General features: G+C 62.7%; 61 protein-coding genes, 1 tRNA gene and 1 pseudogene (1 of these 63 only partly in view). 31 read left to right on the forward strand and 32 right to left on the reverse strand.

Annotated elements, in window-relative coordinates:
- The first annotated feature begins 16 nt into the window (after positions 1 to 16).
- Entirely contained in the window at positions 17 to 817 is an 801-nt protein-coding gene (locus tag A3728_RS10090) for an SDR family NAD(P)-dependent oxidoreductase (RefSeq protein WP_067923121.1), read from the forward strand.
- Positions 818 to 833: 16 nt separating this feature from the next.
- On the opposite strand, the gene A3728_RS10095 is transcribed toward A3728_RS10090, so the two are convergent.
- Together A3728_RS10095 and A3728_RS10100 are read right to left on the reverse strand one after the other, a co-directional pair.
- Positions 834 to 1,769: a fatty acid desaturase family protein gene (locus A3728_RS10095; RefSeq protein WP_067922923.1), complete on the reverse strand. Its 936-nt coding sequence runs from the start codon at positions 1,767 to 1,769 to the stop codon at positions 834 to 836.
- A 133-nt stretch (positions 1,770 to 1,902) separates the two neighbouring features.
- Positions 1,903 to 2,466, reverse strand: coding sequence for a fasciclin domain-containing protein (locus A3728_RS10100; RefSeq protein WP_067922926.1), 564 nt, complete (start codon positions 2,464 to 2,466; stop codon positions 1,903 to 1,905).
- 289 nt (positions 2,467 to 2,755) lie between these two features.
- On the opposite strand from A3728_RS10100, the gene A3728_RS10105 reads away from it, so the two are divergent.
- From A3728_RS10105 to A3728_RS10165, 13 genes are all read left to right on the forward strand, one after another.
- Positions 2,756 to 2,832, forward strand: a tRNA-Met gene (locus tag A3728_RS10105).
- A gap of 290 nt (positions 2,833 to 3,122) precedes the next feature.
- Positions 3,123 to 4,163 (forward strand): TRAP transporter substrate-binding protein, encoded by a 1,041-nt coding sequence (locus A3728_RS10110; protein ID WP_067922929.1) that lies wholly within the window; start codon positions 3,123 to 3,125, stop codon positions 4,161 to 4,163.
- A gap of 82 nt (positions 4,164 to 4,245) precedes the next feature.
- Positions 4,246 to 4,827: a TRAP transporter small permease gene (locus A3728_RS10115; protein ID WP_067922932.1), complete on the forward strand. Its 582-nt coding sequence runs from the start codon at positions 4,246 to 4,248 to the stop codon at positions 4,825 to 4,827.
- Between the two features lies 1 nt (position 4,828).
- A complete protein-coding gene (locus A3728_RS10120; RefSeq protein ID WP_067922938.1) occupies positions 4,829 to 6,148 on the forward strand; it encodes a TRAP transporter large permease in 1,320 nt (439 codons plus the stop codon).
- 132 nt (positions 6,149 to 6,280) lie between these two features.
- Positions 6,281 to 7,828, forward strand: a complete 1,548-nt coding sequence (locus A3728_RS10125; RefSeq protein WP_067922941.1) for a benzoate-CoA ligase family protein — start codon at positions 6,281 to 6,283, stop codon at positions 7,826 to 7,828.
- Positions 7,818 to 8,645, forward strand: a complete 828-nt coding sequence (locus tag A3728_RS10130) for an alpha/beta fold hydrolase (protein WP_067922948.1) — start codon at positions 7,818 to 7,820, stop codon at positions 8,643 to 8,645. Before A3728_RS10125 ends, A3728_RS10130 begins: the two co-directional genes overlap by 11 nt.
- Positions 8,635 to 9,087 (forward strand): DUF309 domain-containing protein, encoded by a 453-nt coding sequence (locus A3728_RS10135; RefSeq protein ID WP_067922951.1) that lies wholly within the window; start codon positions 8,635 to 8,637, stop codon positions 9,085 to 9,087. The genes A3728_RS10130 and A3728_RS10135 overlap by 11 nt, the downstream gene beginning before the upstream one ends.
- A 98-nt stretch (positions 9,088 to 9,185) precedes the next feature.
- Complete coding sequence (gene boxC, locus A3728_RS10140) at positions 9,186 to 10,844, forward strand: 2,3-epoxybenzoyl-CoA dihydrolase (protein ID WP_067922957.1); 1,659 nt, start codon at positions 9,186 to 9,188, stop codon at positions 10,842 to 10,844.
- A gap of 84 nt (positions 10,845 to 10,928) precedes the next feature.
- The gene (boxB, locus tag A3728_RS10145; RefSeq protein ID WP_067922959.1) at positions 10,929 to 12,380 is read left to right on the forward strand and encodes a benzoyl-CoA 2,3-epoxidase subunit BoxB; all 1,452 of its coding nucleotides are present in this window, start codon (positions 10,929 to 10,931) and stop codon (positions 12,378 to 12,380) included.
- Between the two features lie 81 nt (positions 12,381 to 12,461).
- A complete protein-coding gene (gene boxA, locus A3728_RS10150) occupies positions 12,462 to 13,640 on the forward strand; it encodes a benzoyl-CoA 2,3-epoxidase subunit BoxA (protein WP_067922961.1) in 1,179 nt (392 codons plus the stop codon).
- The gene (locus tag A3728_RS10155) at positions 13,640 to 14,065 is read left to right on the forward strand and encodes an acyl-CoA thioesterase (protein WP_067922964.1); all 426 of its coding nucleotides are present in this window, start codon (positions 13,640 to 13,642) and stop codon (positions 14,063 to 14,065) included. Before boxA ends, A3728_RS10155 begins: the two co-directional genes overlap by 1 nt.
- Positions 14,066 to 14,151: 86 nt before the next feature.
- Entirely contained in the window at positions 14,152 to 15,042 is an 891-nt protein-coding gene (locus A3728_RS10160) for a helix-turn-helix transcriptional regulator (protein ID WP_067922970.1), read from the forward strand.
- Entirely contained in the window at positions 15,039 to 16,100 is a 1,062-nt protein-coding gene (locus A3728_RS10165) for a 3-hydroxyacyl-CoA dehydrogenase family protein (protein WP_067922973.1), read from the forward strand. Before A3728_RS10160 ends, A3728_RS10165 begins: the two co-directional genes overlap by 4 nt.
- Before the next feature lie 62 nt (positions 16,101 to 16,162).
- Here the strand turns inward: A3728_RS10165 and A3728_RS10170 are convergent, their stop codons facing one another.
- From A3728_RS10170 to hmgA, 6 genes are all read right to left on the reverse strand, one after another.
- On the reverse strand, positions 16,163 to 17,830 hold the full coding sequence (locus A3728_RS10170) for an ABC transporter substrate-binding protein (RefSeq protein ID WP_067922977.1): 1,668 nt from the start codon (positions 17,828 to 17,830) through the stop codon (positions 16,163 to 16,165).
- 503 nt (positions 17,831 to 18,333) lie between these two features.
- The gene (locus A3728_RS10175; protein WP_067922985.1) at positions 18,334 to 18,546 is read right to left on the reverse strand and encodes a DUF2783 domain-containing protein; all 213 of its coding nucleotides are present in this window, start codon (positions 18,544 to 18,546) and stop codon (positions 18,334 to 18,336) included.
- A complete protein-coding gene (locus A3728_RS10180) occupies positions 18,543 to 20,144 on the reverse strand; it encodes an FAD-dependent oxidoreductase (protein WP_067922991.1) in 1,602 nt (533 codons plus the stop codon). The genes A3728_RS10175 and A3728_RS10180 overlap by 4 nt, the downstream gene beginning before the upstream one ends.
- A 22-nt stretch (positions 20,145 to 20,166) precedes the next feature.
- A complete protein-coding gene (locus A3728_RS10185) occupies positions 20,167 to 21,117 on the reverse strand; it encodes an MBL fold metallo-hydrolase (RefSeq protein WP_067922994.1) in 951 nt (316 codons plus the stop codon).
- 99 nt (positions 21,118 to 21,216) lie between these two features.
- Positions 21,217 to 22,467, reverse strand: coding sequence for a fumarylacetoacetase (gene fahA / locus A3728_RS10190; protein WP_067922997.1), 1,251 nt, complete (start codon positions 22,465 to 22,467; stop codon positions 21,217 to 21,219).
- Positions 22,468 to 22,504: 37 nt separating this feature from the next.
- A complete protein-coding gene (hmgA, locus tag A3728_RS10195; RefSeq protein WP_067923000.1) occupies positions 22,505 to 23,869 on the reverse strand; it encodes a homogentisate 1,2-dioxygenase in 1,365 nt (454 codons plus the stop codon).
- Positions 23,870 to 23,973: 104 nt separating this feature from the next.
- Between hmgA and A3728_RS10200 the strand changes: the two genes are divergently transcribed.
- Entirely contained in the window at positions 23,974 to 24,876 is a 903-nt protein-coding gene (locus A3728_RS10200; protein ID WP_067923002.1) for a DMT family transporter, read from the forward strand.
- On the opposite strand, the gene A3728_RS10205 is transcribed toward A3728_RS10200, so the two are convergent.
- The 3 genes from A3728_RS10205 to rplS form a co-directional block, all read right to left on the reverse strand.
- Positions 24,860 to 25,669 (reverse strand): division plane positioning ATPase MipZ, encoded by an 810-nt coding sequence (locus A3728_RS10205; RefSeq protein WP_067923005.1) that lies wholly within the window; start codon positions 25,667 to 25,669, stop codon positions 24,860 to 24,862. The genes A3728_RS10200 and A3728_RS10205 overlap by 17 nt on opposite strands.
- Before the next feature lie 219 nt (positions 25,670 to 25,888).
- Complete coding sequence (gene rpmE / locus A3728_RS10210) at positions 25,889 to 26,110, reverse strand: 50S ribosomal protein L31 (RefSeq protein ID WP_067923015.1); 222 nt, start codon at positions 26,108 to 26,110, stop codon at positions 25,889 to 25,891.
- A 5-nt stretch (positions 26,111 to 26,115) separates the two neighbouring features.
- Positions 26,116 to 26,505, reverse strand: a complete 390-nt coding sequence (gene rplS, locus A3728_RS10215) for a 50S ribosomal protein L19 (RefSeq protein ID WP_067923018.1) — start codon at positions 26,503 to 26,505, stop codon at positions 26,116 to 26,118.
- 316 nt (positions 26,506 to 26,821) lie between these two features.
- Here rplS and A3728_RS22310 point away from each other — a divergent pair.
- Positions 26,822 to 27,397, forward strand: a pseudogene (locus A3728_RS22310) (SDR family NAD(P)-dependent oxidoreductase); the annotation flags it as partial.
- Between the two features lie 219 nt (positions 27,398 to 27,616).
- Here A3728_RS22310 and trmD read toward each other — a convergent pair.
- The 10 genes from trmD to A3728_RS10260 form a co-directional block, all read right to left on the reverse strand.
- Entirely contained in the window at positions 27,617 to 28,417 is an 801-nt protein-coding gene (gene trmD / locus A3728_RS10220; RefSeq protein WP_067923022.1) for a tRNA (guanosine(37)-N1)-methyltransferase TrmD, read from the reverse strand.
- On the reverse strand, positions 28,414 to 29,199 hold the full coding sequence (locus A3728_RS10225) for a hypothetical protein (RefSeq protein ID WP_067923025.1): 786 nt from the start codon (positions 29,197 to 29,199) through the stop codon (positions 28,414 to 28,416). The genes trmD and A3728_RS10225 overlap by 4 nt, the downstream gene beginning before the upstream one ends.
- Complete coding sequence (gene rimM / locus A3728_RS10230; RefSeq protein WP_067923028.1) at positions 29,199 to 29,720, reverse strand: ribosome maturation factor RimM; 522 nt, start codon at positions 29,718 to 29,720, stop codon at positions 29,199 to 29,201. The genes A3728_RS10225 and rimM overlap by 1 nt, the downstream gene beginning before the upstream one ends.
- Positions 29,717 to 29,857 carry a hypothetical protein gene (locus A3728_RS23080; protein ID WP_201722128.1) on the reverse strand — a complete coding sequence of 47 codons (141 nt, stop codon included), beginning with the start codon at positions 29,855 to 29,857 and terminating at the stop codon, positions 29,717 to 29,719. The genes rimM and A3728_RS23080 overlap by 4 nt, the downstream gene beginning before the upstream one ends.
- 8 nt (positions 29,858 to 29,865) lie before the next feature.
- Positions 29,866 to 30,495, reverse strand: a complete 630-nt coding sequence (bluB, locus tag A3728_RS10235; RefSeq protein WP_067923031.1) for a 5,6-dimethylbenzimidazole synthase — start codon at positions 30,493 to 30,495, stop codon at positions 29,866 to 29,868.
- A 16-nt stretch (positions 30,496 to 30,511) separates the two neighbouring features.
- Entirely contained in the window at positions 30,512 to 30,898 is a 387-nt protein-coding gene (gene rpsP, locus A3728_RS10240; protein ID WP_067923033.1) for a 30S ribosomal protein S16, read from the reverse strand.
- An 11-nt stretch (positions 30,899 to 30,909) separates the two neighbouring features.
- Positions 30,910 to 31,212, reverse strand: coding sequence for a chorismate mutase (locus A3728_RS10245; RefSeq protein ID WP_067923036.1), 303 nt, complete (start codon positions 31,210 to 31,212; stop codon positions 30,910 to 30,912).
- Positions 31,209 to 31,730, reverse strand: coding sequence for a GNAT family N-acetyltransferase (locus A3728_RS10250; RefSeq protein ID WP_067923039.1), 522 nt, complete (start codon positions 31,728 to 31,730; stop codon positions 31,209 to 31,211). The genes A3728_RS10245 and A3728_RS10250 overlap by 4 nt, the downstream gene beginning before the upstream one ends.
- Entirely contained in the window at positions 31,727 to 33,223 is a 1,497-nt protein-coding gene (gene ffh, locus A3728_RS10255; protein WP_067923042.1) for a signal recognition particle protein, read from the reverse strand. The genes A3728_RS10250 and ffh overlap by 4 nt, the downstream gene beginning before the upstream one ends.
- A 297-nt stretch (positions 33,224 to 33,520) precedes the next feature.
- Positions 33,521 to 34,105: an FMN-dependent NADH-azoreductase gene (locus A3728_RS10260; RefSeq protein ID WP_067923045.1), complete on the reverse strand. Its 585-nt coding sequence runs from the start codon at positions 34,103 to 34,105 to the stop codon at positions 33,521 to 33,523.
- 115 nt (positions 34,106 to 34,220) lie between these two features.
- On the opposite strand from A3728_RS10260, the gene A3728_RS10265 reads away from it, so the two are divergent.
- Both A3728_RS10265 and A3728_RS10270 read left to right on the forward strand, forming a co-directional pair.
- Positions 34,221 to 35,099: a LysR family transcriptional regulator gene (locus A3728_RS10265; RefSeq protein ID WP_067923048.1), complete on the forward strand. Its 879-nt coding sequence runs from the start codon at positions 34,221 to 34,223 to the stop codon at positions 35,097 to 35,099.
- Positions 35,096 to 36,040, forward strand: coding sequence for a DMT family transporter (locus tag A3728_RS10270; protein ID WP_067923051.1), 945 nt, complete (start codon positions 35,096 to 35,098; stop codon positions 36,038 to 36,040). Before A3728_RS10265 ends, A3728_RS10270 begins: the two co-directional genes overlap by 4 nt.
- A gap of 141 nt (positions 36,041 to 36,181) precedes the next feature.
- Here the strand turns inward: A3728_RS10270 and A3728_RS10275 are convergent, their stop codons facing one another.
- Positions 36,182 to 36,526 (reverse strand): ArsR/SmtB family transcription factor, encoded by a 345-nt coding sequence (locus A3728_RS10275; protein ID WP_067923054.1) that lies wholly within the window; start codon positions 36,524 to 36,526, stop codon positions 36,182 to 36,184.
- A gap of 246 nt (positions 36,527 to 36,772) precedes the next feature.
- Here A3728_RS10275 and A3728_RS10280 point away from each other — a divergent pair, with 246 nt between their 5' ends.
- The 5 genes from A3728_RS10280 (at position 36,773) to A3728_RS10300 (ending at position 39,360) form a co-directional block, all read left to right on the forward strand.
- The gene (locus A3728_RS10280; RefSeq protein ID WP_443069059.1) at positions 36,773 to 37,099 is read left to right on the forward strand and encodes an AtpZ/AtpI family protein; all 327 of its coding nucleotides are present in this window, start codon (positions 36,773 to 36,775) and stop codon (positions 37,097 to 37,099) included.
- Position 37,100: 1 nt separating this feature from the next.
- On the forward strand, positions 37,101 to 37,868 hold the full coding sequence (locus tag A3728_RS10285) for a F0F1 ATP synthase subunit A (RefSeq protein ID WP_067923061.1): 768 nt from the start codon (positions 37,101 to 37,103) through the stop codon (positions 37,866 to 37,868).
- Between the two features lie 55 nt (positions 37,869 to 37,923).
- Positions 37,924 to 38,148 (forward strand): F0F1 ATP synthase subunit C, encoded by a 225-nt coding sequence (locus A3728_RS10290; RefSeq protein WP_067923064.1) that lies wholly within the window; start codon positions 37,924 to 37,926, stop codon positions 38,146 to 38,148.
- 87 nt (positions 38,149 to 38,235) lie between these two features.
- Positions 38,236 to 38,796 (forward strand): F0F1 ATP synthase subunit B', encoded by a 561-nt coding sequence (locus A3728_RS10295; RefSeq protein WP_067923067.1) that lies wholly within the window; start codon positions 38,236 to 38,238, stop codon positions 38,794 to 38,796.
- A gap of 3 nt (positions 38,797 to 38,799) precedes the next feature.
- Entirely contained in the window at positions 38,800 to 39,360 is a 561-nt protein-coding gene (locus A3728_RS10300; RefSeq protein ID WP_067923070.1) for a F0F1 ATP synthase subunit B, read from the forward strand.
- A 51-nt stretch (positions 39,361 to 39,411) separates the two neighbouring features.
- Here A3728_RS10300 and A3728_RS10305 read toward each other — a convergent pair whose 3' ends face one another.
- Positions 39,412 to 40,185, reverse strand: a complete 774-nt coding sequence (locus A3728_RS10305) for a FadR/GntR family transcriptional regulator (protein ID WP_067923124.1) — start codon at positions 40,183 to 40,185, stop codon at positions 39,412 to 39,414.
- A 116-nt stretch (positions 40,186 to 40,301) separates the two neighbouring features.
- Here A3728_RS10305 and A3728_RS10310 point away from each other — a divergent pair, with 116 nt between their 5' ends.
- Together A3728_RS10310 and A3728_RS10315 are read left to right on the forward strand one after the other, a co-directional pair.
- Positions 40,302 to 40,592: a hypothetical protein gene (locus tag A3728_RS10310; RefSeq protein ID WP_067923073.1), complete on the forward strand. Its 291-nt coding sequence runs from the start codon at positions 40,302 to 40,304 to the stop codon at positions 40,590 to 40,592.
- A gap of 126 nt (positions 40,593 to 40,718) precedes the next feature.
- The gene (locus A3728_RS10315; protein WP_067923127.1) at positions 40,719 to 44,174 is read left to right on the forward strand and encodes a chromosome segregation SMC family protein; all 3,456 of its coding nucleotides are present in this window, start codon (positions 40,719 to 40,721) and stop codon (positions 44,172 to 44,174) included.
- 54 nt (positions 44,175 to 44,228) lie between these two features.
- Here A3728_RS10315 and A3728_RS10320 read toward each other — a convergent pair whose 3' ends face one another.
- From A3728_RS10320 to cobD, 4 genes are read right to left on the reverse strand one after another with little or no spacing between them, the layout of a single operon-like run.
- A complete protein-coding gene (locus A3728_RS10320; protein ID WP_067923076.1) occupies positions 44,229 to 44,621 on the reverse strand; it encodes a rhodanese-like domain-containing protein in 393 nt (130 codons plus the stop codon).
- Positions 44,622 to 44,631: 10 nt separating this feature from the next.
- Positions 44,632 to 45,810: a lytic murein transglycosylase gene (locus A3728_RS10325; protein ID WP_067923079.1), complete on the reverse strand. Its 1,179-nt coding sequence runs from the start codon at positions 45,808 to 45,810 to the stop codon at positions 44,632 to 44,634.
- Positions 45,811 to 45,819: 9 nt separating this feature from the next.
- Positions 45,820 to 46,734, reverse strand: a complete 915-nt coding sequence (gene cbiB / locus A3728_RS10330; RefSeq protein ID WP_067923081.1) for an adenosylcobinamide-phosphate synthase CbiB — start codon at positions 46,732 to 46,734, stop codon at positions 45,820 to 45,822.
- On the reverse strand, positions 46,731 to 47,705 hold the full coding sequence (cobD, locus tag A3728_RS10335; protein ID WP_201722155.1) for a threonine-phosphate decarboxylase CobD: 975 nt from the start codon (positions 47,703 to 47,705) through the stop codon (positions 46,731 to 46,733). Before cobD ends, cbiB begins: the two co-directional genes overlap by 4 nt.
- Before the next feature lie 190 nt (positions 47,706 to 47,895).
- On the opposite strand from cobD, the gene A3728_RS10340 reads away from it, so the two are divergent.
- Positions 47,896 to 48,243 carry a hypothetical protein gene (locus A3728_RS10340; protein ID WP_067923084.1) on the forward strand — a complete coding sequence of 116 codons (348 nt, stop codon included), beginning with the start codon at positions 47,896 to 47,898 and terminating at the stop codon, positions 48,241 to 48,243.
- Between the two features lie 30 nt (positions 48,244 to 48,273).
- On the opposite strand, the gene A3728_RS10345 is transcribed toward A3728_RS10340, so the two are convergent.
- Complete coding sequence (locus tag A3728_RS10345; RefSeq protein ID WP_067923087.1) at positions 48,274 to 49,443, reverse strand: MalY/PatB family protein; 1,170 nt, start codon at positions 49,441 to 49,443, stop codon at positions 48,274 to 48,276.
- 98 nt (positions 49,444 to 49,541) lie between these two features.
- On the opposite strand from A3728_RS10345, the gene def (A3728_RS10350) reads away from it, so the two are divergent.
- From def (A3728_RS10350) to A3728_RS10370, 5 genes are read left to right on the forward strand one after another with little or no spacing between them, the layout of a single operon-like run.
- Positions 49,542 to 50,060, forward strand: a complete 519-nt coding sequence (gene def / locus A3728_RS10350) for a peptide deformylase (protein WP_067923090.1) — start codon at positions 49,542 to 49,544, stop codon at positions 50,058 to 50,060.
- The gene (gene def / locus A3728_RS10355) at positions 50,057 to 50,557 is read left to right on the forward strand and encodes a peptide deformylase (RefSeq protein ID WP_067923092.1); all 501 of its coding nucleotides are present in this window, start codon (positions 50,057 to 50,059) and stop codon (positions 50,555 to 50,557) included. The genes def (A3728_RS10350) and def (A3728_RS10355) overlap by 4 nt, the downstream gene beginning before the upstream one ends.
- On the forward strand, positions 50,554 to 51,051 hold the full coding sequence (gene def, locus A3728_RS10360; RefSeq protein ID WP_067923095.1) for a peptide deformylase: 498 nt from the start codon (positions 50,554 to 50,556) through the stop codon (positions 51,049 to 51,051). The genes def (A3728_RS10355) and def (A3728_RS10360) overlap by 4 nt, the downstream gene beginning before the upstream one ends.
- Positions 51,048 to 51,980 (forward strand): methionyl-tRNA formyltransferase, encoded by a 933-nt coding sequence (gene fmt / locus A3728_RS10365; RefSeq protein ID WP_067923098.1) that lies wholly within the window; start codon positions 51,048 to 51,050, stop codon positions 51,978 to 51,980. Before def (A3728_RS10360) ends, fmt begins: the two co-directional genes overlap by 4 nt.
- A 3-nt stretch (positions 51,981 to 51,983) precedes the next feature.
- Positions 51,984 to 52,220, forward strand: coding sequence for a hypothetical protein (locus tag A3728_RS10370; RefSeq protein WP_067923101.1), 237 nt, complete (start codon positions 51,984 to 51,986; stop codon positions 52,218 to 52,220).
- Between the two features lie 3 nt (positions 52,221 to 52,223).
- Here A3728_RS10370 and A3728_RS10375 read toward each other — a convergent pair whose 3' ends face one another.
- The 4 genes in view from A3728_RS10375 to A3728_RS10390 are tightly spaced (each overlapping or abutting the next) and all read right to left on the reverse strand, a layout consistent with a single transcriptional unit that may run on beyond the window.
- Positions 52,224 to 52,847, reverse strand: a complete 624-nt coding sequence (locus A3728_RS10375; RefSeq protein WP_067923104.1) for a trimeric intracellular cation channel family protein — start codon at positions 52,845 to 52,847, stop codon at positions 52,224 to 52,226.
- Positions 52,844 to 53,296 carry a ribonuclease HI gene (rnhA, locus tag A3728_RS10380; RefSeq protein WP_067923107.1) on the reverse strand — a complete coding sequence of 151 codons (453 nt, stop codon included), beginning with the start codon at positions 53,294 to 53,296 and terminating at the stop codon, positions 52,844 to 52,846. Before rnhA ends, A3728_RS10375 begins: the two co-directional genes overlap by 4 nt.
- The gene (locus A3728_RS10385; RefSeq protein ID WP_067923111.1) at positions 53,289 to 53,882 is read right to left on the reverse strand and encodes a class I SAM-dependent methyltransferase; all 594 of its coding nucleotides are present in this window, start codon (positions 53,880 to 53,882) and stop codon (positions 53,289 to 53,291) included. The genes rnhA and A3728_RS10385 overlap by 8 nt, the downstream gene beginning before the upstream one ends.
- Positions 53,879 to 53,925, reverse strand: partial view of a DUF3429 domain-containing protein gene (locus tag A3728_RS10390; protein WP_067923114.1) — the 3' portion only. Its footprint extends 403 nt past the window's final position; 47 of the gene's 450 nt are visible here — the last part of the coding sequence; its start codon lies off the right edge, out of view; the stop codon is at positions 53,879 to 53,881. The genes A3728_RS10385 and A3728_RS10390 overlap by 4 nt, the downstream gene beginning before the upstream one ends.

Here is a 53,925-nt window from a genome sequence, read left to right on the forward strand (position 1 = left end):
GACTGAAGGGACCTTCATGTCATTTTCCATCTCAGGCAAAACCGCCATCGTGACCGGGGCCGCCAGCGGCATCGGCCTGTCCATCGCCCGGCATCTGGCCGATCAGGGCGCCAACGTCATGTGCGCCGATTCCGACGAAGCGAAGCTGATGGACGAGCTGGGCGAAAGCCCCGATGAAGGGGAGGTGCAGGTCTTTGCCGGTGACCTGCGCCAGCGGCTCACCATCGCGAACCTCGTTTCGGCCACGATCGATGCGTTTGATCAGGTGGATATTCTGGTGAACGCCGCGCGCCAGTTTCTTCCTACCGACCCGCTCGATGCGGATGACACTTCGGTGGAATCGCTGTGGGAGCAGAACGTCATGACGGCCATGCAGCTTTCGCAGCAGGTGGCGCGACGCATGATCAAACAGGCGGAGTCGCAGTCCGAGGGGCAGGTGGGGTCGATCATCAACCTCAGTTCCACGGCTGCATCGCGGACCCGGGCGGAACTGATGGGATATTCGATGTCGTCAGCGGCGGTACAGCAGATGACGCGGTCCTTCGCGCTGGTATTGGCGCCGCATCGCATCCGGGTGAACGCCATCGCTTTCGGCTCGGTCATGAGCGCCTCTTTGCGCGCTTTCGTGGCCGATAATCGTGAATGGCGGAACGATATCCGTTCCCATACACCCTTGGGGCGGATCGCCGCGCCCAACGAATTATGCGAAGCGGTGCAGTTTCTCGCGGCGGAAAGCGCCGGTTTCATGACCGGCGAAGTGATGACGATCGATGGCGGGCGTACATTGTTGGACGCCGTGGAAGCGCCGGCGCACTGACAGCGTTCCGGTCCCGTTACCAGCCGGCTTCGGCCAGCGCGTGCCGGTAGTTGGGGGATATGCGCATCCGATCGCGCAGACCGGCATCGCAGAGCGCGCGGTGCAGGGCGGGCAGGCGCCAGCAGGGCACATGCATGACCATGTGATGCTCCAGATGGTAGTTGACCCAATAGGGCGCCACCAACAGCCGTTCGATGGGCCCCGCGCGGGTGGTGCGCACGTTCTGCAGCGGGTCTTCTGACTGTTCGGTCGCCCCATGCTCCGCGATATTGCGAATGCGCAGGACAAGCTGGAACCAGGTCAGATAGGGCAGCAGCCAGAAGGCCAGCCCGTACCACCACTCTCCCAACAGGCTCATCAGCAGTGCAACACCGATGAAAACCGGGAAGGATTTCCAGAGATCCCGGGCCTTGAAGGCCTGCGCCGCATCCTGCGTGGCCGCATCCCGTGCTTCATCGTCGCCCGCCAGCCGGAATGACATCAGCACCTGCGCGGCAAGCTGGCGGAACCCGGTCTGCCCTGTGAGATCCCGGATGAATTTGCGGCGTAAACTGGCGTGAGATGTGGGGAATTTCGCCGACAAAACGAGGTCCGGGTCCTTTTCGGTCTGGGTATGGCGGTGATGCGTCAGGTGATAGTGCCTGTAGCTGCCCAGTTCAGCGAGGATCGGTCGCCCGCAGAGCCATTCCCCCACGAATTCATTGACCGCCCGCGTCTTGAACAATGCATTATGCGCCGCCTCATGCATCAGGATCGCAAGCCCCAGTTGCCGGGACCCGATGACGATGACTGCCAACACGAAGGTCAGCAGGTTGGGCCAGACATGGAAAATAGCCACCACCGCGGCGATCAAACCCCAGCAATGGAGGACGAGCAGCGCCCCCATCGTGTTGGATCGCCGCGCCAATGCCCGGATAGCTTCGGGCGCAAGATATGATTTTCCGGGTGTCATGGTCCTATTCTGTTCCTCCCCCGGGTCTTGGTCAAGCGCGAGTCGCTGCGGGAAGGGGCCTGGGCACGAAAATGCCCCCCGGACGGGTCCGGGGGGCATTGGAAACGCTATGTGCGTTGTCTGACAGGCGCGATCAGTCCTGATTTTCGGGAACGATCACACCGTCGATGACGTGGATAACACCGTTCGACTGAACAACGTCGGCAATCTCAACGAAGGCGCCGTTCTGGTTCTCGTCACCCAGCAGGATGCGGCCATCGTCAGCCATGGAGGCGTTCAGCGTGCAGCCACCCAGAGTTTCGATCGGGTGGATACCATCGTGATCGGCGATCATGGATTTGATGGCGTCGGACATCACGGCACCGTCAACGACGTGACAGGTCAGCAGTTCAGTCAGCTGAGCCTTGTTTTCGGGCTTCAGCAGCTCTTCGACCGTGCCTTCGGGTGTCAGGCGGTCAAAGGCGGCGTTGGTCGGGGCGAACACGGTGAAGGGGCCGGGGCCGGACAGTGTTTCGGCAAGACCTGCTGCCTGAACAGCGGCAACCAGCGTGGTGTGGTCTGCAGAGTTCACGGCGTTTTCAACAATGTTCATGTTCGCGAACATTTCGGCGCCGCCAACCATCGGGTTCTCGGCATGTGCAACACCTGCGGTCAGTGCGATTGCGGCTGCAGTCATCATTGATTTTGCAATAGTCATAACTTTTACTCCTCTGGTACTCGACGTTGTGTCGATCCTGACGAAGCAACGATGAGCCGGCGAAAAAAGTTTCATGCAGAGGTAGAGCGAAGGCGGGTCTTGGCGGAAACTGGCCGATCCGATGGGGCGTCGTCCGCTGGCATAAATCCTTGATTGGCAGGCGCTATCGCTTCGCTGTCTTGCAAACTGACTAACGAAAGGCTCCGCCCGAAAATGGCCAGCTTATAGGGCCGCAAAGGGGTTTTCTGCCTTGACGACCCTGCGGCCCTGTCATAGTGGACACGCCCATGGCGTGGTAGCTCAGTCGGTTAGAGCGAACGACTCATAATCGTTAGGTCGGTGGTTCAAGTCCACCTCACGCCACCATCCTCCCTCTCATGTGCATTTAAGTGCAGAGTCCTCCCCCTCCGCGCGCGGATCTGGTGACATTTTGCGCAACCTGCCTTAGCGTCATATCACGCCATGCTGCTTCTTCGGAAAAGAAGTAGAAGCGGGGGCATGCCCTCGGTCGCGATGTGGGCGGGGGGCGCGAAAACGACAAACCGGGGAAAACAAAAAACCAGCGCTGATTGACGCGAAGCGCCGGCTGATGAATGAATACGACTGAATTTGCGCATGCGGGATCAACCGCAGCGCCGAACAGGGAGAGAGACCGAATGACTATCACAAGAACCGGATTCCTTCGTCTGGCGGGGGCCGCGACCCTTGCGCTGGGCCTTGGTGCCGTGCCCGCGCTCGCGCAGGAAGTGACACTGCGCCTTCACCAGTTCCTGCCGCCGCAGGCCAATGTGCCGAAACTTGTACTGGATGTCTGGGCCGACAAGGTCGAAGCGGACAGCGACGGTCGCATCAAGGTGGAGCGCTATCCCTCCATGCAGCTTGGCGGTACGCCACCCGAACTGATGGATCAGGCGATTGACGGCGTGGCCGACATCGTCTGGACAGTGGTGGGCTATACGCCCGGTCGCTATCCCAGCACCGAGGTGTTCGAACTGCCCTTCATGATGACGAACGCCCGCGCCGCGAGTTCGGCCTATTGGCAGATGTTCGAAAAGCACATGAAAGATACCGAGTTCAAGGATGTGCATATCCTCGCGACTTGGGTGCACGGCCCCGGCCTGATCCACGCCAACAAGGAAGTCCGCACGCCCTCCGACATGCAGGGGCTGAAGATTCGCGGCGGGTCGCGGCTGGCGAACGCGCTGCTGGAAAAAACCGGCGCCACGCCTGTGGGCATGCCGGTTCCGGCCATTCCGGAAGGTCTCTCCAAAGGGGTGATCGACGGGGCCACCATCCCATGGGAAGTGACCGCCGCGCTCAAAGTGCCGGAACTGGTCAACAACCATACAGAGTTCACCGGCAATGCGCTTTACGTGCTGACGTTCGTACTGGCCATGAACAAGGACAAGTACGAGTCGCTGCCCGATGACCTGAAAAAAGTTATCGATGACAACTCGGGCCTCGAATTCTCGATCTTTGCGGGCGGTACGCAGGCTGATGCGGATGGCCCCGCGCGTGAGGCAGCCGTCGCTGCCGGCAACAACATCGTGACCCTCAACGAAGAAGAGACCCAAGTCTGGCGCGAGGCCGCGCAGCCCGTCTATGACGACTGGATCGCCGACATGGAATCCAAGGGTATCGACGGTCAGGCGCTGATCGACGAAGCGCGCGCGCTCATGGACGCCTATCAGGAATAGGCATAACCGCGATTGAACCGCTCCGCGGCGCTGCAGAGCGCCGCGGATATTTCTTTCGCCACGCGTAGAAGCGGATCGTCAGGTGCATCGTACCATCGGATTTCTTGCTCGTTTCACGGCCCTCGTCGGGGGGCTCGTTCTCGTGGCGATCATATTGCTGACCACGGCGTCCATCATTGGGCGAACCCTCAACAAGACGCTGCACGGGCCATTCTTCCAAGAGAAGATGCAGGGTTTTGCACAGTGGATGCTCGACCTCGGTATCGGCGAGATCAACGGCAACTACGAACTGCTCGAAGCCGGGGTGGCCTTTGCGATTTTCAGTTTCCTGCCGATCTGCCAGTACTACGGCGTGCATGCGACGGTGGATGTGTTCACCTCGTTCCTCGGGCGGCGCACGACGCGCTGGATCGCCGCCTTCTGGGAGGTGATCCTGACGGCGGTCATCCTGTTGATCGTATGGCGGCTCTACGGTGGGATGGAGCGATATATCCGCAATGGCGAGACGACGCTGTTTTTGCAGTTTCCGGTCTGGTGGGCCTATGCCTGTAGTTTCGCCGCCGGTGTCGTGGCCAGTATCGTGGCGATATATTGCGCCATCATGCGGACCGGCGAAGCCCTGATCGACCGCGATCTTCTGCCCCACGAATTCGGAGCGCATTGAAGTGACCAATCTGGAACTGGGCTTCTGGTCCTTCCCCGTCCTGTTGCTGATGATTTTTCTGCGCGCGCCGATCGGGTTGGCCATGTTGCTCTGCGGGTTCGGGGGCTGGTACCTTGCGATGGGGGGCAACCCGACACCGCTGCTCGCAAAACTGAAATCCGAGACCTACACGACGTTTTCCAGCTATTCCCTTTCCATCATTCCGATGTTCCTGCTGATGGGGCAGTTCGCGACGCTTTCGGGCATGTCGTCATCGCTGTTCAAGGCGGCGGAAAGTTTTCTGGGGCACAGGCGCGGGGGCGTCGCCATGGCGGCGGTGGGTGCCTGCGCAGGCTTCGGCGCGATCTGCGGTTCGTCACTGGCGACTGCGGCAACGATGTCCAAGGTCGCCTTGCCGGAGTTGCGGCGCTACGGATATTCAGGCGGGTTCTCGACCGCCACGCTTGCCGCCGGGGGAACGCTGGGGATCCTCATCCCGCCCTCCGTCATCCTCGTTATCTATGCGATCCTGACCGAGCAGAACATCGCCAAACTGTTCCTTGCCGCCTTTCTGCCCGGTGTGTTGGCGGCCATCGGCTATATCATCACCATTTCGATCTACGTGCGGCTCAACCCGGGAAGCGCCGGAACACGCCCTGCGCAACCGATGTCGGAAAGGTTCCGCGCGTTGGCGGAGACTTGGCCGGTACTGGTGATCTTCTTCGTGGTGGTTGGCGGCATTTACCTTGGCTGGTTCACCCCGACCGAAGGTTCTGCGATCGGTGCCGCGGGCACCGGGCTGGCGGCGCTGCTGTCGGGGAACCTCAACTGGGCCATGCTGCGCGACAGCCTGCTGGGGACGGCCAAAACAACCGCGATGATCTTTTTCATCGTCCTTGGCGCCGCTTTCTACAACGGCTTCCTCGCGCTTTCGGGCGTGCCCCAGTTCATGGCCGAATGGGTGACGACGCAGGGGTTCTCCCCCTGGCTGGTGCTGTCCATCATCCTTGTGTTCTACCTGATCTTCGGGTGCCTGATGGATAGCCTGTCGATGATCCTGCTGACCGTCCCGATCTTCTTTCCGGTAATCTCCGTCATGGATTTCGGGATGACGCCGGAGCATGTGGCGATCTGGTTCGGTATCCTCGTCCTCATCGTGGTTGAGGTCGGATTGATCACGCCGCCTGTGGGCATGAACCTTTTCATCATCAATTCTATGGACCGGGACACTCCGATGACGGAAACTTACCGGGCGGTCATGTATTTCGTGGGCTCCGACATCATCAGGGTCGTCATTCTCGTTCTCTTTCCAGCGATTACCCTGTTCTTGCTGCCTGCCTGACCTTTCGCCGCTGCGCTTCGCGCACGGTTCAACGCCCGGGGAATTGTTGCACAAAATTGCACAACCTTAGCCTGACGGTTGAGGGTTGGACAAATTGTCGCAATATTTCGCATCGGGAGAGGGAGTATTGTCATGTTGAGCAAGACCGCGAATGCCGCGAGCTATTTCGTGGATCGCCACCGGGAGGAGGGGCGGGGGGCCAAAACCGCTTACCGCGAAGTCGAATCCGGCAGGTCCATCACCTATGAAGACCTCACCCGGGGTGCCGAAACACTTGCCGGCGCGCTCAAACGGGCAGGGGTGCGGCCCGAAGAGCGGGTCGCGATGCTGGTGCTCGATCAGGTCGAGTTTCCGCAAATCTTCTGGGGCGCGTTGAAATGCGGTGTCATACCTGTCCCGCTGAACACATTGCTCGCACCGCAGGTCTATGACGCCATCCTGCAGGATTCCCGCGCCTCGGTGCTCTTCGTTTCGGCCCCCCTGTGGGATGCTGTGGGGCCGGTCGTTGGGGATAATCCCTACCTGCGCCATGTCGTGGTGATCGGGGATGCGCCCGAGGGCACAAAATCCTACGACGCATTCATAGAGGGTGCCGAACCGCAGGAAACCTGTGCCGTCAGCAGCGATGAGGTCGCCTTCTGGCTTTATTCTTCCGGCTCCACCGGCCAGCCCAAGGGCGTCGCACATGTGCACAGCGCCCTCAGGGCCACCGCGGATACCTATGGGGCAGAGGTTCTGCAGATTGCCGAGGATGACGTCGTGCTTTCGGCGGCGAAGTTCTTTTTTGCCTACGGGTTGGGGAACGCCATGACGTTTCCGCTTTCCGTGGGCGCGACCACGCTGCTGTTCGGGGGGCGACCGACGCCGCAGGGCATGATCGAGACGATCCGCGACCATCAGCCGACGGTCTTCTGCGGCGTGCCCACCCTCTTTGCGGCCATGGTGGCCCAGATGGGACGCGAAGGCGCGCCCGATGCGCCTTTGCGCATCTGTATCTCCGCCGGTGAAGCGCTGCCCGAAGACGTGGGGCGGCGCTGGCGCGAACATATGGGCGTCGATATTCTCGATGGCGTCGGTTCCACCGAAATGCTGCATATTTTCCTGAGCAACCGGCCCGGGGATGTCGTATACGGCACCTCCGGCGTGGCGGTGCCGGGGTACGCCCTGCGGGTGGTGGACGAGGACGGAAACGAGGTTCGCCCGGGCGGGGTGGGGGAGCTGCTCGTCAACGGAGCCTCGTCCGCGAATTGCTACTGGAACCAGCGGGACAAGAGTCGCAACACCTTCGAAGGTGTCTGGACGCGGACGGGCGACAAATACATCCTGCGCGATGACGGGCGGCTCGAATACTGCGGCCGGACGGACGACATGTTCAAGGTCTCCGGCATCTGGCTTTCCCCGTTCGAGGTCGAAGGCGCGCTCGCCAGTCATCCCCAGGTGCTGGAGGCCGCCGTGGTCGCCGCGCGGGACGAAGAAGGGCTCGAAAAGCCGAAAGCCTTCGTGGTGCTGGATTCCGGCACCCCCGATGACGATTTGCGGACGGCCCTGAAGGAGCACGTGAAATCGAAGATCGGCAAATGGAAATATCCGCGCTGGATCGAGTTCGTGGAAGAACTGCCCAAGACCGCGACCGGCAAGATACAACGTTTCAAGTTGAGGGATGAACCGAATGGCTGCTGAATGGGAGCACGGCGCAACCGCGCATATCGAGGTGGACGGCAAGCGGCTGGAATATGCCTGCTGGGGGCCGCCGCCCGCGCAGGCTCCGACAATCGTGATGCTGCACGAAGGGCTGGGCAGTGTCGGACTTTGGCGTGATTTTCCGGCGGAGCTGGCAGAACACACCGGGTTGGGCGTTATGGCCTATTCCCGTGCAGGCTATGGCGGGTCCGACCCTTTCGAACTGCCCCGCCCGCTCGATTACATGACGCGGGAGGCGACGCAGGTACTGGGGCCGGTGCTCGACAGGTTCGGTATCGAAGATGCGATCCTGCTCGGCCATTCAGACGGGGCCACGATCTGCGCGATCTATGCGGGATCGGTTTCGGATATGCGCGTGCGGGGCCTTGTGCTGATCGCGCCGCATTTTTTCACCGAGCCGGATGGACTGGCCGCTATCCGTGAGGCGGGCCGCCAGTATGAGGAAGGCGATCTGCGGACCCGGCTGGAGCGGCATCACGACAATGTGGATAACGCCTTTCGGGGCTGGCATGACGCATGGACCGACCCGAAGTTCGCCGCGTGGAATGTAGCGGACGTGATCGACCACTGGCGCATTCCGGTGCTGGCGATCCAAGGACTGGACGATCCCTACGGCACCAAACTGCAGATCGAGGAGATCGACTCGCGCATTTACTCGCCGCTCGAAACCCTGCTCTTGCCCGATTGCGGACATGCGCCGCAGAAGGAAAAGCCGGAGCAAACCCGCGAGGCGATTGCAGAGTTCACGGCCCGACTGATCCGGCTGGAACGTGAAGCCGTCCCGGTTGGCAGATAACCTTGGCGGCATCGCCCAGCCGCCTCACGCCTATGTGCCGGGGCGGACGGCGCGCCATGCGGAGGATGCTTTCGATGTGATTACCGCATCTGTCGTTCCCGGTATGAAGCCTGCGGAGCTTGTGCGCACCAAGGCGTGGAGGGCCGGGCTGCACTATCTGCAGGCTGGATACTATTGGGAATGTCACGAAGTGCTCGAACCCGTCTGGATGCAATTGGAAGAAGGCACGCCGGAACGTGATATGGTGCAGGCGCTGATTCAACTGGCCAATGCGCGGCTGAAGCTGCGGATGGGCCGCCCGAGAGCAACCTTGAGGCTCTGCGCTATGGTAGAGGCCCATCTGGCCCGCTGCGGTAGGGGCGGGGCCATCATGGGCCTTTCCCCCGCGGAGGTCGCGGACTGGATACAGCAGGTGCGGCGCGAGGCGCAGGGGGCATCATAGTGCACATGGTCTAGCATTTGTGTGCATGTCGCGGCGCGGTAAGTTAAAAAAGATGAAATATAGTACTGTTTCGTGAATTGAACCCGAGGAGTTAGCGCATGGGCAAGGTTATCGACTTTCAGACCGATCCTTCCAAGTACCGCCACTGGAAGGTGGAATACGACGGGCCCGTTGCGCGGCTTTCGATGGATGTTGACGAAAAGGGCGGCCTTTTCGAGGGGTATGAGCTGAAGCTGAACAGCTATGACCTAGGGGTGGACATCGAACTGGCCGACATCGTCCAGCGGATGCGATTCGAACATCCCGAGGTGAAAGTGGTCGTGATGCAGTCCGCCAAGGACAAGGTGTTCTGCGCCGGGGCGAATATCCGCATGCTGGGCGGCGCGGAACATGCGCATAAGGTCAATTTCTGCAAATTCACGAATGAAACGCGCAATACTTACGAAGCGGCGCTTGCCGACAGTGGCCAGAACTACATCTGCGCCATCCGGGGCGCCTGCGCGGGGGGCGGTTATGAATTGGCACTCGCGTGCAACCACCTGATGCTGACCGACGACAGCACGTCATCCGTGGCGCTGCCGGAGGTGCCGCTTCTCGCGGTTCTGCCGGGGACCGGCGGGCTGACCCGCGTGACCGACAAGCGCAAGGTGCGGCGCGATCTGGCGGATGTCTTCTGCGCCATCGAGGAAGGCGTGAAAGGCAAGCGCGCGGTCGAATGGCGGTTGGTGGACGAGGTGATCCCGAATTCGAAATTCGATGACGTGGTGGCCGAGCGGGCGGCGGAACTGGCAGAAAGCTCCGACAAACCCGACGTCGAGAAGGGGATCGAACTGAAGCCCCTTGATCGTACTTTTGCCGAGGATGGCGTGAACTATTCTTCCGTCGAGGTCGCCCTGCACCGGGAGGGGCGCCGCGCGACCATCACGATCAAGGGCCCCGAAGGCGACGCGCCCGCGGACATGGATGCCTTCGTCGCCGAAGGGGCGGACAACTGGATCCTGCGCTGCGCACGCGAGTTGGACGATGCCATCTTGCACCTGCGCAACAACGAAAAGGAGCTCGGCTTGATCGAGTTCCAGACGCAGGGCGATCCGGAAAGGGTCATCGCACACGAAGCGCTGCTGCTGAAAAACCGGGAGCACTGGCTCGCCAACGAGGTTCTGCAGTATTGGAAGCGTGTACTGAAACGGGTGGACATGACTTCCCGCAGCCTCGTGGCGATTGTTGAGCATGGGTCGTGCTTCGCCGGTCCGCTGGCCGAACTGCTTTGGGCCGCTGATCGCAGCTACATGATGCTGGAGGAGTTCGATGGCGACAATCGGCACCTCGCCACCGTGACGCTGAGCGATGGCAACTTCGGCAGCTACCCGATGGGCAACGATCTGACCCGGCTGGAAACCCGGTTCCTCGGTACGCCCGAACAGGTGGAAACGCTGAAAGACAGCATCGGCGATGCGCTGGAGGCCGATGAGGCCGAAAAGCTCGGCCTTGTCACCTATGCCTATGACGATATCGACTGGGAAGACGAGGTGCGCCTGTTCATGGAAGAGCGCGCGAGCTTCAGCCCCGACGCAATGACCGGCATGGAAGCGAATTTGCGCTTCGCCGGTCCTGAGACGATGGAAACACGCATATTCGGGCGGCTCACCGCTTGGCAGAACTGGATTTTCCAGCGGCCCAATGCCGTGGGCGAAGAAGGTGCATTGCAGCGCTATGGCACCGGCGTGCGGGGCAAATACGACATGGAACGCGTCTGACGCATCGCCGCGGCCCCTGTCCGGGCCGTGGTCTGAAACATCGAAAGGCCGGGCAGCGATCCCGCCTAACTGGAGGAACTTCGAATGCTTGATCTGATCAACGTCAGCTATGATACGCAGATCCCGAACAACGTGGGGCTGTCCGAAGACAAGAAGGTGCTGAAGGCGCTGGAAAAATGGCATCCCGGTTACATCAACTGGTGGAACGACCTGATCCCGCAGAACTTTCAGGAATCCATGGTTTACCTGCGCACCGCCGTCAGCGTGGACCCCAAAGGCTGGGCCAAGTTCGATTACGTGAAGATGCCGGAATATCGCTGGGGTGTCCTGCTCGCTCCGCAGGTCGAAGACCGAAAGATTCCCATGGGCGAACATTACGGCGAACCCGCGTGGCAGGAGGTGCCGGGCGAATACCGCAACATGCTCAAGCGGCTCATCGTCATCCAGGGCGATACGGAGCCCGGCTCCGTCGAACAGCAGCGCTTCCTCGGTCTGACGGCGCCGTCGCTCTATGACATGCGCAACCTGTTTCAGGTCAACGTGGAAGAAGGCCGCCACCTCTGGGCAATGGTCTATCTGCTGCAAAAGTATTTCGGACGCGATGGCCGCGAAGAGGCGGACGACCTGCTGGTCCGCTCCTCCGGGTCGGACGAAGCACCGCGGATGTTGGGTGCCTTCAACGAGGAAACGCCGGATTGGCTGTCGTTCTTCATGTTCACCTATTTCACCGACCGCGACGGCAAGATGCAGCTTGAAAGCCTTGCGCAGTCGGGCTTCGACCCGCTGTCGCGCACCTGCCGCTTCATGCTGACCGAAGAGGCGCATCATATGTTCGTGGGCGAAACGGGCGTGGGCCGCACCATCCAGGCGACGCTGGAGGCGATGGCGAAGCACAACATCACCGACCCCTACGACATCAACAAGATCCGCGACCTCGGGGTGATCGACCTGCCCACCATCCAGAAAAAACTGAACCTGCACTACACGCTGTCGCTCGACCTGTTCGGGCAGGAGGTTTCCACCAACGCGGCCAATGCCTTCAACTCCGGCATCAAGGGCCGCTATATGGAGCAGCGGATCGACGATGATCACAAGCTGACGGATGACACCTATCCCGTGACCTCCATCGTCGACGGCAAGATCGTGACGGAAGACGTACCCGCATTGACAGCCATCAATATGCGGTTGCGGGACGATTACGTGCGCGATGCCGCGGGCGGTGTGGGCCGCTGGAACAAGCAGATCCAGAAGGCGGGCGTGGAGTTCGAACTGAAGCTGCCGCATGAAGGGTTCCACCGACAGATCGGTGTGTTCAGCACGGTCGCAGTCGATCCGGGTGGCAACATCATCAGCGCCGACGAATGGCACAAGCGCCGGGACGAATGGCTGCCCACGAAAGCAGATGGCGATTATATCAGCTCGTTGATGAAACCCTGCTACGAGCCGGGCAAATACGCCAGCTGGATTGCTCCGCCCAAGGTGGGCATCGACAACAAGCCCGGCGATTTCGAATATGTGAAGCTGCACATGGCCTGAGGGCCACGCGGCTGCGTAAGATAAAGGACCGGAGGCGGGCCGGGCACGGCCCGCCCTATCCATGTTTCAGGGGAGGGCGCCATGAACAAGCCGATCAAACAGCATCTCATCGATCCGGAGATCTGCATCCGGTGCTACACGTGTGAAATGACCTGCCCGATCAACGCGATCGAGCATGACGACAACAACGTGGTCGTGAACCCGGACATCTGCAATTTCTGCATGGACTGCATTCCTGTCTGCCCGACAGGCTCTATCGACGAATGGCGCGTCGTCGAAACGCCCTACACGCTCGAACAGCAGTACGAGATGGATGAACTGCCCGAGCAGGAGGATATCGAAGGCCCCGCCGTCCCGGAGGAGGAGGAATCCACCGATCCCGTCGCCGCCCTTCTGGCCGAGGCGCACAAGGGGGCGGGCGGGAAGGCCCGCGCGCCGGTCACCGCGGCTAAGCCGACTGTGAACATGTATAACCTCGGAAGGCCTGCGCGTATGAAGGTGCAGGGGAACTACCGCCTTACGGATGATCCCGAACATGATGTGCGCCACATCATCCTTGATCCGGGCGCACAGCCTTTCCCCGTGCTCGAAGGGCAATCGGTTGGGATCATTCCGCCCGGAACGGACGCGGAGGGCAAGCCGCATCTGCCCCGGCTCTATTCGGTGTCCAGCCCGCGCGACGGGGAGCGGTCGGGCTATCACAACATCTCGCTCACCGTGAAGCGGGAGGTGGAGGGGCTTGCTTCCAACTACCTTTGCGATCTCGAACAGGGGGCGGAGGTTGACGTCACCGGGCCCTTCGGTGCGACCTTCCTTATGCCGGGCGATCATTCGGCGCATCTGCTGCTGATTTGCACGGGCACCGGTTCCGCCCCGATGCGGGCCTTTACCATGCAGCGTCAGCGCAGCGGTGCCACCGGGGGCATGACCATGTTCTTCGGCGCTCGCGCCCCCGAAAGCCTGCCCTATTTCGGCCCGCTCAAAAAGGTGCCTGAAAGCCTGCTGAAACAGCATCTTGTCTTCAGCCGGCTTGAGGACTGCGAAAAGGAATATGTGCAGGATCGCATCGTTGCGGAGCAGGAAGTGGTCGCGGAGCTTCTGGCCAATGACAAGACCCATATCTACATTTGCGGGCTGCGCGGTATGGAGGAAGGCGTCGAACAGGCGATGACTTCCATCGCCGAGGGCATGGGGCAGCAGTGGTCGGACCTGCGCGACACCATGCGCGAAGACGGACGTTATCACGTGGAAACCTATTGATGGCGGCGCAACCTTTCGTCCATCCGGTCAATGTCACCTGGGGGGACTGCGATCCCGCGCGCATCGCCTATACCGCGCGCCTGCCATGGTTCGCGCTGGATGCGATCAATGCATGGTGGGAAGCGCATTTCGACGGCGAAGGCTGGTACCAGCTTGAACTCGATCGCAATATCGGCACGCCCTTCGTGAACCTGTCGATGGACTTCCGCAGCCCCGTTACCCCCCGGCACAAGCTGCTGTGCGAAACCTACCCGACACGGTTGGGCGAAAAGTCCATCACCTTCGGAATGAAGGCACGGCAAGACGGGATCCTGTGTTTCGAAGGCAGCTTTACCTGCGTGTTTACCATCGCCGATCAATTCAAGAGCCAGCCCGCCCCGCAGCGTCTGCGGGACGTGATCGAACCTCTGGTTCGGACGGGTTAATGCCGGGTACCCGCCCTTCATGCATTATTTCGCGCAATCGGCCTTGATGTTTTGATTCCTGCATTATTTTTCGCGAAATGAACGATATGTCTGACAGCACCCGAGACCGGGATACCGGCGCCGAACTGATCGCACGCCTTGCCGCGCGGGTCGCCGAAGCGAGGAAGGCGCGGGGGCTGCCACGGCGCGTGCTTTCCGAACTTTCCGGTGTATCCCCGAGGTACCTTGCCCAGTTGGAAGCCGGGGAAGGAAATATATCCATCCGACTTCTGGAACGGGTCGCTACGGCGCTGAACCTCAAAGTCGAAAACCTCATCGCGGAAGAACTGCCGATGGATCATGATGTCCAGCGGCTCGTCGCGCTTTTCCGTCAGGCCCCGGACGACGTTCAACAGCGTGTGCGTTCGATCCTTGCGCCCGAAAACCCGAAGCTGATGCGGGCGGGCCGAATCTGTCTGATTGGCCTGCGGGGCGCGGGTAAATCGACATTGGGGCGGATGGCCGGCGAGGCGCTGAAAATTCCCTTTGTCGAACTCAACAAGGACATAGAGGCCCATAACGAGATGCCCCTCTCGGAGATCATGGCGCTCTACGGGGAAGAGGGCTACCGGGAGATGGAGGCCGAGGCGCTGGAGCGTGTCAGCGCCCGGCACGATCGGATCATCCTTGCCGTGGCGGGCGGTATCGTCGCGGAAAAGACGACCTATGCGCGGCTGCTTGAACGCTTCCATACCGTCTGGCTGAAAACCAGCCCGGCCGAACATATGCAGCGCGTGCGTGCGCAGGGCGATGTCCGCCCCATGCAGGGCAACCCTGCCGCGATGGCGCAGCTTAAATCCCTGCTCGAAGGCCGCAAGCCGCTTTATGAAAAGGCCGAGGCGCAGTTGAACACCTCCAACCGGACGGTGCGAAGCTCTCTCAACGATCTGCTGGCTATCGTCGCGAGCCGGGGGTTCCTCGACCGCGGCGAAGGATGAAGGCAACAGGTTCGCCGCAGGTCGTTCTCTGCGAGGCGGGGGCGGGCGCGGCGCCCTTCATCGATGCGCTGCTGTCCAACGGTATTTTAGTGACCGTGCAGGAAGAAGACGCCACCACGTTGGAACGTGTGGCAGATGGTCTGAAGGGTCGTCTCAAAGGGCCGTTGCCGGAGTTTGTCGATAGCTCCGCCCGTTTTGCCAAGGATGCCAACGTGATTGCCGCGCCTTCGGCCCTTGGCTGGGTGCCCCAACCCCCCACTGCCGTCTTGGCCGAACCCATCACGGTGGGCGGGGCGGGGCCCCTTTACCTCGATCTTTCGGCTTTCCCGCTGGTTGAACTTTGCGCGGTGGGGAGGGAAGGGGCCGCGGGAGAGTTGCGGGCCATATTGGCCGCCTCTGGCGCCCAGATCCTGTCGGCCCCGGCAGGTGCCCTCTTTCCCGGCAGTCGCCTGCAAAACCGGATGGTTGCCATGGTGGAGGCATTGCTGATGGCAGGCGCCGCCCCTTGGGATATCGACGAGGCGCTGGAAGCGGCGGGTTGGTCACCCGGCCCCTTGGCCCTGCAGGACGGGCAGGGCCTTGATGGCACGCTTGCACGTTGGCGCGCCGGGGGAGGGCACCGGCATACGATATTGGAACGCATGGTGCAGGAAGGCCGCCTTGGACGCGCGGTCGGGGTCGGCTGGTATCGGTATCCCGGCGGGGGCGGTGCGGTGATCGACCCCCTGCTGGAAGACATGATTGAGGAAGAGGCGCGGTTTGCCGGCCACAGGCGGGGCGACATGACCGCGCCCTGTATCGTGCAAGCGGTCACGCTGGGACTGCTGGCGGAATTAGTTGAGATTTTTGAGGCAGGGATGGCGGAGCGGATGCTTGACCAGCTTGTAGGCGCGAAGACCGGCTACGGCCCTTCGGGTAAAGGCCTTTGCGCTGAAGCAAAGCGCATGGGGCAGGCAGAGATGGCGGAGGCCTTGGCCGCTTTGCGCGGGCGCTTCGGATCGGCATGGGAACTTCCGGCAGCGCTCCGCAGCACGGGGGAGGCGCGGCTGTTCCGGTAGGAAGTGACCCGAACCAAAAAGGCCGCCCCGAAGGGCGGCCTCCATTCGCTGGTTCGGTTCGATTACATCGTCCACGCCATGCGGGCGGGGTGGTATTCAAAGCCGATGTGGTGGCCTGCGCCAACCAGACCTTCCTTGGTGTGGTTGTAGAGCGAGCGCCAGTAGGGCTGAATCGTGACCCCGGAGTTCTGGATCATCGCTTCGCCTTCGGCCATCAGTGCGCGGCGCTTCTCAACGTCGGCTGTGGCAAGTGCTTTTTCCAGCAAGGCGTCGAATTCGGGGTTGGACCAGCCGAATTCGTTCCACGCTTCACCCGAACGATAGGCAAGCGCCCAGATCTGCACGCCAAGGGGGCGCGCGTTCCAGTTGGTGGAGGAGAAGGGATATTTCGTCCAGTCGTTCCAGAAGGTGGAACCGGGCAGGATCGTGCGCTTCACCTTGATACCTGCATCGCGCAGCTGTGCCGCAACCGCGTCGGTCGTGTCCTTGCGCCAGGCGTCGTCGATGGAGAAGAGCTCATGCTCGAAATCGGCCATGCCGGCTTCTTCCATGAGCGCCTTCGCCGCCGCCGGGTCCACCGTACGGGGTTCGAGTTCCGCGTATTCCGGATGCATCGGGCCGACGTGGTGGTTTTCCGCCACGATACCGCGACCGGCATAGCCCAGTTCGAGCAGAACCGCGTTGTCCACCGCCATGGTGAGGGCGCGGCGCACGCGCTCGTCCTCGTAGGGGCGCATCCCGTCCACTTCGGCCAGCTGGTTCGGCCGGATGACGATGGTTGCAGCCGACGCGATGCTGTTTTCGACCCAGCCGTCCAGCGTGCTCATGATGTCGATGTATTCGCCTTCCATGGAGTAGAAGGCATCGACCTCATCCGCTTCGGCGGCCGCGATCCACGCAGAGGGGTCGGTGCCGTAATCGATATATTCGAGCCGGTCGATATAGGGTCCGCCGAAGACTTCGGTGCCCCACCATTCAAAGCCCTCGTTGCGGACCAGAACGCTCTTCACCCCGACTTCGAGCGACTCGGGCAGATAGGGGCCGGTGCCGACGGGATTTTCCAGCATGTTATCGGCATCGAAGCCTTCAGGTACGATGGCCGCGGGATAGTCCGCCATACCGGGAACAAGCGTGATGTCAGGGCGCGGCAGCATCAGCTTGACGGTGTGGTCATCCACGACCTGAATCGCCCCTTCGATGGCCTTGCCGGTTTCCTCGTCGATCAGCGTCGCGAAACGCCCGGCCATGGAGTTGCCTTCCACGTCCTTCTCGCACCAGCCTTCGATGTTGCGCGCAACGTCGGCGGCGGTGAAGTCGGAGCCGTCGTTCCACTTCACGCCCTTGCGGACGTTGAGCGTGTATTCGGTCGCGTTATCGTTGATTTCCCAGCTCTCCAGCAGGGCAGGGGTGAATGTGCCGTCGTTTTCCCAGATGGCGAGGTATTCCAGCCACCCGCGGGAGAAGTTTGCGATCTGCGACCAGTCATAGGTGCGCGGATCCTTCAGCGCGCGTACTTCCATCTGCATGCGGACGGTGCCGCCTTCCTTGTGGGCTGCGGCCTGAGCGGGGGCCGGCATGCCGATCATGGCATAGGCGGTCGCCGTGGTGGCGCCGAACGCGCTGGCAAGGGCCAGGAATTCGCGGCGGTTCACTGGGTCTTTCTTCGCAGCTTCCGCCGAGTCGATGACCGACTGGGGCAGCGGTTTGCCGGTGCGTGTCAGAAATGTCATGTTCTTCCTCTCTGTTACGATGCCGAAGTACCGGCACATGCGACGACCGCCTTCGGAAGCGGTGCCAGGTGACGCAGTTGTCCTGCTGTTGCAAGCAATCCCCTTGGGGGTGCCGCGCGATAGTCAAACACACGGACCACGCGCGTCAAGCCCATCGGCCCCAGATGTGAGACTGCGTGTATTATCAGGGGCGTGTGCGATTTGCCGGTTGACGGGGACTGACCCGCTGTGACGCGGGGGCAGAGATATGGGGAAAGGCGTGCTGTGAAAAAGAAAATACGCGGGTCATCGGGTAAGTAATTGTAATTATTAAAATATTATTGGTGTGCCGGCGAGGCGCTAGCAAATACGCCCATCAGCGCAGAAGCAGGGTAAAGATGAGACCCGGCATCTCGTTTCCAATATGTCGATCACTCCGCGCGGACCGCTAGCACAGTTCCCTTACGTCACTTTTAAGAGACCGAAGCACAATACCGACCTATGAGCCGGTGAGGTGACCGAATCTAGATTTCTCGACGGTCCGTTGCAAAGCCCATGTCGCGGGCTGCAGCGAAAAGCTCGCGCAGGCGTGTTGCATCCCCGACTTCGTTGGAAAGCAGCAAGACGAGCCGGGCGTTGAGCGCGTGGCTATGTTCGGCGCTCAGGCCCTGATGCGCCTTCATCAACGCTTCGTAAACCGCGTCCCCCGCGGGGCCGAGCCTGTCTTCTTCGGTCATAGGAAGCCTCCTTTCGCACGGGCCAGAGCCTCTTTCACCTCTTCAACCTGTGGTGTGTCGAAGAACGCACAGACATGTCCATCCGGGCGCAAGAGATAGGCGCCCCGACCGTATCGCTGTTCCACCAGCCCTTCGGTATCTTCCACCTCCGCGCCGCTGCCTCTGGGCCCGACGATAACAGATTCCAGGCCCGGCACTTCGGGGAGCACGGCGCCCCCGACGCCCAGCAGAACAAAGCGTCCTTGCAGCGCCTCGATCAGCCAGCGACACCCGTTTTTGCCGACCACCGGGGCATCCGGCATCGCGCTACCGGGCGCTATGGGCGCCTCCCCCCGGGTTTGCAGGGGGCGGCCATCGAGGCTGCAGGGCTGAGATAACCGGCCCGAATTGATGAGCCGCCGGGCAAAAGGTTGCGTTTCGGCGAGGCGCAGTACCTCGTGGCGGAGAAGCGCTTCCATCTCCGATTTCGGCGTCATGAAATTGGTGGCGCGGCCCGAATGGAGGATGTTTTCGCGTGCCCCGTGGCGGCGCTCGTCATCATAGCTGTCCAGCAGGGCCGACGACGCCTCTCCCTTCAGCACCAGCGCCAGTTTCCAGCCTAGGTTGTCCACATCTTGAATGCCGCCGTTTCCGCCACGCGCGCCGAAGGGACTGACAACATGGGCGCTGTCGCCGACAAAGATCACCCGCCCATGAACGAAGTTGTCCAGCATGGCGCAGCGGAAGCGATAGACGCTCATCCAGTCGAGCCGAAAGGGCGTATCGCCGACGATGGCCCGGATACGGGGCAGAACCCGTTCCTCCGTCGCCTCCACCTCCGGGTCCGCGTCGGGGCCAAGCTGCAGGTCGATCCGATAGATGTCATCGGGTTGCTTGTGCAGCAGCGCGGATTGCCCTTCGTGAAAAGGCGGGGCGAACCAAAACCATCGTTCCGGGCGGTCGGCGACGGCAAAGGGGCTTTGGGGCATTTCGACGTCCACGATCAAAAAGCGTTCCTCGAAGGACTGACCTTCGAAAGGCAGGGCCATCCGGCTGCGGGTTGCGCTGCGGGCCCCGTCGCAGGCGAGGTACCAATCCGCTTCCAGCGTATAGTCGCCATCAGGGGTTTCGATGATCAGTTCGACGTGATCGCCGCGCTCCGCATGGTCTGTCACCCTGTTGCGAAACCGCAGATCGATGAGGTCGGGAAAGGCATGCGCCCGTTCGAGCAACATGCGTTCCACATGGTACTGCTGAAGGTTGATGAAGGCCGGGTATTTGTGCCCCGTCTCGGGCAGAAGGTCGAATTCCCAAACCTGCTTTTCGCCGTGAAACAGGCGGCCCACCTGCCATGTGACACCCTTTGCCAGCATGGTTTCGCCCACGCCCAGCCTGTCGAAGATTTCAAGCGTGCGTTTGGCCCAACAAATCGCGCGGGACCCGACGGAGACGGTATCGCCGTCATCCAGAACCACGCAGCGGATACCCTGCTGGGCCAGATCGATTGCAATGGAAAGGCCGACGGGTCCGGCGCCGACGATTACCACCGGATGGCGGGGTTCAGGCGCCCCAAGGCCGGGGGGCGGGGTGTAGGGATAGGGCGGGTACCGGTCGGTCATCTCTCACACCTCCCCGTTCCGGTTAGTCCTGAAGGGAGGCCCACATCTCGCGGTCACGTTCTGCCGTCCAAATGCGGGGCGTGTCGATGCCTTGGGCTTCGTCATAGGCACGTGCGACGTTGAAGGGCAGGCAGTGTTCGTAGATGGCGTAATCACCGAACTTCGGATCGCATTCGGCGCGCACCGCGTCGTAGGCTTGTTTGAGCGAGCCGCCCCGCAGTGCCACCCGCGCGGCAGGCCGATAGGTGGAGCGGATGAAGTCGGCCGTGGAGTCGATGGCGGCGTTGACCTGATCGCGACCGACAAGCGCATCGCCGCGCCCGGGGGCGATGGCGTCAAGGTCGAAGGCACGGATGCGTTCCAGCGTCGCGGGCCAGTCGCCAAAGTGACCGTCCCCGCAATAGCAGGCAGAGTGGTATTCGACGATATCGCCGGTGAACATCACGTTTTCGTCCGGCACATGGATGACCGCATCGCCCGCTGTATGGGCGCGGCCCAGTTGCATAATGTCGACGCGGCGCCTGCCAAGGTAGACGGACATACGCCCCTCGAATGTCGTTGTGGGCCACGTGAGGCCGGGAATGCTTTCATGGCCTTCGAAAAGCCGCGGGAAGCGTTCGAATTCGCTGTCCCAATCCTGCTGACCACGTTCCGCCACCATGGACCGCGCACGGTCCGACATGATGATCTGATGGGCATTGTAGGCCGAGGCCCCCAATACCCGCACAGCGTGATAATGCGTCAGCACGAGATGGCTGATCGGCTTGTCGGTGACCGAACGAACGCAATCGATCACCTTGCCCGCAAGCCGCGGGGTTGCCTGCGCCTCTACGATCATGACGCTGTCATCCCCGATAATGACGCCGGAATTTGGATCGCCTTCTGCGGTGAAGGCGTAAAGACCTTCGCCTACTTCGGTGAAGGAGATTTTCTTTTCAGTGAGGTCGGCTTGGGAGGCGAATTTGGCAGCCATTGTTAAACCTTTCGAATGTCGGTGCCGGAAGAGTCGTAGGGAGCCTCCGGCGGGGATTTTGGGCCATTTGGAAATGACCGTCGAGCGACCTGTATCGGCTCAGGGCCAGTCGAGCGCGGGCAGGACGGCGCCTGCGCAGGCGCCGAAACCGATCCGGTAGCCGTCGCCGGAGGCATGACCGGTCAGGATGAGCGTATCGCCGTCTTCGAGGAAGCTGCGGGTTTCCCCGTTCTGCAGTTTCACCGGGGTCTTTCCGCCCCAGGACAACTCCAGCAGGCAGCCGCGTGCATCCTCCTCCGGCCCGGACACCGTGCCGGAGCCGAGCAGGTCGCCCGCGTTCATCGCACAGCCCGAGGACGCGTGATGCGCAAGTTGCTGGGCGGCGGAGTAATACATCTGGTCGTAGTTCGTGCGCGCGATCACTTCCTGCTCCCCGCCTTCGGGCTGCAGGATCACGCTCAGTTCGATGTTATAGATCATGGGGCTGGGTTCCTGCAGGTAGGGGAGCAGGGCGCGTTCCCGGTCGGGTGTCGGGGCGCGAAAGGGCTCCAGCGCGTGGCGCGATACGATCCAGGGGCTGATGGAGGTGGCGAAGGCCTTTGCCTGAAACGGACCGAGCGGCTGGTACTCCCACGCCTGTATGTCCCGCGCGGACCAATCGTTCAGCAGAACGTAGCCAAAGATCATTTCATCCGCTTCCGCGACGGTGAGGGGCTGGCCCATTTCAGTCGACGTGCCGACGACGGCGCCCAGCTCAAGCTCGAAATCGAGGCGCTGGGAGGGGCCGAAGGAGGGGCTTTCATCCGGCCCCTTGATCTGGCCGTTGGGCCTGCGGATATCCGTGCCGGACACCACCACCGTAGAGGCGCGCCCGTTGTAACCGATCGGCATGTGCAGCCAGTTGGGGGGCAGGGCGTTTTCGGCCCCGCGGAACATCGTGCCGACGTTTGTGGCATGGTGTCGACCTGCATAGAAATCGGTGAATTCGCTGACCACGAAGGGCAGGTGCAAGCGTACTTCGGACATCGAGATGAGGTGACCGGCGACCTGGGCCTGTTCGGGGGCGTCGGCGGCAAGCAGTTCGGTCAGCCGCTCGCGGAGCGCGGCCCAGCGGGAGGGGCCAAGCTCCATCACGTCGTTCCAGCAGGGCACGTCGAACACCGGCTCATCGCCCAGGCTGATCAACCCGTCTTCTTCCAGTGCTGCCATGTCCAGCACCATATCGCCGATGGCCACCCCGCACCGCGGTTCGAGGCTGTTGGTGGAAAAGACCCCGTAGGGCAGGTTGTTGAGCGGAAAATCGGTATCGGTGCTGTTGGCGCTTTCCACCCAGGACGGGAGTAATGTCATCGTTTTTCTTGCCTTTGCATCAGGGCGAGGGCGGCGTTCATTTCTTGCCCGGTGTGCCGTCGAATTTCTTTTCCAGACTTTCCCAGCAATCGATGTAGTCATCCTGCAGGGGCGCCTCGCGCGCGGCGAATTCCGTGAGGTGCTGCGGAAAGCGGGTTTCGAACATGAAGGACATCGTATCGGCCAGTTTCTGCGGTGCGAGCTCTGCATTGGACGCGCCCTCAAACGCGGTCTTGTCCGGCCCGTGGGGCAACATCATGTTGTGCAGGGACATGCCGCCGGGGACGAAGCCCTTGGGCTTGGCATCGTACTGGCCGTAGATGTTCCCCATCAGTTCGGACATGACGTTCTTGTGGTACCATGGCGGGCGGAAGGTATCCTCCGCCACCATCCAGCGGTCTCGGAAAAGGACGAAATCGATGTTAGCGGTGCCTTCGACGCCCGAGGGGGCGGTCAGCACGGTGAAGATCGACGGATCCGGGTGGTCGAAGAGAACCGCACCGACCGGGCAGTAGGTGTTGAGGTCGTATTTCACCGGGGCGTAGTTTCCGTGCCACGCGACCACGTCCAGCGGCGAATGACCGATACGTGTCCGGTGGAACTGCCCGCACCATTTGATGGTGACGGTTGACGGGACCTCGCGGTCTTCGAAGGCGGCGACAGGCGTCTTGAAATCGCGCCGGTTCGCCATGCAGTTGGCCCCGATGGGGCCGCGGGCGGGCAGGTGGAATTTCTGGCCGTAGTTCTCACAGACGAAACCCCGGGCCGGTCCTTCGATGACCTCCACCCGATAAACAAGGCCGCGCGGAATGATCGCGATTTCCTGCGGGGCAATCTCCATCACGCCCAGTTCAGTGCAAAAGCGCAGGCGGCCTTCCTGCGGCACGATCAGCAACTCGCTGTCGGCGGAATAGAAATAGGCGTCCTCCATCGAGGCGGTCACGAGGTAGATATGGCTGGCCATGCCGACCTGCGTGTTCACGTCCCCCGCCGTCGTCATGGTGCGCATGCCGGTGAGCCATGTCAGTTCCTCTTCGCTATGGGGTACCGGATCCCAGCGATATTGCCCTAGGCTGGTGACATCCTGCGGCATGTGGGGCGCGGATTTCCAATAGGGCAGCTCGATCCTTTCGTAGCGATGGGAATGATGGACAGACGGTCTGATGCGGTAGCACCACGTCCTTTCGTTGGCGTGTGAAGGCGCGGTGAAAGCCGTTCCCGATAGCTGTTCGCCATAGAGGCCATAGTTGCATTTCTGGGGGCTGTTCATGCCCTGAGGCAGGGCGCCGGGCAGCGCCTCGGTTTCGAAATCGTTGCCGAAGCCGGACATGTAGCCTCTGTTCAGGGTCGCCCCGTCGCCGGGTGCCTGGGCTTCTTTCAGTCGGGTATCAAGGGTGTTCATGGTGCAACCTCCCGTCGGTTGAGATCGGTGTAATAGTTGGTTTTGTAACTAACAAGGGTTTGGCAGGGCTTTACACGGCACCCGCTTCGGGGCACCGCTGGGACATGTCGGACCAGTTGCGCGGATTGATCATCACATTTTTCGGGGTGCTATTCGTCGTTCCCGACTCCCTCTTCGTACGTCTGATTGACGCGGATGCGCTTACGATCGCCTTCTGGCGTTTGCTCCTTGCCGGTGGCGGTACGGCGGTCTGGCTATTGCTGCGCAAGGGGGCGACCCCCTTTGCCGCGCTATCCCGGACCGGTCGTTACGGCGTGATCTACGTCGCTGGAGTGGGAGCGAGCGGGGTTTTCTTTGTCGTGGCGGTCAGCCTGACCTCGGTCGCGAACGTGGTATTCATCATCGCCTCACTGCCCGTCTTTGCCGCGATTTTCAGCAAGGTGTTTCTGGGTGAGCGGTTCAGCCCGCGCATGATGATGACCTGTGCCGCTGTTCTGCCGGGGCTTGCCGTGATCGCTTATGGATCCGGCGAAACGGAAGGGGCCAGCCTGAAGGGCGATCTGTTGGCGCTGGGCGTCTCGGCCTGTTTTGCCGCCGCCCTCACGGCGGCCCGGCGTGTGCGGAACACATCCATGGTTCCGGGTGTCGCGGTTGGCTATCTGCTGGGAGCAGTGGCGGTCCTGCCCTTTGCGGCGCCCTTTTCCGTACCATCGGGGCAGGTGGCGCTGGTCTTGGCGCACGCGGGCTTCATCCTCGCCAGTTCGGTGCTGCTGGCGCAGGGGCCGCGCTATATTACCTCGGCGGAAGTGGGGTTGCTGGTGCTGCTGGAATCCGTCCTCGCCCCTCTGTTGGCGTGGATGGTGATAGACGAAAATCCGGGCGCCCACGCGGTATTGGGAGGCATGATCGTGATCGGGGCCTTGCTGGTATCGAACATCGTGGCATTGCGCCGTGAAAGGCGCAGGAGGGCTACAGCGGCGCCGGGGCCGTTCAGAAATCCACGGTGACGCCGGGCAGATCGAGCGCCTTCATCAGGTCGCGCAGTTCCTGCCGTGCTGCCACGTTGGAGATGTTGAGCTGTTTGACCCCGATATCGAGCAGGTCCAGCAGCGTCAGGCCGCGCGGAAAAAGCTCCCGAAAAATGACACGTTCGTTGAAGCCGGGCGCCACGCGAAAGCCGATGCGCTTGCTGAGGTTCGCAAGGGCGCGTTCCATCTTTTCCTTGTTGACCATCCGCTGCGCCCCCATCCGGTTGCGCACGACGATCCAGTCGATTGCCGCCAGCCCGGCCTGTGCCCGCAGTTGACGCGCATTCCAGACCATTTCGGAATAGACCGAAGGCCCGGTGATCTTCTCGCCTGCGCTATCGGTATGGGCCAGCAGATCGAAATCCACGAAGCTGTCGTTCAGTGGTGTGATCAGCGTGTCGGCCAGCGAATGTGCCACCTGGCTGAGACGGGTGTGCGAACCGGGGCAATCGATCAGGATGAAATCGTTGGAAGGTTCCATCGATGCCACGGCGGCACTGAGCCGGTGATCGTAGATGTTTTCACCCGGCCGCAGGGTTTCCGGCGCGATCTCGGGCAGTTCGCATAAGGTCGGACTGGGCAGGTCGAGGTTGGCGCTGGCGAGGAAGCTTTTCCGGTTTTCGATGTAGCGCCCGAAGGTTCGCTGCCGCAGGTCGAGATCAAGCGCACTGATCTTGTGCCCCATCCGGGCGAGGGCGGTCGCCACATGCATGGAAACGGTCGATTTGCCTGCACCGCCCTTTTCGTTCCCGACGACGATGATATGCGCCATAGTTTGTCCCTTGGTGACCCGCGGTTGATCCGCGGGCGCTCTTTATCGGCAACTCTATGTTGCGGCTGTCATTTTGAAAAGCGCCCCAGCCCGTGAATTGACGCGGTGGGGGCGCATTTGTCACGTTTTGAGCCGGGGTCCAGACTCCACCGTGGCCTCAAACCGAAACAGGCGCCGCCCGGTGGGGCGACGCCTGCGCATTCTTCAGGTCGGTGCGGTTCAGAAGCCGAGGCCGGCGTACTTGCTCTTGAACTTCGAAACGCGACCGCCGGTGTCCATCAAGCGGGAGGTGCCGCCGGTCCAGGCCGGGTGCACCGAAGGATCGATATCCAGCGACAGCTGGTCGCCTTCCTTGCCCCATGTCGACTTCATCTTCACGACGGTGCCGTCGGTCATCTTGACGTCGATCATGTGGTATTCGGGATGTGTATCGGCTTTCATCGGGCTTATCCTTTCGCGTCGGCAGCCGCTTTGGGCTTGTAGTTTGCGTTCTCGGTGATGCGGGCGGATTTGCCCCGGCGGCTGCGCAGGTAGTACAGCTTCGCACGGCGCACACGACCGCGGCGCACGACGGTGATGCTGTCGATATTGGTCGAATGCAGGGGGAAGACCCGCTCCACGCCTTCGCCAAAGCTGATCTTGCGAACGGTGAACGAGCCGGCGATGCCGTGGCCGTTGTTGCGCGCGATGCAGACGCCTTCGTAATTCTGTACCCGTGTGCGTGTGCCTTCGGTAACCTTGAAGCCGACGCGTACGGTGTCTCCGGCGCGGAAATCAGGAATTTCCTTGCCCAGTTCGGCGATTTGTTCCGCCTCGATCTCTGCGATCAGGTTCATCTGACCTACTCCTTGAATTGCTCGTGGTGTTCCACGAAGTTATTGCGCGACCCAGAGCTTCGGGTACTGTCGGTGCCACCCGTGGGGGCCCGCCGAAGGTATCGTCGTCCTTGCTTGTTCTCGATCCGCGCACAGCGGAAAGCACCGGAGGCGACGTGCGACTCCGGATCGGCGCTCTATAGGCAGGAACGCCGTGGCGATCAAGAGGAGTCTTGGCAGACGCTTCGGGCGCCTGACGTGGCGTTGGCCGGAAAGGGGCATTGTGCCTCAGGCGCGGCGCATTACGTCGGGTCGCAAAGATCGAAAGGAGATCTCCATGGTACGCAAGACCCCCGGAACCGCGCTCGTCACCGGTGCCTCCTCCGGCATCGGACGTGAATTCGCCCGCTATCACGCCTCCAAGGGCGGGGCGGTTATTCTGACCGCACGGCGCGAGGAGGCGCTGGAAAGCCTCAAGGCCGAGATCGAAGAGCGCCACGGGGTGGACGCCCATGTCTTCGCGCTCGACCTCGGGGCGGCGGGAGGTGCCAAAAAGCTCTATGACGCGGTGAAAGCCGCAGGGCTGGACGTGGATATCCTCATCAACAACGCGGGTTTCGGCGGGCATGGCGCGCATCTTGACCGCCCGCTTGAAGACGAACTGGCGATGATCGACCTCAACGTGAAGGCGCTGGTCGAACTGACCCACCGGTTCGGGCAGGATATGGTCGCAGGCGGCGGCGGGCACATCCTGAATGTCGGGTCCACCGCTGGCTTCATGCCCGGTCCGATGCAGGCCACATATTTTGCGACGAAGGCTTTCGTCAAATCCTTCAGTCAGGCCATCGACCATGAAATGCGCCCCAAGGGCGTCAATTGCACGGTGCTCGCCCCCGGTTACGTCGAAACCGAATTTGCAGACCGCAGCGATCTGAACGGCACCGATCTGGTCAAGGGCGGGGGTGCCAGCGCAGAAAGCGTCGCCCGCCATGGCTACGACGCGATGATGAAGGAAAAGCTGGTCACCGTGAACGATCCGAAGCTGAAAATCGCGGTCGACTGGATCATTCCGATGCTGCCGCGTCGTCAGGTGTTGAAGATGGTCAAGGGCATGCAGACCAAGGAGGGGCAGTCAGCCTTCGGGGGTGTCCTTTCCGTGGCGTTCCCAAAGGTCAGGGCGCCGCTCCCGGGTCAGTTCCTCGGCCCGGGCGCGGCGCCAGCGCGCAACCTCGGCATGGTTGCCGGATGTCAGCACGGGTGGAATCTCTCGGCCTTCCCAGACGGCGGGGCGGGTATATTGCGGATGTTCCAGAAGGCCTGCGGAGTGGCTTTCCTCGACCGTGCTTTCGGCGTTGCCCAAAACGCCGGGAAGAAGCCGGACGGTTGCATCGATCATGGCCTGAGCGGCCAGTTCGCCGCCGGTCATCACGAAATCACCCAGGCTGACCTCGGTTACGCCGAAATGCTCCAGCACACGTTCGTCCACGCCCTCGAAGCGCCCGCAGAGCATCGTGGCCCCCTGCGCCGCCGCCAAATCACGGGCCATCCCCTGATCGAAGCGCCGCCCGCGCGGCGACATATAGAGCACAGGCCAGCGCCCAGACGCGCGGCTTCCGGCTTCCTGCAGGGCGGCGCCCACGACATCGGCGCGCATGACCATGCCCGCGCCCCCGCCCGCCGGGGTGTCATCCACGTTCCGGTGCCGCCCGACCCCGTGTTCGCGCAAATCGATGGTATGCAGTCCCCACAGCCCATCCGACAGGGCGCGCCCGGTGAGGCTGAGGCCGAGTGTGCCGGGAAACGCCTCGGGGAAGAGCGTGACAACCTGCGCGTGCCAGACATCGCGGGGCAGGGCGGTTTCCGCCATCAGATCCCGCGGCTTTGCGTTCGCCGCCACGCTCTTGCGCCCGTGGGAGCGGTTCATGGCGGTCATTGGGCAGCCCCCTGCAGAAGCGCTTTCTTCGCGGCACGCCGGTCTTCCGAGTCCTCGATCCGCCGATTGATGCGCAGCAGTTCCTGCAGGGTATCCGCATCGGGGCGCTTGTTCTGAGGTGCCACCGGTTCGACGGCCGCGATCAGTTCATCAGGCAAGTCGCACAGCCGCAGCAAATCACCCGCCGGTCCCAACGGGTCATCGGCGCAGTCTTCCAGCCGGGTCACGTGAACGGGGCAGGGAACACGGCTCGCGATTTCGGCTGCCATGTCATCCAGCGCGGGAGCTTGCGGGTATAGTTCGGCAAAGCGCTCGTAATCCATGGTCATGTCAGAGCTTTTGACGTGTTCCCAATAGGCGGAGGCGCGCCATTCCGCGGCGTCGCGTGTCGTCAGATAGATCATGATGTCAGCCGCGGGGAAACGCCGCGCCGCGATGTCGCGCAGAACATAAAGCAGTTCGGGTGCCGCCCCGTAATCGGAGAGATCGCCCCGGCCCGGCAGATGGCCGCAAAGCTCCTCCGCCGATAGGATCAGGCTGCGGCGCGGCATGCCGGGCAGATCGTCGAGCAGGGCGGCAAAGCGGTCTTCGACCTTGATCATCGTCAGTGGATCGCGCCAGGTGGAATATCCCCGTGTCGCATGCAGAAGGTCGCGCATCTGGGCGCGCAGGCGGATCGCCACATGCTGTTTGAGCGTGGCGCGGTTCGTTCGCAGGATCGCCTGCACCGTCTTCGTTCCGGTCTTGTGAAAGCCCGCATGCAGGATGATCCGGCGCGGCATCAGTCCTCGTCCGGCCCGGGCAGGACACCCAGCGGCGGATCGGCGATGATGCGCCCTGCCGAAAGGTCCACGGTAGGGACGGCGCTGCGGGTAAAGGGCAGGTAGACCGTGGCGGAGCTTCCGGCCAGCTGGAGTTCGAGCAGATCGTCCGCGCCGTGGTTCTGCACCGTCCGGACTTTGCCGATGAGGGTGCCGCCGGTGTCGTATACCTCCAGCCCGATGAGATCGGCGTGGTAGAATTCATCGTCCGGAAGCGATGGCAGATCGCCCCGTGCTGCATAGAGGTCGACGCCGCGCAACGCGTCCGCCTCTTCCTTGGTCGACACTTCGGCGATACGGGCGGCGAAGCCGTTCTTGATGGGGCGCAGGATGGCCAGGGCAAAGCTGCGCGCTCCTGCCGCATCCGTGAGGGGGCTGTAGGTTTCGATATCCTCCGGATTGGCGCAGAAGCTCTTCACGCGCACTTCGCCCCGCACCCCATAGGCGCCGGCGATGGCCCCCACGCACACCCTGTCCGTCATTGCAAAAGCTCCGAGCCCACGCAGATCGTGCCGGTCCACTGGCCTTCGCCCGCGCTGCATTCGCCCCGCATGAGCGAGCGTTCGAAGAGGACGCCCATGAAGAAGCCGACCGCCATTACCATGATCATTATGCCCATCCGCAATATCATCGCTCCTCGATCCGCAGGGCGGGGGCGCGCGTCTCCCATCCCTTGGTTTCAAGTTCCGGGGTCAGGGATACATCCTGTGGCCAGCCAAGGCAAAGATAACCGATCAGTTTCCAGTCTTCCGGCAGGTCAAGATCCGCTGTCAGCCGGTCGGGATCGAGGATCGAGACCCAGCCCAGTCCCAGACCATGGGCGCGGGCGGTCAACCACATCAAATTGATCGCCCCCACAACGGAATAGCGCCGCATCTCGGGCATGGTGGCGGCCCCCAGCCCGTGGCCCTTGGTGGTCGCGTCATCGCAAAAAACGGCGAGATGTTCGGGCGCGTCCCGCAGACCGGCGAGTTTAAGCGAGGCATAGCGTTCCGCGCGCTCCCCCTCATAGCCCGAAAGCGCCTTGGTATTGGCATCGAGGAAATTGGCGAGTGCTGCATCCCGCGCGGATTGCGAGCGCACCTTCACGATGCGCCACGGTTCGGACAATCCTACGGAGGGGGCAAGGTTGAACGCGTCAAGGCAGACATCCAGCAGGGCCGGGTCCACCGGATCCTTGCGGAAATGGCGCACGTCGCGCCGCCAGCGCATCAGGTCGTGCAGCCCGGCACGGAAGTCTTTCGAGAACCGCTCCATGCCGGGCCTTTTGGTCTTATTCCGCGGAGTCGTCAGCAGCGGGTGCCGCTGCGGCTTCCTCGGCAGCGGCCTTCTTGGCGGCTTTCTCTTCGGCGCGTTCCTGCGCCTTCTTGCCGGGCTTGGCGCGGTTGGGGTTGTTGCGCTCGGTCTTTTCACGAACGCCGGCAGCTTCCAGCATGCGTGCAACGCGGTCGGTCGGCTGGGCGCCCTTGGAAATCCATTCCTGGATTTTCTCGACGTCCATCTTCACGCGGTCTTCGCTGTCCTTCGGCAGGAGCGGGTTATATGTGCCCAGCTTCTCGATGAAGCGGCCATCACGCGGCATGCGGCTGTCGGTGGCGACGATCCGGTAGAAGGGGCGCTTTTTGGAGCCGCCGCGGGCGAGACGAATTTTCATTGCCATGGTAGATATCCTTAGGTGTCTTGTTGCTGAGATTTGTGGTGCTGAATGACTTCAGCGATGATGAAGTTCAGGAACTTCTTGGCGAATTCGGGGTCCAGATCGGCCTCCTTCGCCAAATCTTCGAGCCGCGCGATCTGGGCCGCTTCGCGGCTGGGATCGGACGGGGGAAGGTCGTGTTGGGCCTTGAGCTTGCCGACGGCCTGCGTGTGCTTGAACCGCTCACCCAGGGTATAGACGAGGATCGCGTCCAGCCGGTCGATACTGGCGCGGTGGCCTTTGAGCAGCTCGGCGGCGCGGGTCACAGGATCGGTCATGCGGCCTCCTTGGGGTGGCGGTGGATTTCCACGGGCTGGCCATGCAGGGTGCCGTCGCCTTCGTGCACCGCGCCCAGCCGGGCCGCCAATGCGCGTGATCGGGTGTTGTCCGGCGCGATATAGCTGATCACCCCATCGAGACCCTGGTTGGTAGCCGCATGGCTGCGTGCCGCGCAGGCGGCCTCAAAGGCGAGGCCGCGGCCTTCGAACCCGTCAAAGACATGCCAGCCGAGTTCGGGCTCATCCCAACCTTCGTTAAAGATCATGCCGACGCGGCCCGCGGTCGCACCGGTCTCGCGCTCTTCGAGCATCCACATGCCATAGCCGCGCAGCATCCAATGACCGAGTGTAGCAAGGAAACCGCCCCACGCCCGGGGCCGCGAGTAAGGGCCACCTATCCATTGGGCGCGGTCAGACGCGCCGAAGGCCGCGAAGGCCTCGAAATCCGCCTCGCGCGGGGCGCGCAGGATCAGGCGCTCGGTCTTGATGACCGGGATATCCACGACCGCGCGTGTCACTTCTTCTTCCCGAACCCCGAAAGGCCGGGGGGCAGGCCCATGCCGCCGCCCATACCGCCAAGCCCGCCGGGTAGCTTGCCGCCCATCTGCTTGGCCGCGGCTTCCAATGCCTTCGGGTCCATCTGGGACGGGTCCATGCCGCCCTTGCCCATCATGCCCTTCATCGCCTGCTTGAGCATGCCGCCTTTACCCATCTTGCCCATCTTCTTCATCATGTCGGACATCTGGCGGTGCATCTTCATCAGCTTGTTGAGTTCGGAGACCTCAAGCCCCGCCCCCTTGGCGATACGCTTCTTGCGGCTTGCCTGAAGAAGCTGCGGATTGGCGCGCTCCTTCTTGGTCATGGACTGGATCAGGGCGATCTGATGCTTGAGTATCTTGTCGTCGAAGCCCGCGTCCTCGACCTGTTTGGCCATTTTGCCCATGCCGGGCATCATGCCCATCATGCCCTGCATGCCGCCCATCTTGATCATCTGTTCAAGCTGCATTTTCAGGTCGTTCATGTTGAACTGACCCTTGGCCATGCGCTTCATCATCTTCTCGGCCTGTTCGGCCTCGATCGTCTGCTGTGCCTTTTCGACCAGTGCGACGATGTCGCCCATGCCGAGGATACGGCCCGCGATGCGCTCGGGCTCGAAGGTTTCGAGCGCATCCATCTTCTCGCCCAGACCGACGAATTTGATCGGTTTGCCCGTCACGGCCCGCATGGACAGCGCAGCACCGCCGCGGCCGTCGCCGTCCATCCGGGTCAGGACCACGCCGGAGATGCCGATGCGCTCATCGAAGTTCTGCGCGGTATGCACCGCGTCCTGACCGGTGAGTCCGTCCACTACCAGCAGCGTTTCGCGCGGATTGGCGACATCGCGGACCGCTTCGACCTGCGCCATCAACTCTTCGTCGATCGACAGGCGGCCCGCGGTATCGAGCATGTAGACGTCGTAACCGCCCAGCCCCGCCTGCGTCTTGGCGCGTTTGGCGATGGCCACTGGGTCTTCGCCTTTTACGATGGGCAGCGTATCAACGCCGATCTGCTGCCCGAGAATGGCGAGCTGTTCCATGGCAGCGGGGCGGTTCACGTCGAGCGAGGCCATCAGCACGCGCTTGCCGTCGCGGTCTTTCAACCGCTTGGCCAGTTTCGCCGTTGTCGTCGTCTTGCCGCCACCTTGCAGGCCGACCATCAGGATCGGCGCTGGCGGATTGTCGATCTTCAGGGCGCCGGGTTCGCCTTCGCCGGTCAAGGTATCAATCAGTGCGTCGTGCACGATCTTGACGACCTGCTGGCCCGGCGTGATCGATTTGGTCACCGCCTGCCCGGTGGCCTGATCCTGCACCGCTTTCACGAAATCGCGCGCCACGGGCAGCGAAACGTCGGCTTCCAGCAGGGCGACCCGCACTTCGCGCAATGCGGTTTTCACGTCCTCTTCGGACAGGGCGCCCTGCTTGGTGAGGCGGTCGAATACGCCGGACAGGCGTTCGCTCAGGTTCTCGAACATGGGCCTATGCCCCCTCTGGTCGGTTGCGACCCAACCTATCTAGGAAGGATCGCGTTGTGTCGCAAACCCGCCCCCGGCCCGTGCCGAAGAGACGAAACCAACTGGTTTCGCCCCCACGGGCGTAACACGCTGGTGGGGGGCGATCCCCGCGCCGGGCGGGGACCGGAAGGCGATGCTCCCGGAAGTCGGGTTGCCATACGCAAGCAGGCATCAAGAGTCAACGGCCCCGACGCAGGCGCGCCGGGGCCGTCAAACGGAACTGTATCAGCGGGAGCTTCGCCCCGCCTAAAGCGGATGTCAGGCGGCGGCCTTGAGTTCGCCAATCTGTTCATGCGCCTTGGCCACGGTGCCTTCGGCGTCCTGTGCCAGCGCGTCGGCGGCGACGAAGGTCACATCCGTGATGCCCATGAAGCCGAGAATGAATTTCAGGTAGCCGGTGTTGAAGTCCATGTCGGACCCGATTGGCGTTCCGCCGGAGGCCATGGCGACGATCGCGCGCTTGCCTTCCAACAGGCCTTCGGGGCCATTCTCGGTATAGCGGAAGGTTTCGCCTGCCCGCGCCACAAGGTCGATCCATGCCTTGAGCGATGCGGGCACGGTGAAGTTATAGACAGGCGCGCCGAGCACGATGGTATCGGCGGCACGCAGTTCCGCGATCAGTTCATCGGATTGCTTGAGCGCCTCTTTCTGTTCGTCGCTGCGGCCTTCCGCCGGGGCGAAGTTGGCCTGCTGCCACGTGTTCGTGATCTGGGGCAGGGGAGTGCGCGCGAGGTCCCGGACGGTGACGTCGGAATCGCCCAACTGCTCCACGATCTTGTCCGTGAGATCCCGGGTAACGGATGTCTCGGTATTGGCGGAGGAGTCGATGCGAAGAATGGCCATGTAAGGTTCCTTTCAATGGGTGCTGTTGTCTGTTGTTAGCCAAAATGGTTCTTGCATCGGCAAACACAACGATCAGAATGATCAGCATCATGTTCATTCATGCACAGGTTAGCCGTTGGACAACTGGGACGAGATCAGAACCGCTTTTCAGGTCGCCCGGATCGGCACCGTCAGCGGGGCGGCTGAACATCTGGGCGTGCATCACGCCACGGTCATCCGGCATATCGACGCGCTGGAGCGGCGGCTGGGCGTCAAGCTGTTCCAGCGCCATGCGCGCGGCTATACGCCGACCGAGGCGGGATTGGACCTGTTGCAGGTCGCCCGCGCAACCGACGACCAGTTCAACCAGCTCGCAGCCAAGCTGAAAGGTCGCGGAACAGAGGTCGCGGGCGAAATCGTTGTGACCTCGCTCGCGTCGATCGTACCTTGGGTGGTGCCCGCTCTCGCTGCGTTCCAGCGCGCCCATCCCGGTGTCATCCTGCGTTACCTGACGGGAGAGCGGCTCTTCCGGCTCGAATACGGCGAGGCGCATCTCGCCATCCGGGCGGGCAGCGCCCCGGAAGAGCCGGATAACGTCGTCCAGCACTTCAGGAATGTCGAGATCGCCGCATTTGCCAACAAGGATTATGTCGCCGAACACGGCATTCCCACGGGGCCGGAAGATCATGCGCGGCATCGTTTCGTGGCGGGCGACGATGCCGACAGCCGCGCGCCTTTCGAGAAATGGTTGCGCGCGAACGTGCCGACAGAGGCGATTACCTTCCGTGCGAGCGATACCGAAGCCACGAATGCTGCCGTCCGCGCGGGCGCTGGCATCGGTTTCATGGTGGCACCCGAAGGCCGGGCCGATCCGTCGCTGGTGGAGATATACGGCCCCCGCACTGAATGGAGCGCACCGCTGTGGCTGGTCACGCATGTTGACCTGCATCGCACGACGAAGGTGCAGGCGCTGCTCAGGTTCCTCAAGCGGCACCGGCAGGAGGGCGGCGGGTGAATACGCAGATGCAGGGCCATCTGGCGATGCTGGCCTTTTCGGCCCTCGTGGCGGGCTCCTTCTCGCTCGGGGCGATCATGGCGAACGACATTTCGCCGGTGGCCTTCACCGCCGTCCGGTTCTGGCTGGCAGCGATGCTGGTGGGGCTGCTTGTCGCGGCGGGCCGTGGGGGCGGGCGAAAGAGCGCGCTGGGAAAAGCCAGCGAAGCGCCCTGGCGGTACGGGGTGCTCGGCGGTCTTTTTGCCGTCTATTTCGTGCTGATGTTCGAAGGGCTGAAGACCGCGCCGCCGGTGAGTGCGGCGGCGGTCTTTACCCTCGTACCCGCGATGGCCGCCGGCTTTGCCTATATTCTGCTGCGCCAGATCCTGACACGGCGCATGGCGCTGGCACTGGGGATCGGGGCGGTCGGGGCGCTATGGGTGATCTTTCGCGGGCAGATCGCGGCGTTTGTGGCGCTCGACGTGGGCCGGGGTGAGGCGATCTATTTCCTCGGCTGTGTCAGCCATGCGCTCTATACGCCGATGGTTCGGCGCTTGAACCGGGGCGAGGGGCCTGCGGTATTCGCGCTGGGCACATTGCTGGCCGGGGCGCTGATCCTCACGGTTTATGGCTGGGGAGAGATCAGGGCTACCGACTGGTCCGCTTTGCCCATGCGGGTCTGGGTCGCGCTGATCTACGTGTCGGTTTTCGCCTCTGCCGTGACGATCGTTCTGCTGCAGTTCGCCACGCTTCGGCTGCCGTCCGCGAAGGTCATGGCCTACACATACCTTACGCCGAGTTGGGTGATCGTCTGGGAAATCGCGCTGGGGAACGATGCACCGGGCTTGATCGTGCTGGGCGGTATCGGTCTGACTGTTCTGGCCCTTGTGCTGCTACTGCGCGACGATGATCCGCGGGTTGTGCAAGAATTCCGGGAACCGGGACCTGCCCGGACACGTTGAGGTCGAGGTAAAGTCAAAGGAAGTCGAAATGCGTAATATCATCTATATCGTCGGTCTCGTGGTCATTGTTCTGGCTATCGTAAGCTTCGTATTCTGATATCCGACGGTGGCGCCGCGCGGCGAGACGGTCGCGCGGGCGCTTCACTCTGACGGCCCTTTTTCGCCTCCCGGCAGTTCGCTTTCGAGAAACCGCTCGAACGCATCCAGATTGACCGGTTCGAACTGTCCGAAGCCCTGCATCCAGACCGAGGCGTCGCGCAGGGCGTCCGGCTCCAGCCGACACCATTTGACCCGCCCCCTCTTTTCCTGAGAAATGAGCCCCGCCGCCGTCAGCACCGTGAGGTGTTTCGATATCGCCGCAAGCGACATCTCGAACGGTTCGGCCACGTCGGTCACCGCCATGTCGTCTTCAAGCAGCATGCCGAGGATCCGGCGCCGGGTCGGATCTGCAAGGGCCGCGAAAACGGTATCGAGGGAGTGAGCCATGGTACCGCAGTGCCCCGGCCCGGACCTATCGTCAACCGATAGGTTGAATATGGATAACGGGCTGATCGACGGCGTTGGCGCGTTTAGCCGCAGCCTGCCTGCACACCGGGTTCTATAATTATCTATTTATGTCAGCATGTTGACCGCCTATCAGCTTGCGTTGACTCCGGCGCGGTGCCGGAGTAGCACCAGCGCAACATATTCTGGGAGGCTAAAGGCGTGTCGGACGGCGATCGAAAGCAGCAGATGCAGCAGCTCGACGCCCGGATCGCCGCCGCGAAGAAGCGCGGCGCGCCAAAGCCCCGTCAGGATGAACATTATTCTCAGGCCAATCTGGCCTGGCGCATGGTGATCGAACTCGTTGCCGGTCTGGGGATCGGTTTCGGCATTGGATATGGGCTTGATGTCCTCTTCGGGACGATGCCGATTTTCATGGTTGTGTTCATCATGCTGGGTCTCGCGGCCGGGGTGAAGACGATGCTTCGTTCCGCACGCGAGATACAGGAAAAGAAAGTGGCCGAAGAGGCCGACGGTATCGCAGCCCCCCGGGGCGGCACAGACGAAGGGGCCTGAAATGGCAACAGTGGTTACGGACGGCGCGGTTGAGGAAAAGGGCGGACTGGAGTTCCACCCGATGGACCAGTTCGAGGTTCTTCCCTTTTTCGGCGATGGCGGGGTCGCATGGTACACGATCACCAATGCCGCCGTATGGATGGCGCTGGCGGTTGTCGCCGTATTCGCGTTGCTCGTGCTCGGCACGTCCAAGCGGTCCATCGTGCCGACGCGGATGCAGTCCGTCGCTGAACTGGCCTACGGGTTCATTCACAAGATGGTCGAAGACATCTGCGGCAAGGAAGGGCTGAAGTATTTCCCCTACATCATGACGCTGTTCATGTTCATCGTTACCGCGAATTTCCTCGGTCTGATCCCCGCCTCCTTCACGCCGACTTCGCATTTTGCCGTGACGGTGGTACTGGCGCTTGCGGTCTTCCTGACCGTGACGATCCTTGGCTTCGTCAAGAACGGCACGGCTTTCCTTGGCCTTTTCTGGGTGGCTTCCGCCCCGCTGGCGCTGCGCCCGATCCTCGCCATCATTGAGCTGATCTCCTACTTCGTGCGCCCTGTCAGCCACTCCATCCGTCTTGCCGGTAACGTCATGGCCGGCCACGCGGTGATCAAGGTATTCGCTGGCTTTGCGGCTATTGCGGTCATCAGTCCCCTGTCCGTCGTCGCGATCACGGCGATCTACGGACTCGAAATTCTCGTGTCCTTCATTCAGGCCTATGTCTTCACGATCCTGACCTGTGTTTACCTCAAGGACGCGCTGCACCCCTCACACTGACACGGGCGACTTTCACCGCTCACCTACTCAACTTCCAATCGTAAGGAGAATTCACATGGAAGGCGATCTCGCACACATCGGCGCAGGCCTGGCAGCAATCGGTTCCGGCGTCGCCGCTATCGGTGTTGGCCAAGTTGCAGGCAACTTCCTGTCCGGCGCACTGCGCAACCCGTCGGCAGCGACCGGCCAGACAGCCACACTGTTCATCGGCATCGCCTTTGCGGAAGCCCTGGGGATCTTCGCGTTCCTCGTCGCGCTTCTGCTGATGTTCGCTGTCTAAGCCTTAGAAACCGACATCCTTACGAACGGGCGGGCGCTTTACGGGCCTGCCCGACAGTAACGGCAGAGTTTCCAGGGAGACGCCGAAATGGCAACTGATACAGTGACACATGACGGGTTGGCCGATGCAACGGGCGTCGCTACCCAGGCCGCCGACGCACCCGGCATGCCGCAGCTCAACTTCGAGACCTGGGGAAACCAGATTTTCTGGCTTCTGCTGGCTCTGCTGGCGATTTATTTCATCCTGTCGCGCGTGGCCCTGCCACGTATCGGCGGTGTTCTGGCCGAACGTCAGGGCACGATCAGCAACGACATCGCAGCTGCCGAAGACCTGAAGGTCAAGGCGAGCGAAGCCGAAGCTGCCTATGACAAGGCGCTGGTGGATGCCCGTGCCGAAGCGAACCGTATCGTCGCCGAGGCGAAGGCCGAAATCCAGAGCGATCTGGATGCCGCAATCGCCAAGGCCGATGCTGAAATAGCCGCGAAATCGGCGGAGTCCGAAAAGGCCATCGCGGAAATCCGCGCCGGCGCGATGGATAACGTCCGCGCCGTGGCAAAGGATACCGCACAGGAACTGGTCGCGGCACTTGGCGGCAAAGCCGACGCGCAAACGGTTTCCGCCGCGGTCGATAGCCGGATGAAAGGGTAAACCATGCGTCTCATTCTTTCAGCCACTTTCGCCGGGTTGGTCGCATCCCCCGCTCTGGCGGCGGGCGAGGTTTTTTTCTCGCTCAAGAACACCGATTTCATCGTTCTGCTGGCGTTCCTGCTCTTCATCGCGATCCTGATCTACTTCAAGGTTCCGACGATGCTTGCCGGAATGCTCGACAAGCGGGCGGACGGTATCAAGAGCGAGCTCGAAGGGGCCCGCGCCCTGCGCGAAGAGGCGCAGACTCTGCTGGCCAGCTACGAGCGCAAGCAGAAGGAAGTGCAAGATCAGGCCGACCGGATCGTATCCGCGGCCAAGGACGATGCACAGAAGGCGGCAGAAAAGGCGCGCGCCGATCTGGCAAAATCGCTTGAGCGTCGGATGGCGGCTGCCGAGGACCAGATTGGTTCGGCACAGGCTGCCGCGGTCAAGGAAGTGCGCGATCAGGCGATTACCATCGCCGTTGCCGCAGCGCGGGAAGTCATCGCCAAGCAGATGACCGCCGCCGAAGGCAATGCGCTGATCGACGATGCCATCCGTCAGGTCGACGCCAAGCTGCACTGAGGCGCCTACCGCTTCGAAAGTCAGAAAACCCCGGCCATGCGCCGGGGTTTTTCATTTCCCGCCCTGTTGTTCGTGTTGCAACCGCTGACGCGCGATCACGTCGTGCCGCGCGGCCTTCTGCGCGTCCGCCAGCGCGCGCCCCACGAAGTCGAGATGGGATTCCACCGCCGCCCGTGCGCCCCCGGGATCCCGGGCCTGCAGGGCCGTATTGATCGCGCCGTGCTGATCCAGAAGGGCGGCGCGGGTGGTCCGCTGCTGGAACATGATCTGCCGGTTGTAAAAGACACCTTCGCGCAGCAGATCGTACATCGAACGCATCATATGCAGCATGATGACATTGTGGCTGGCATCCACGATGGCCATGTGAAACTGCGCATCGAGCCGGGCCTCTTCATCGGGGCTGCGCTTCGCGTGGGCGGCGCGCATCTTGTCGAAAACCGTCTGAATTACCTGAAGATCCGTGTCGGTCCCCAGCCGGGCCGCACGTTCCGCGGCGAGCCCTTCAATGTCCCGCCGGAAAGACAGGTAGTCGGACGCGGCTTCGTCGTGACGTGCGAAAAGTTCGACGAGAGCCGGGGAAAAGGCGTTTCCCAGAACATCCGCGACATAGACCCCGGCCCCCGGGCGCGTCGTGAGCAACCCGATATCCTGCAGCTGCATCACCGCTTCCCGCAGGGAGGGGCGCGACACGCCCAGACGCAATGCCAGATCGCGTTCGGAAGGCAGCCGCTCACCGGGCCGCAGGATCCCGCGGAGGATCAACTCCTCCACCTGGCGCACGACGGCATCCGCCAGCTTTTCGGGAATGACAGGTTGAAACGGCATGAACCCCCCAGATTGGACAAGATATATGACCACCCCGCCAAAGCGGCAAACGGTTTCATGCCTCTCTCTTCTGGCGTTAACGGAAGGGTAAGCCTTTCGGGGGCAATCTCGGACAGATGAAATCGCTGTTCCTCTTCCCACTCGCCTTGTTCCTGGCCGGGTGCAACATGCCCGGCCCGCACTTCCGCGATCTTCCCGCGACCCGTGTCACGGTCGATGGCTCAACATTCGGTGTGCGTGTGCGCGACGAACTGGCGGAAGCCATGCGGATCAACATGGAATACGCCCCCCGCTTCGGCCCAATCCGAGGCCGCGCCGCGCGGGCGATGGCACTGGTCAGCGGGTGTGAGGTAAGGGAGGTTCGCGGAGATCAGGCGCTGGCGACCGGCCTTCTGGACTGTGATTGAGCGGATTGCCGCAATATCTTGTGGATAAGGTGGCGGTTTACCCTCTCTTTGGTGTCTCGCGGTTGACGGGGCCCTGCCTGAACCTGCATTTTGGCTATCAATGCGGGAATCAGGGAACCTCTTGCGGTGCGTTTCTCAAAACTCAGGCTGACCGGTTTCAAGAGTTTCGTGGACCCCACGGACCTGATCATCGCGGATGGCCTGACGGGCGTCGTCGGGCCCAATGGCTGCGGCAAGTCGAACCTGCTCGAAGCTCTGCGATGGGTCATGGGGGAAAACCGCCCCACTGCCATGCGCGGCGGCGGGATGGAGGATGTGATCTTTGCCGGTGCCGCCACCAGACCCGCCCGCAACTTCGCCGAAGTCGCCCTGCACGTGGACAACAGCGAAAGGCTCGCCCCTGCGGGCTTCAACGACAACGATCAGCTTGAAATCGTGCGGCGGATCACCCGGGACGTGGGCAGTGCCTACAAGGCGGGGGGAAAGGACGTGCGCGCGCGCGACGTGCAGATGCTGTTTGCCGATGCCTCGACGGGCGCCCATAGCCCGGCATTGGTCAGGCAGGGGCAAATCGCGGAATTGATCAACGCCAAGCCCCGGAACCGGCGGCGTATCCTCGAAGAAGCGGCAGGTATCTCCGGACTTTACCAACGGCGGCATGAGGCGGAACTGAAGCTCAACGCGGCGGAGACGAACCTTTCCCGGGTCGACGACGTGATCGAACAGCTCGCCGCCCAGCTTGCACAGCTGGCGCGACAGGCAAAGCAGGCGGCGCGGTACCGGGAAATCGGCGAACAATTGCGCCGCGCGGAAGGCATGTTGCTTTACCGGCGCTGGCACGATGCGGATGATGCCCGGGCAAGGGCGGATGCGGAACTGCGGGAAAGGGTGAGTTCGACCGCCGCGGCGGAGGGCGTCGTGACGCGGGCGGGCAAGGAACGGCAGGCTGCCGAGGATGCCCTGCCAGCGCTGCGCGAGGAAACCACGATTGCAGCCGCGATGGTGCAACGTCTGAACGTGCAGCGCGACACGCTCGCCGATCAGGAGGCGCGCGCGCGGGCGGCTATCGAGGCGCTGACCGGAAGGATCACCCAGCTTGCGCGGGACATCGAACGCGAAAGTGGATTGAACCGCGACGCAGGTGAGACCATCGAGCGGTTGGACAGCGAACAGGCCGAACTGACCGCTGCAGCCGAGGGACATGATGCGGCGTTGGAGGCTGCGAGCGAGACCGCGCGAGAGGCCGCCGACATGCTTCAGGAACGGGAGGCGGACCTGACGGCGCGCACGGAAGAGACGGCGCGGCTTATTGCCCGTCACGCTTCTGCCGAACGTCTGTTGGAGGATAGCCGCAAGACCGAAGCGAAATCCGCAGCGGACGCGCAGCGCGCACAGGACGCCGTGGCCCGCAGCCGGGACGAACTGAACAAGGCGCATCAGGATTTCGAAAGAGCGGGCACCGAGGAGACGGCTGCAAAACAGGCTGCCGCCGAGGCGGACGAAGCCCTCACGGCTGCGGAAGACGCGCGTGCAGCCACGCAGCTGCGCGAAGCGGATGCCCGCGCGGAGCGGTCCGCCGCCGAGGGTGAGATGAATGCGTTGAGCGCGGAGGCTTCCGCCCTTGCAAAGCTGGTGGCCCGCGATACTGCCGAAGGGGGGCAGATCCTTGATCGGTTGCAGGTCGAACAGGGGTTCGAAAAGGCGCTCGGGGCGGCTTTGGCGGACGATCTGCGCAGCCCCGAGGTCGATGCCGACGGTCCCTCCGGCTGGACGGTCCTGCCGCCCTATGCGCAGGCACATCCCTTGCCGCATGGGGTGACGCCGCTTTCGGGGCATGTATCGGTGCCCGATGTCCTCGTACGGCGCATGGATCAGATCGGCCTCGTGGAGCCTGATGAAGGTTCGGCACTGCAGGCCGCGCTTGCACCGGGGCAGCGGCTCGTGTCGCTCGAAGGAGACCTCTGGCGTTGGGACGGCTATCGCGCTTGGGCAGAGGATGCGCCTTCGGCGGCAGCCCTGCGCCTGCAACAGCTCAACCGCCTCGAAGTTCTGAAGCAATCACTGGAACAGGCCACCCAGCGGGCCGGCGCGGCGGAGGATGCCCATGCCGCGCTCCAGCGCCAGTTGGCCGAGGAAACGGAGGCAGACCGGGCCGCACGTGAGCGTCGTCGCGCGGCAGATCGGGCGATGGCCGACGCGGGTCGCGCACTTAGCCGGGCGGAGTCGGACCGCAACCTTGCCGAAGGGCGGCTGGAAGCGCTTGGCCTTGCGGTGCGCCGCCACGAAGAAGAGGCGATGGCGGCACGGGGGCGCGTGCAGGAGGCGGAGCGCGCGCTCGCGGAACTTGGCGACGTCGCACAGGCGCGCACGGCGGTCGATGATCTTCGCATGACCGTCGAGGCCGCGCGCATTACGATGATTTCCCACCGCTCTGCCCATGATGAACTCCGCCGCGAAGGCGAGGCGCGTGCCCGCCGTCTGCAGCAGGTCACCAAGGACTTGACCGGCTGGCGTAACCGCTTGGAGACCGCCGAAAAACGCAGTGCCGAACTGGTGGAGCGCAAGTCAGCCTCCGAGAAGGAATTGGCCGGGGCGCAGGCGGCCCCGGCACAGATCGCCACGCAGCAAGAGGCAATCGCCGTTGAAATCGCGCGGGCGGAATCGCGGGCCGCGGCGGCGAGCGCGGCCCAGACCGCGGCGGAAGCTGCGCTGCGCGAGACGACGCAGGCCGAACGTGATGCGGAACGCGCGGCTTCGGAGGCGCGCGAGGCCCGCGCACGGTCCGAAGCACGCGCGGAAGCCGCGCGTGATCTGGTCGCACAGGCGGCCGAACGGATCGCGGACGACCAGCAGGTTACACCCAACCAATTGCTGACCCGACTGAACGTGACGCCCGCTGATATCGGCGGGGCCGAGGTGCTGGACGGCGAGGTTGCCCGCCTCAAGCGGCAGCGGGACGCTTTGGGCGCGGTAAACCTGCGCGCGGAAGAAGACGCGCGCGAGGTGCAGGAGGAGCACGACGGTCTTGCCCACGAAAAGGCGGATCTGGAGGAAGCCATCCGCACCCTGCGCAGTGGCATCGCGAGCCTGAACCGGGAAGGGCGGGAGCGCCTGCTGACCGCCTTCGAGCAGGTCAACTCCAACTTCGCCATGCTGTTTCGTCACCTCTTCGGCGGCGGGGAGGCGAACCTTGTCATGGTCGAATCCGACGATCCACTGGAAGCGGGGCTCGAGATCATGTGCCAGCCGCCGGGCAAGAAGTTGAGCACGCTCAGCCTTCTTTCCGGAGGAGAGCAGACGCTGACCGCGATGGCCCTGATCTTTGCCGTCTTCCTTGCCAACCCCGCGCCGATCTGCGTGCTCGACGAGGTGGACGCGCCGCTCGACGATGCCAACGTCACACGGTTCTGCGACCTGTTGGATGAGATGTGTCGACAGACGGACACGCGGTTTTTGATCATCACGCACCATGCGGTGACCATGGCGCGGATGGATCGCCTGTTCGGTGTCACTATGGCCGAACAGGGCGTGAGCCAGCTGGTTTCCGTGGACCTGAAAAAGGCGGAGACGCTGGTGGCGTGACCCTTCGCAGCTTCAGGGCAGCTTAATATTGCTTCGCGGCCAGTCGCGCAGGGTTTAGTCGGGCTTGCCCTCTACCGGGCCGCCCGCCTTTGTCCAACCGGTGAACCCATCGCTGAGGTGGGCGGCGTCGAACCCCATGTCCTGCAGGGTGGCGACAGACAGAGCTGACCGCCAGCCTGACGCACAGTGAAAGACAAAGGTCTTGTCCTGTGCGAAGACCTCTTTGAAATAGGGGCTGTCCGGGTCCACCCAGAATTCCAGCATGCCGCGCGGGCAGTGGAACGCGCCGGGGATGTGCCCGGTGCGTTCACGTTCTCTGGGATCGCGCAAGTCCACGAAAACGACCTCCGGATCATCCAGCATGGGGATTGCTTCGCTGCTTTCTATTTCCCTGATACGAGACCGTGCTTCGGCGACCATATCGGCGGATGATTTTTTCAGCGGCATAAAGCTTTCCTCAGAGACTGTTCAATAGCGCGGGTGTGGGCCAGCCGTCCACCGGGAGGCCCAGCCGCTTCTGTTCGGCCCGGACAGCGGCGCGGGTACCTGCCCCCAGAATACCATCGACACCGCCGACATCGTAGCCCCGTTCCTTTAGGGTGGTCTGCAACCGCTTCATCTGCGCGCCATCGAGGCCCGGATCGGGGTTGCCCGCGTCATAAACGGGCGCGCCAGCAAGCCGCGTGGCGAAATAGGCTGCGGTCATGACGTAGGTGAAGCTCTGGTTCCAGTCGAAATAGACCCGGAAATTGGGATAGGCGAGGAAGGCAGGCCCCCCGCGTCCCTGCGGCAGCAGCAGGGAGGCTGTCAGCCCCTCGGGCAACGCGCCGTTCCGCGCGTTTACCCCCAGTGCGGCCCATTCAGAAACCGGCATCTGCGTTTCCAGCCCGGTCAGCGACCAGTCGAAATCGGACGGCACTGAAACCTCGGTCAACCAAGGTTCGCCTGCGCGCCAGCCAAGGCTTTGCAGCATCTTGCCGCCGGACATTAGCGCATCCGCCGGCGAAGTCTTGAGCGAGACCTTCCCGTCACCGTCGCCGTCCACACCGTTTTCGAGGATATCGCGGGGCAGCATCTGGACCATCCCGATCTCTCCGGCCCATGCGCCGGTCGTGCGGGCGGGGTCGAAATTGCCCTTTTCATAGAGTTCGACAGCCGCCAGCACCTGCGGGCGGAAAAGCTCGGGCCTGCGGCAATCATGGGCCAGCGTCACCAGCGCGTTCGCGGTGTTGAAATCCCCCTGAAACGCACCGTAGTCCGTCTCGAAAGCCCAGAACGCGAGGATGACGTGCCGGTCGACGCCGAACTCCTCTTCGACCCGGTCGAAGGTTGTATCATGCTTTCTGGCATTCGCGCGCCCGCGCTCGATCCGGTCATTGGAAATGAGGCGGCGGGAAAATTCGATGAATGGCTTCTGAAAGACGCCCTGTGCCTGATCGGCCCGCAGCACGGCGGGATCCTGCCGGACCCCGGCGAAGAAACGGTCCACCCTAGCAGGATCATGGCCCTTTTCGACGGCTTCGAACTTCAACCCGTCGACGAATTCGGAAAAGCTGCCGCCGCAGGGTGTCTGGGCAATGACGGGGGAGGAAATGGCAATGCCAACGGCTGCGGCAAGAAAGAAGAAGGGGCGCATAAGAACCTTTCAATTCAGCGACAGGCCAAGGATGAGGGCAACGCCCAGCGTCAGCGCCCATGCCTGCCAAAGGCGCGCGACGGCAGCGTCGATCGCGCCGGGTCCGATGGATCGCGCCCCCGATCCGTGCACCCACGCGAACTGCTGCAATTCGCCGTTATAGGCCCGCGGACCGGCGAGCGCCACTCCTATGGCCCGGGCCATAGCGGCTTCCGGCCAGCCCGCATTGGGGGAGCGGTGTCGGCCCGCATCCTTCGCGATGTCGCGCCATTGCCCGATCCGCCCCGCCGGCAGCGCGATGAGGATGGCCGTAAGCCGTGCCGGGATCAGGTTCAGCAGGTCGTCCGCCCGTGCTGCTGCCTTGCCGAATTTTTCATGCCGGGGGGTCCGGTATCCTATCATGCTGTCGGCTGTGTTGACGATCTTGTAGACCAGCAGGCCGGGAAGCCCCCCCAGCAGAAACCAGAAAGCGGGGGCGATCACCCCGTCGCTGAGATTTTCGGCGGCGCTTTCGATGGCGGAGCGGCTGACCGCGGAGGCATCCATATCGGCTGTGTCCCGGCTGACGATCCGCGCCACGGCACGCCGCCCTTCAGCGAGCGACAGGCGCAATCCGGACGCCACCGCGCGCACGTGATCGACCAGCGAGCGGTGCGCCAGCAGGATCGCCGCGACAATGATTTCGACAACCGGACCCAACAGGCCGAGAAGCAGGCCGAGTACCAGCGCGGCAGTCATGAGAGCGGCCATGCAAAGCGTGCCGCGCAGAAAGCGATGTTCCCCCTTGTTGAACCGTCGGTCGCACCAGCCAACCGCCCGCCCCATGAGCACCGCGGGATGGGGAAATCTGCGCCAGAGCCACTCCGGCTCCCCCAGAAGGGCATCCAGCAGCAGAGCCAGCACCAGCATGAGCGCGGTGTTCATGCCAATGCCTGCTCCAGCCGGGCCCATCCATCAGCCGGGGGTAGGCCGAGGCGCAGCCATTGGGGCGCGTAGCTGAACGTCCGGCTCCAGATTTGGTGCCTCGCCAGCCGTTCCTGCCAAAGCGCGGCATCCGGCGTTTCATAGAGGCGAAACAGATCGGTGCCCCCCGCAAGCTGCAGGCCCGCCTTTTTGGCGAGTTGATCCAGCCGGGCTGCATCGGCGCGCAGGCGTTGATGGGTTGCCTCCGCCCAGGCGGTATCGCGCAGCGCGGTCGTGCCGATTTCGAGCGCGGGGCCGCTTACCGGCCAGGGGCCGAGCATGTCGGCAAGCCGCGCGATCAATGCCGGGTCCCCCACCACGAAGCCCAGCCGGAGGCCGGCGAGGCCCCAGAATTTCCCGAAACTTTTCAGGATCAGCAGACCGGGCCTCGTGGCATGGGGCATGAGGCTGGCGGAAGGCATCACGTCGCAGAAGCTTTCATCCACAATCATCAATGGGGCGGTCAGCGCCGAAGCGTCGAAGGTTCTGCCGTCGGGGTTGTTCGGATGCACGATGACGGCGGCCTCGGCCTGCTCGCTCTCGGGGACCTCTGTCCAGCCGTGGGCGGCGAAGGACGCGCCGTGTTCGTTGTAGGTGGGCTGCGCGATGCTGACCCGCCCCGGCGACGCCAGCCGGGGGATTTGCGCGATCGCGGCAGAGGCGCCCGGCACGGCAAGCAAGGCAGCGTCCGGTGGCACGTTCCAGAAATGCCGCGCGGCCTCGATCAATCGTTCCTGTGCGCGTTTGTCGGGCAGGGCGGTCCAGCTATCCGGTGACAGGCGGGGCACTGGGTAGGGCCGAGGATTGATGCCGGTCGAAAGATCGATCCAATCGGCGCGGTGGCCCCCGAATCGTTTCGCGGCCGCGTCCAATCCTCCGCCATGCTCCCTAATGTTTCCCGACACATATCCCCGCTTTCGCCCGCTGCGCATTTTCGCGACGCCTCCGGCGACAAAACGCAAATTGGCGCACGGATCAAGTAAAGACGCCTTTCATGCAGGGCTTTCGCTGTGCTTTGGCCTCAAATTTTCTTGCCGGATCACGGGGCTGACCCAGATTGTCGCAAATAATTAACTTGATGTTTGCGATGCTTGCGGCAGCCTGACCTGAGGGGGTGTGGATATGGAAGCGATGTTATCGACGGAAGTTCGGGCCGGGCTCAACGCTGCGCGGGCCGCCAGCATAAGAAAAGCGACGCGGCTGCGGATCGAGGTGGATGGCGCACGCCATTCCATTCTGCGCATGAAGGGGAACGGCTTTGCGCTGGACCCCAAAGAGGTGCCCCAGCTGCGCGGGCTTGTCGATGTCTATGACGGGGCCACACATCTGATGCGCTGCCTCGTCGTCGCCGTGGATGAGATCGACGGTGAAATGCACTACGAGTTCAAACGCGCGACCCGGGTTGCGGACCGGCCCGCTGCCGATTTCGTACGCGACGACAACGCACCCGTCGCGCTGATCGGTATCTGAGCGGGGCGGCCTTTCGGTACCTGCGAATGTCTATTGCAGGTCAGCGAATGCGCGCCGCACCCTTTCGCAGGCTTCCACCACCCGTGCCCGGGGCGTTGCGATATTGAAGCGCAGATAATCTTCGCCACCCTTGCCGAAGGTTGGCCCGTGGTTGACCGCGATCTGTGCGTCCTGTTCCACCCTGCGGGTGAACTCCTCCCTCTCCATCCCCGTGCCTGAAAAATCGACCCAAGCCAGATAGGTCGATTCAAGCGGCATGGAGCGCAGGCCGGGTATCGCATTCATAGCCTCATCAAAGACCCGGCGATTGCCGTCGAGGTACGTGCATAGATCATCGACCCAGGCGGCGCCCTCTGGCGAGTAGGCCGCTGTCGCCATGAAAAGCCCGAAGGAGTTCGGGGACAGGCCAAGCGCGGCCATGCGCTTTCCAAATTTGGCGCGCAGTTGGGCATGGGGGATAATGACGTTCCCGATATGGCTGCCCGCGATGTTGAAGGTCTTCGTCGTCGCCGTCATCACGATGAGCCGATCCTCGATCCCGTCCAGCAGGGCCATCGGTGTATGGCTTTGCCCGGGCATCAGAAGGTCGTGATGAATTTCGTCCGAAACGATCAGCAGATCGTGGCGCTTGGCGAAATCGGCGACACTCTGCAGTTCCGCCCGGGTCCATACGCGGCCGCCGGGATTGTGGGGAGAGCAGAGGATCAGCATTTTTTCCTGACCGGTCATCTGCGCGTCGTAGCTGTCGAAATCGAAGGTGTACCGCCCGTCATCCAGTGCGAGTTCACATTCGACCACTTCGCGCCCTGCCGCTTTTATGACCCGGGCGAAGGCATGATAGACCGGGGTGAACAACACGATCCCGTCCCCGGGCTGGGTAAAGGCATCCACGCACATGGCGGTGCCGTTCACCAGCCCGTGTGTCGTAAAGATCCACTCAGGCGCGACATCCCAGCCGTGGCGGTTTTTCATCCACCACTGGATCGCGCCAAGGTATTCGGAATCGTCGCCGAAATAGCCGTACACGCCATGGTCGATCTGCCGCTGCAAGGCTTGCTGCACCACCTCGGGCGGGCGGAAATCCATGTCGGCCACCCACATGGCAATGCCCGTTTCGGCCGGAACGCCGTAGACTTTCTCCATCGCGTCCCATTTTGAGCAATGGGTGCCGCGGCGCTCGATGATTTCGTCAAAACTCATGGATGTCTCCTGTTGTCCCGGACCGGCAGGCTAGCCACAATCGCCCGGGCCGCAAGCCCCCGGTTGCGGCAGCCCGAGGCTTCGCCTAAATCACTGACATGATACGCCCGATCCTATTGCATCCCGATCCACGGTTGAAAAAGCCGGCCCAGGCCGTCGATGATCTGTCAGACGCCCGGCGCGCGTTGGCCGACGACATGCTGGCCACCATGTACGATGCCCCGGGCATCGGTCTTGCCGCGCCGCAGGTCGGTGTGCTGGAGCGGCTGATCGTGATGGATTGCGTCAAGGAGGAAGGCGTCGCCGCGCGCCCGCTGGTGATGTTCAACCCGCAGATCGTCGCATCCTCCGACACATTGAACACCTACGAAGAGGGGTGCCTGTCCATCCCCGAGCAATTCGCAGACGTAACCCGCCCCGCCGAGGTTGAGGTGACATGGCTCGACCGGGAGGGCCGGGAGCAGCGCGAAACCTTCGATGGGCTTTGGGCGACGTGCGTCCAGCATGAAATCGACCATCTCGACGGGAAGCTTTTCATCGATTATCTCAAGCCACTCAAACGCCAGATGATCACGCGAAAGATGGTGAAGCTGAAGCGGGAGCTTGCACGCGAATGAGCGTTCTGCCGATCCTGAAATGGCCCGATCCGTTTCTTCGTGTTCACTGTGCGCCGGTCGCCGAGATCACGCCGGACATCGATACGCTCATCGCGGATATGTTCGACACGATGTATGCCGCCCCGGGGCGCGGGCTTGCGGCGCCGCAGGTCGGGCGGCACGAACGTGTCTTCGTGATCGACGGAGGCTGGAAAACCGGAATCCCTACGCCTATGGCCTTCGTGAACCCTGAGATCATCACGATGTCCGACGAGATGCAAGTGGGCGAGGAAGCATGCCTGTCCATCCCGCGCGAAAGCATGATGGTTCCGCGCGCGCGGGAGGTAACCCTGCGCTGGGACGGGCCGGGAATGACCCGCAGCGAAGCCGTTTTTTCCGGAGTGGAGGCGGTGCTGGTCCAGCATGAGTTCGATCATCTGAACGGTGTGGTGATCTATGACCGCATCGACCGGAACGCCGCCCCTGCGGACAGCCGGCCAAGGCCGCCACGCCCGTGAACGTCCGCCGCTGTATACCCTGGCCGGATCCCCGGCTGCGACGCGGCGCAGAGCCGGTGGAGGAGATCACGGACGAAGTGCGCGCGATCTGGGACGACATGATAGATACCATGGATGCCATGCCCGGTGTCGGCCTCGCCGCGCCACAGATCGGGATCATGTTGCAGCTTGCGGTCGTCGATGCCTCGCAGGGGCGCAACCGTCGTATCCGGCTGGCAAACCCCCAGATCATCGATGCCTCCGCGGTCATGAACGACCATGATGAAGCGAGCCCCAACCTGCCCGGCGCATCCGCGCGCATATCCCGACCCCGGGGGGTTACCGTGCGCTACATCGATGAAACCGGGATGGTGACGCGCCGTGATTTCGTAGGGCTGGAGGCGACATCCGTGCAGCATCAGATCGATCACCTTGCCGGAAAGATGTATTTCGACCGCTTGAGCAAGACCAAGCGGGACATGCTGTTGCGCCGCGCCCGGAAGGCCGCCCGATGAGCGGGCAAAAGCAGCGCCGCATCGTCTTCATGGGAACGCCGGAGTTCTCGGTGCCCGCTCTCGATGCGCTGTACGGCGCTGGGCATGACATCGCCTGTGTCTATACGCAGCCGCCCCGGCCCGCCGGGCGGGGCAAGCGCCCGCGTCCCAGCCCGGTACACCAGCGGGCAGAGGCGCTGGGCCTTACCGTACGCCATCCGGTTAGCCTGAAGGACGCCGCGGCACAGGCGGAATTCGCGACCCTTGGCGCCGATCTGGCGGTGGTGGTGGCTTATGGTCTCATCTTGCCGGCTGCCATCCTCGATGCGCCTGCGCAGGGCTGCCTCAACATCCATGCAAGCCTGCTGCCGCGGTGGCGGGGCGCCGCGCCCATTCACCGCGCGATCATGGCGGGGGATGATGAAACGGGCGTGTGTATCATGCAGATGGAAACGGGGCTGGATACGGGCCCGGTTCTGGATTGCGTGCGCATGCCGATCACGGGTGAGGATACGACCGCCGCCCTGCATGACCGGCTGGCCCGTTCCGGCGCCAATCTGATCGTGGACGTGCTGGCGCGGTTGGAAACGCTGGAGCCGATCCCCCAGCCGGATGATGGCGTGACCTACGCCTCGAAGATCGAAAAGGCCGAGGCCCGGATCGACTGGCATCGCCCCGCGGAAGAGGTGGACCGGCAGATCCGCGGCCTCTCCCCCTTTCCGGGCGCGTGGTTCGAACATGAAGGCCAGAGGATCAAGGTGCTTCATTCCACCCTTGCGGAAGGGTCCGGCGCAGCCGGTCTTGTTCTGGACGAGGCGCTTACAGTGGCCTGCGGGTCAGGTGCCGTTCAGCTCACCCGTTTGCAGCGCGCCGGCAAAGCCGCACAGGACGTGGCCGACTTCCAACGTGGCATGCAGATCGCGGCGGGTACCCGCCTGACCGGAGGATAGGCGATGTTTCCAACGATCATGGGTACGGTCGTGATTGCGGGTATCGTGGGGTATCTCAGCGAAAAATCCGGATTTACCCACAATGGCATCCTGCAATCGATCATCATCTGCATCGGCGGCGCGTTCCTGTTCTATTTCGTCCGGCTGATGTTCGGCATCGGCTTCGGCAGCCCGGGGCTCAATGCCATCGCCTCCTCCATCGGGGCGCTGATCATCGTGCCGTTTCACTGGCGGCGCTGAGCCTCAGGTTTTCGGCGGGCTGCTCTTGTAGACAGGCAGGTGCCATCCCCAGAAAAGCGATCCGGCCCGCAGTACCCAGGTAACAGCCGCCCCCGCCAACAGCGGCGCCGTCACTGCCGGAAGGTAGGCGGCAAGGGCAGCCGCCGTGGCTGCACCGGCGAAGGCCGCCGTAACGTAGAGTTCCCCCTGCTTCAGCACCAGCGGCACCTGACCGACGACAACATCACGCAGGAGCCCGCCCATGCAGCCAGTGATCATCCCCATCAGAACGACAACGATTGCAGTTTGCTCAAGCGCGAGAGCGACGCCCGCCCCGGCCGCCACGGCCACGCAGAGCGCCAGACTATCGAGCCAGATCAGAGTGCGAAGCCTGCTTTCCAGAAGATGCGCCGTAAAGAAGACGACGAGTGCTGCAAAGACCCCGACGGCGAGGTAGGTCGGATTGTCGATCCAGAAGATCGGATTGCGATCCAGCAGCAGGTCACGGATCGTGCCACCGCCAAGCGCCGTGAGGCAGGCCACAAAGGCAAAGCCCACCAGGTCAAGTTGCGCCCGGCTCGCTACCAGCGCGCCGGTGATGGCAAAGACCAGCACCGAGGCGTAATCCAGCAGCGCCACCAAAGTCATGGCTTGAAGGGGGCCATGCCCGCGCGGGCAAGCGCATCCGCGCGTTCGTTTTCGGGATGGCCCGCGTGGCCCTTGACCCATTTCCATGTCACGTCATGGCGGGCATTGGCCGCGTCCAACCGCTGCCAGAGTTCGGCGTTCTTGACCGGCTTCTTGGCGGCGTTTTTCCAGCCGTTTTTCTTCCAGCCATGAATCCAGCTGGTGATGCCGTTCTTGACGTAATTGCTGTCCGTGACCAGCGTCAGCTTGGTGGGGCGTGCCATGGTTTCCAGCGCATTGATCGCCGCCAGAAGCTCCATCCGGTTGTTCGTGGTGGCCGCCTCGCCGCCCTTCAACTCGCGCTCCTTCACCACCCGGTCGCCGTCCATGGCGCGGATCAGCGCGCCCCAGCCACCGGGGCCGGGATTACCGGAACAGGCGCCATCTGTGTATGCAAATATCTCAGCCATCGGCTGCGACTGCTATCCAATCCGCCATGGTGCCGTCCAGCCCTTTGTCGCGGCCCGTGGTCGTCTTGCGAACCACGAAGCCGGCCTGGCGGAGAAGAGAGGTGAGTTCCGCCGGTTCATAATAGGTGTAAAGGCGACCCAGGCTCTCACGCTTCTCTCCCTTGCCGGTTTTGACGGCTAGGTGCAGCTTTCCCCCCTTGCGCAAGGCCGCGTGAATGGCAGCGAGATGCCGGGGCATTTCGGTGCGCGGGGCATGCAGCAGGCTGAAGTTGGCCCAGACGCCACCATAGGCATCGATTTCGTCAAGATCGTCGAAACTGCCCAAGCGGGCGGTAACCCCTTCGGCAGCCGCGGCAAGCGCCACCATTTCCGGTACCGGGTCCATCGCGACCACGTCGAGCCCAGCGTCTGCCATCACTTTCGCGAACCCACCGGGCCCGCAGCCCAGGTCGAGAACCCGCGCCCCCGGCGGCAGGCCAGCGATGAAATCGGCAAGCAAGGGATCATCCAGAATGCCGGGGGCGGTGGTGTCTGCATATTCCTGCGCGCGTTCGGCATAGACGTCGAAGGTGCGCCTGTCGTTCATGCGAGTATACCGACGCCAAGGGACAGAACGACGCCGGCTGTCA

The sequence above is a fragment of the Sulfitobacter sp. HI0040 genome, assembly GCF_001634885.1.
GTDB lineage: Bacteria > Pseudomonadota > Alphaproteobacteria > Rhodobacterales > Rhodobacteraceae > Sulfitobacter.

Excerpts from the sequence above, each read along its gene's own strand:
- cbiB (WP_067923081.1), bottom strand. The coding sequence starts at position 46,734 with ATGAACACCGCGCTCATGCTGGTGCTGGCTCTGCTGCTGGATGCCCTT.
- A3728_RS10320 (WP_067923076.1), bottom strand. The coding sequence starts at position 44,621 with ATGCCGCTGAAAAAATCATCCGCCGATATGGTCGCCGAAGCACGGTCT.
- A3728_RS10375 (WP_067923104.1), bottom strand. The coding sequence starts at position 52,847 with ATGACTTTGGTGGCGCTGCTGGATTACGCCTCGGTGCTGGTCTTTGCC.
- A3728_RS10345 (WP_067923087.1), bottom strand. The coding sequence starts at position 49,443 with ATGAGTTTTGACGAAATCATCGAGCGCCGCGGCACCCATTGCTCAAAA.
- A3728_RS10290 (WP_067923064.1), top strand. The coding sequence starts at position 37,924 with ATGGAAGGCGATCTCGCACACATCGGCGCAGGCCTGGCAGCAATCGGT.
- A3728_RS10130 (WP_067922948.1), top strand. The coding sequence starts at position 7,818 with ATGGCTGCTGAATGGGAGCACGGCGCAACCGCGCATATCGAGGTGGAC.
- trmD (WP_067923022.1), bottom strand. The coding sequence starts at position 28,417 with ATGACCGCCATGAACCGCTCCCACGGGCGCAAGAGCGTGGCGGCGAAC.
- A3728_RS10170 (WP_067922977.1), bottom strand. The coding sequence starts at position 17,830 with ATGACATTTCTGACACGCACCGGCAAACCGCTGCCCCAGTCGGTCATC.
- def (WP_067923092.1), top strand. The coding sequence starts at position 50,057 with ATGAGCGTTCTGCCGATCCTGAAATGGCCCGATCCGTTTCTTCGTGTT.
- A3728_RS10225 (WP_067923025.1), bottom strand. The coding sequence starts at position 29,199 with ATGCCGCGCCGGATCATCCTGCATGCGGGCTTTCACAAGACCGGAACG.
- A3728_RS10245 (WP_067923036.1), bottom strand. The coding sequence starts at position 31,212 with ATGACCGATCCTGTGACCCGCGCCGCCGAGCTGCTCAAAGGCCACCGC.
- boxA (WP_067922961.1), top strand. The coding sequence starts at position 12,462 with ATGAACAAGCCGATCAAACAGCATCTCATCGATCCGGAGATCTGCATC.
- A3728_RS10095 (WP_067922923.1), bottom strand. The coding sequence starts at position 1,769 with ATGACACCCGGAAAATCATATCTTGCGCCCGAAGCTATCCGGGCATTG.
- A3728_RS10205 (WP_067923005.1), bottom strand. The coding sequence starts at position 25,669 with ATGGCGCATATCATCGTCGTCGGGAACGAAAAGGGCGGTGCAGGCAAA.
- rpmE (WP_067923015.1), bottom strand. The coding sequence starts at position 26,110 with ATGAAAGCCGATACACATCCCGAATACCACATGATCGACGTCAAGATG.
- A3728_RS10280 (WP_443069059.1), top strand. The coding sequence starts at position 36,773 with ATGCAGCAGCTCGACGCCCGGATCGCCGCCGCGAAGAAGCGCGGCGCG.
- bluB (WP_067923031.1), bottom strand. The coding sequence starts at position 30,495 with ATGGAGCGGTTCTCGAAAGACTTCCGTGCCGGGCTGCACGACCTGATG.
- rplS (WP_067923018.1), bottom strand. The coding sequence starts at position 26,505 with ATGAACCTGATCGCAGAGATCGAGGCGGAACAAATCGCCGAACTGGGC.
- ffh (WP_067923042.1), bottom strand. The coding sequence starts at position 33,223 with ATGTTCGAGAACCTGAGCGAACGCCTGTCCGGCGTATTCGACCGCCTC.
- cobD (WP_201722155.1), bottom strand. The coding sequence starts at position 47,705 with ATGCGCAGCGGGCGAAAGCGGGGATATGTGTCGGGAAACATTAGGGAG.
- A3728_RS10155 (WP_067922964.1), top strand. The coding sequence starts at position 13,640 with ATGGCGGCGCAACCTTTCGTCCATCCGGTCAATGTCACCTGGGGGGAC.
- A3728_RS10165 (WP_067922973.1), top strand. The coding sequence starts at position 15,039 with ATGAAGGCAACAGGTTCGCCGCAGGTCGTTCTCTGCGAGGCGGGGGCG.
- A3728_RS10185 (WP_067922994.1), bottom strand. The coding sequence starts at position 21,117 with ATGGCTGCCAAATTCGCCTCCCAAGCCGACCTCACTGAAAAGAAAATC.
- A3728_RS10385 (WP_067923111.1), bottom strand. The coding sequence starts at position 53,882 with ATGAACGACAGGCGCACCTTCGACGTCTATGCCGAACGCGCGCAGGAA.
- A3728_RS10125 (WP_067922941.1), top strand. The coding sequence starts at position 6,281 with ATGTTGAGCAAGACCGCGAATGCCGCGAGCTATTTCGTGGATCGCCAC.
- rnhA (WP_067923107.1), bottom strand. The coding sequence starts at position 53,296 with ATGGCTGAGATATTTGCATACACAGATGGCGCCTGTTCCGGTAATCCC.
- A3728_RS10370 (WP_067923101.1), top strand. The coding sequence starts at position 51,984 with ATGTTTCCAACGATCATGGGTACGGTCGTGATTGCGGGTATCGTGGGG.
- A3728_RS23080 (WP_201722128.1), bottom strand. The coding sequence starts at position 29,857 with ATGGGCATAATGATCATGGTAATGGCGGTCGGCTTCTTCATGGGCGTC.
- boxC (WP_067922957.1), top strand. The coding sequence starts at position 9,186 with ATGGGCAAGGTTATCGACTTTCAGACCGATCCTTCCAAGTACCGCCAC.
- A3728_RS10305 (WP_067923124.1), bottom strand. The coding sequence starts at position 40,185 with ATGCCGTTTCAACCTGTCATTCCCGAAAAGCTGGCGGATGCCGTCGTG.
- def (WP_067923090.1), top strand. The coding sequence starts at position 49,542 with ATGATACGCCCGATCCTATTGCATCCCGATCCACGGTTGAAAAAGCCG.
- A3728_RS10175 (WP_067922985.1), bottom strand. The coding sequence starts at position 18,546 with ATGACCGAAGAAGACAGGCTCGGCCCCGCGGGGGACGCGGTTTACGAA.
- fmt (WP_067923098.1), top strand. The coding sequence starts at position 51,048 with ATGAGCGGGCAAAAGCAGCGCCGCATCGTCTTCATGGGAACGCCGGAG.
- A3728_RS10260 (WP_067923045.1), bottom strand. The coding sequence starts at position 34,105 with ATGGCCATTCTTCGCATCGACTCCTCCGCCAATACCGAGACATCCGTT.
- A3728_RS10285 (WP_067923061.1), top strand. The coding sequence starts at position 37,101 with ATGGCAACAGTGGTTACGGACGGCGCGGTTGAGGAAAAGGGCGGACTG.
- A3728_RS10110 (WP_067922929.1), top strand. The coding sequence starts at position 3,123 with ATGACTATCACAAGAACCGGATTCCTTCGTCTGGCGGGGGCCGCGACC.
- rpsP (WP_067923033.1), bottom strand. The coding sequence starts at position 30,898 with ATGGCAATGAAAATTCGTCTCGCCCGCGGCGGCTCCAAAAAGCGCCCC.
- fahA (WP_067922997.1), bottom strand. The coding sequence starts at position 22,467 with ATGACATTACTCCCGTCCTGGGTGGAAAGCGCCAACAGCACCGATACC.
- A3728_RS10295 (WP_067923067.1), top strand. The coding sequence starts at position 38,236 with ATGGCAACTGATACAGTGACACATGACGGGTTGGCCGATGCAACGGGC.
- rimM (WP_067923028.1), bottom strand. The coding sequence starts at position 29,720 with ATGACGGACAGGGTGTGCGTGGGGGCCATCGCCGGCGCCTATGGGGTG.
- A3728_RS10325 (WP_067923079.1), bottom strand. The coding sequence starts at position 45,810 with ATGCGCCCCTTCTTCTTTCTTGCCGCAGCCGTTGGCATTGCCATTTCC.
- A3728_RS10310 (WP_067923073.1), top strand. The coding sequence starts at position 40,302 with ATGAAATCGCTGTTCCTCTTCCCACTCGCCTTGTTCCTGGCCGGGTGC.
- A3728_RS10180 (WP_067922991.1), bottom strand. The coding sequence starts at position 20,144 with ATGACCGACCGGTACCCGCCCTATCCCTACACCCCGCCCCCCGGCCTT.
- hmgA (WP_067923000.1), bottom strand. The coding sequence starts at position 23,869 with ATGAACACCCTTGATACCCGACTGAAAGAAGCCCAGGCACCCGGCGAC.
- A3728_RS10200 (WP_067923002.1), top strand. The coding sequence starts at position 23,974 with ATGTCGGACCAGTTGCGCGGATTGATCATCACATTTTTCGGGGTGCTA.
- A3728_RS10160 (WP_067922970.1), top strand. The coding sequence starts at position 14,152 with ATGTCTGACAGCACCCGAGACCGGGATACCGGCGCCGAACTGATCGCA.
- A3728_RS10090 (WP_067923121.1), top strand. The coding sequence starts at position 17 with ATGTCATTTTCCATCTCAGGCAAAACCGCCATCGTGACCGGGGCCGCC.
- A3728_RS10300 (WP_067923070.1), top strand. The coding sequence starts at position 38,800 with ATGCGTCTCATTCTTTCAGCCACTTTCGCCGGGTTGGTCGCATCCCCC.
- A3728_RS10340 (WP_067923084.1), top strand. The coding sequence starts at position 47,896 with ATGGAAGCGATGTTATCGACGGAAGTTCGGGCCGGGCTCAACGCTGCG.
- A3728_RS10275 (WP_067923054.1), bottom strand. The coding sequence starts at position 36,526 with ATGGCTCACTCCCTCGATACCGTTTTCGCGGCCCTTGCAGATCCGACC.
- boxB (WP_067922959.1), top strand. The coding sequence starts at position 10,929 with ATGCTTGATCTGATCAACGTCAGCTATGATACGCAGATCCCGAACAAC.
- A3728_RS10100 (WP_067922926.1), bottom strand. The coding sequence starts at position 2,466 with ATGACTATTGCAAAATCAATGATGACTGCAGCCGCAATCGCACTGACC.